Annotated in this window: 47 protein-coding genes and 6 pseudogenes (2 of these 53 only partly in view); 26 read left to right on the forward strand and 27 right to left on the reverse strand. The window is 69.5% G+C overall.

The window, feature by feature from the left end; genetic code table 11:
• On the reverse strand, positions 1–120 hold the 5' end (the start) of the coding sequence (locus BG482_RS01520; protein WP_069766942.1) for a glutamate decarboxylase. It extends 1245 nt beyond the left edge of the window; 120 of the gene's 1365 nt are visible here — the first part of the coding sequence; it begins with the start codon at positions 118–120; its stop codon lies beyond the left edge, outside the window.
• A gap of 85 nt (positions 121–205) precedes the next feature.
• Between BG482_RS01520 and BG482_RS40315 the strand changes: the two are divergent.
• A pseudogene (locus BG482_RS40315) lies at positions 206–421 on the forward strand (transposase); the annotation flags it as partial.
• A gap of 82 nt (positions 422–503) precedes the next feature.
• On the opposite strand, the gene BG482_RS01525 reads toward BG482_RS40315, so the two are convergent.
• A complete protein-coding gene (locus BG482_RS01525) occupies positions 504–1772 on the reverse strand; it encodes an MFS transporter (RefSeq protein WP_069766943.1) in 1269 nt (422 codons plus the stop codon).
• Between the two features lie 550 nt (positions 1773–2322).
• On the opposite strand from BG482_RS01525, the gene BG482_RS43335 reads away from it, so the two are divergent.
• Positions 2323–2718, forward strand: coding sequence for a hypothetical protein (locus BG482_RS43335; protein WP_141746523.1), 396 nt, complete (start codon positions 2323–2325; stop codon positions 2716–2718).
• A gap of 83 nt (positions 2719–2801) precedes the next feature.
• Here BG482_RS43335 and BG482_RS01535 read toward each other — a convergent pair whose 3' ends face one another.
• The 9 genes from BG482_RS01535 to dnaK form a co-directional block, all read right to left on the reverse strand.
• Positions 2802–3935: a hypothetical protein gene (locus tag BG482_RS01535; protein ID WP_176741280.1), complete on the reverse strand. Its 1134-nt coding sequence runs from the start codon at positions 3933–3935 to the stop codon at positions 2802–2804.
• A gap of 174 nt (positions 3936–4109) precedes the next feature.
• The gene (locus tag BG482_RS01540) at positions 4110–5864 is read right to left on the reverse strand and encodes a cyclic nucleotide-binding domain-containing thioredoxin-disulfide reductase (protein ID WP_069766945.1); all 1755 of its coding nucleotides are present in this window, start codon (positions 5862–5864) and stop codon (positions 4110–4112) included.
• Positions 5864–6127 (reverse strand): UBP-type zinc finger domain-containing protein, encoded by a 264-nt coding sequence (locus tag BG482_RS01545; RefSeq protein ID WP_069766946.1) that lies wholly within the window; start codon positions 6125–6127, stop codon positions 5864–5866. The genes BG482_RS01540 and BG482_RS01545 overlap by 1 nt, the downstream gene beginning before the upstream one ends.
• A gap of 95 nt (positions 6128–6222) precedes the next feature.
• Entirely contained in the window at positions 6223–6681 is a 459-nt protein-coding gene (gene trxA, locus BG482_RS01550; RefSeq protein WP_069766947.1) for a thioredoxin, read from the reverse strand.
• Positions 6678–9317, reverse strand: coding sequence for an ATP-dependent chaperone ClpB (gene clpB / locus BG482_RS01555; RefSeq protein ID WP_069766948.1), 2640 nt, complete (start codon positions 9315–9317; stop codon positions 6678–6680). Before clpB ends, trxA begins: the two co-directional genes overlap by 4 nt.
• A complete protein-coding gene (locus BG482_RS01560; RefSeq protein ID WP_069766949.1) occupies positions 9308–9715 on the reverse strand; it encodes a chaperone modulator CbpM in 408 nt (135 codons plus the stop codon). Before BG482_RS01560 ends, clpB begins: the two co-directional genes overlap by 10 nt.
• Positions 9712–10665: a DnaJ C-terminal domain-containing protein gene (locus BG482_RS01565; protein WP_069766950.1), complete on the reverse strand. Its 954-nt coding sequence runs from the start codon at positions 10663–10665 to the stop codon at positions 9712–9714. Before BG482_RS01565 ends, BG482_RS01560 begins: the two co-directional genes overlap by 4 nt.
• Positions 10666–10671: 6 nt before the next feature.
• A complete protein-coding gene (locus BG482_RS01570; protein ID WP_069766951.1) occupies positions 10672–11280 on the reverse strand; it encodes a nucleotide exchange factor GrpE in 609 nt (202 codons plus the stop codon).
• Between the two features lie 8 nt (positions 11281–11288).
• Complete coding sequence (gene dnaK / locus BG482_RS01575) at positions 11289–13196, reverse strand: molecular chaperone DnaK (protein WP_069766952.1); 1908 nt, start codon at positions 13194–13196, stop codon at positions 11289–11291.
• Positions 13197–13797: 601 nt separating this feature from the next.
• Here dnaK and BG482_RS01580 point away from each other — a divergent pair.
• Positions 13798–15492 (forward strand): CdaR family transcriptional regulator, encoded by a 1695-nt coding sequence (locus BG482_RS01580; RefSeq protein WP_069767056.1) that lies wholly within the window; start codon positions 13798–13800, stop codon positions 15490–15492.
• 380 nt (positions 15493–15872) lie between these two features.
• Here BG482_RS01580 and BG482_RS42210 read toward each other — a convergent pair.
• Both BG482_RS42210 and BG482_RS43340 read right to left on the reverse strand, forming a co-directional pair.
• Positions 15873–15989, reverse strand: a pseudogene (locus BG482_RS42210) (IS5/IS1182 family transposase); the annotation flags it as partial.
• Positions 15990–16064: 75 nt separating this feature from the next.
• Positions 16065–16658: a TetR/AcrR family transcriptional regulator gene (locus tag BG482_RS43340; RefSeq protein ID WP_069767057.1), complete on the reverse strand. Its 594-nt coding sequence runs from the start codon at positions 16656–16658 to the stop codon at positions 16065–16067.
• A 131-nt stretch (positions 16659–16789) separates the two neighbouring features.
• On the opposite strand from BG482_RS43340, the gene BG482_RS01590 reads away from it, so the two are divergent.
• Both BG482_RS01590 and BG482_RS01595 read left to right on the forward strand, forming a co-directional pair.
• Positions 16790–18364, forward strand: coding sequence for a carboxylesterase/lipase family protein (locus BG482_RS01590; protein ID WP_079141496.1), 1575 nt, complete (start codon positions 16790–16792; stop codon positions 18362–18364).
• A gap of 58 nt (positions 18365–18422) precedes the next feature.
• Positions 18423–18833 carry a hypothetical protein gene (locus BG482_RS01595; RefSeq protein ID WP_069766953.1) on the forward strand — a complete coding sequence of 137 codons (411 nt, stop codon included), beginning with the start codon at positions 18423–18425 and terminating at the stop codon, positions 18831–18833.
• Positions 18834–19057: 224 nt separating this feature from the next.
• Here the strand turns inward: BG482_RS01595 and BG482_RS01600 are convergent, their stop codons facing one another.
• Together BG482_RS01600 and BG482_RS01605 are read right to left on the reverse strand one after the other, a co-directional pair.
• On the reverse strand, positions 19058–19405 hold the full coding sequence (locus tag BG482_RS01600) for a VOC family protein (protein ID WP_069767059.1): 348 nt from the start codon (positions 19403–19405) through the stop codon (positions 19058–19060).
• Between the two features lie 762 nt (positions 19406–20167).
• Positions 20168–20368, reverse strand: a complete 201-nt coding sequence (locus tag BG482_RS01605) for a hypothetical protein (RefSeq protein ID WP_069766954.1) — start codon at positions 20366–20368, stop codon at positions 20168–20170.
• Positions 20369–20450: 82 nt separating this feature from the next.
• On the opposite strand from BG482_RS01605, the gene BG482_RS01610 reads away from it, so the two are divergent.
• The 5 genes and pseudogenes from BG482_RS01610 (at position 20451) to BG482_RS01625 (ending at position 25094) form a co-directional block, all read left to right on the forward strand.
• On the forward strand, positions 20451–22898 hold the full coding sequence (locus tag BG482_RS01610) for a hypothetical protein (RefSeq protein ID WP_256096158.1): 2448 nt from the start codon (positions 20451–20453) through the stop codon (positions 22896–22898).
• Between the two features lie 73 nt (positions 22899–22971).
• Positions 22972–23117 (forward strand): annotated as a pseudogene (locus BG482_RS42215) (IS5/IS1182 family transposase); the annotation flags it as partial.
• Positions 23118–23151: 34 nt separating this feature from the next.
• Entirely contained in the window at positions 23152–23949 is a 798-nt protein-coding gene (locus BG482_RS01615) for a histidine phosphatase family protein (RefSeq protein WP_079141497.1), read from the forward strand.
• Entirely contained in the window at positions 23946–24272 is a 327-nt protein-coding gene (locus BG482_RS01620) for a hypothetical protein (protein WP_069766955.1), read from the forward strand. The genes BG482_RS01615 and BG482_RS01620 overlap by 4 nt, the downstream gene beginning before the upstream one ends.
• Positions 24273–24524: 252 nt before the next feature.
• Positions 24525–25094 carry a DUF4232 domain-containing protein gene (locus BG482_RS01625; protein ID WP_069766956.1) on the forward strand — a complete coding sequence of 190 codons (570 nt, stop codon included), beginning with the start codon at positions 24525–24527 and terminating at the stop codon, positions 25092–25094.
• A 144-nt stretch (positions 25095–25238) separates the two neighbouring features.
• On the opposite strand, the gene BG482_RS01630 is transcribed toward BG482_RS01625, so the two are convergent.
• Complete coding sequence (locus BG482_RS01630; RefSeq protein WP_176741289.1) at positions 25239–25640, reverse strand: hypothetical protein; 402 nt, start codon at positions 25638–25640, stop codon at positions 25239–25241.
• Positions 25641–25904: 264 nt separating this feature from the next.
• Positions 25905–26954: a LacI family DNA-binding transcriptional regulator gene (locus BG482_RS01635; protein ID WP_069766957.1), complete on the reverse strand. Its 1050-nt coding sequence runs from the start codon at positions 26952–26954 to the stop codon at positions 25905–25907.
• A 99-nt stretch (positions 26955–27053) separates the two neighbouring features.
• On the opposite strand from BG482_RS01635, the gene BG482_RS01640 reads away from it, so the two are divergent.
• The 8 genes from BG482_RS01640 to BG482_RS01670 all read left to right on the forward strand — a co-directional run bounded on the left by BG482_RS01640 (position 27054) and on the right by BG482_RS01670 (position 36536).
• Positions 27054–28355 carry an ABC transporter substrate-binding protein gene (locus BG482_RS01640; RefSeq protein WP_069766958.1) on the forward strand — a complete coding sequence of 434 codons (1302 nt, stop codon included), beginning with the start codon at positions 27054–27056 and terminating at the stop codon, positions 28353–28355.
• Complete coding sequence (locus BG482_RS01645) at positions 28352–29296, forward strand: carbohydrate ABC transporter permease (protein WP_069766959.1); 945 nt, start codon at positions 28352–28354, stop codon at positions 29294–29296. Before BG482_RS01640 ends, BG482_RS01645 begins: the two co-directional genes overlap by 4 nt.
• A gap of 4 nt (positions 29297–29300) precedes the next feature.
• Positions 29301–30167, forward strand: a complete 867-nt coding sequence (locus tag BG482_RS01650) for a carbohydrate ABC transporter permease (protein ID WP_069766960.1) — start codon at positions 29301–29303, stop codon at positions 30165–30167.
• On the forward strand, positions 30167–31906 hold the full coding sequence (locus tag BG482_RS01655) for a DUF2264 domain-containing protein (protein WP_069766961.1): 1740 nt from the start codon (positions 30167–30169) through the stop codon (positions 31904–31906). Before BG482_RS01650 ends, BG482_RS01655 begins: the two co-directional genes overlap by 1 nt.
• Positions 31903–34557 (forward strand): discoidin domain-containing protein, encoded by a 2655-nt coding sequence (locus BG482_RS01660; protein WP_069766962.1) that lies wholly within the window; start codon positions 31903–31905, stop codon positions 34555–34557. Before BG482_RS01655 ends, BG482_RS01660 begins: the two co-directional genes overlap by 4 nt.
• A 185-nt stretch (positions 34558–34742) precedes the next feature.
• A complete protein-coding gene (locus BG482_RS40320; protein ID WP_256096174.1) occupies positions 34743–35072 on the forward strand; it encodes a hypothetical protein in 330 nt (109 codons plus the stop codon).
• Positions 35069–35707, forward strand: coding sequence for an SMI1/KNR4 family protein (locus BG482_RS01665; protein WP_069766963.1), 639 nt, complete (start codon positions 35069–35071; stop codon positions 35705–35707). The genes BG482_RS40320 and BG482_RS01665 overlap by 4 nt, the downstream gene beginning before the upstream one ends.
• Before the next feature lie 166 nt (positions 35708–35873).
• Positions 35874–36536: a hypothetical protein gene (locus BG482_RS01670; RefSeq protein ID WP_069766964.1), complete on the forward strand. Its 663-nt coding sequence runs from the start codon at positions 35874–35876 to the stop codon at positions 36534–36536.
• Between the two features lie 124 nt (positions 36537–36660).
• Here BG482_RS01670 and BG482_RS01675 read toward each other — a convergent pair whose 3' ends face one another.
• The 3 genes from BG482_RS01675 to BG482_RS01685 form a co-directional block, all read right to left on the reverse strand.
• On the reverse strand, positions 36661–39285 hold the full coding sequence (locus BG482_RS01675; protein WP_069766965.1) for a right-handed parallel beta-helix repeat-containing protein: 2625 nt from the start codon (positions 39283–39285) through the stop codon (positions 36661–36663).
• A 334-nt stretch (positions 39286–39619) separates the two neighbouring features.
• A complete protein-coding gene (locus BG482_RS01680; protein ID WP_069766966.1) occupies positions 39620–42340 on the reverse strand; it encodes a sugar-binding domain-containing protein in 2721 nt (906 codons plus the stop codon).
• A gap of 129 nt (positions 42341–42469) precedes the next feature.
• Positions 42470–43651: an ROK family protein gene (locus BG482_RS01685; RefSeq protein WP_069766967.1), complete on the reverse strand. Its 1182-nt coding sequence runs from the start codon at positions 43649–43651 to the stop codon at positions 42470–42472.
• A gap of 225 nt (positions 43652–43876) precedes the next feature.
• Here BG482_RS01685 and BG482_RS01690 point away from each other — a divergent pair, with 225 nt between their 5' ends.
• On the forward strand, positions 43877–45331 hold the full coding sequence (locus tag BG482_RS01690; RefSeq protein WP_079141498.1) for an APC family permease: 1455 nt from the start codon (positions 43877–43879) through the stop codon (positions 45329–45331).
• 396 nt (positions 45332–45727) lie between these two features.
• On the opposite strand, the gene BG482_RS43345 is transcribed toward BG482_RS01690, so the two are convergent.
• On the reverse strand, positions 45728–46336 hold the full coding sequence (locus tag BG482_RS43345) for a hypothetical protein (RefSeq protein WP_069766968.1): 609 nt from the start codon (positions 46334–46336) through the stop codon (positions 45728–45730).
• A 337-nt stretch (positions 46337–46673) separates the two neighbouring features.
• On the opposite strand from BG482_RS43345, the gene BG482_RS01700 reads away from it, so the two are divergent.
• The gene (locus BG482_RS01700) at positions 46674–47801 is read left to right on the forward strand and encodes an NADAR family protein (protein WP_069766969.1); all 1128 of its coding nucleotides are present in this window, start codon (positions 46674–46676) and stop codon (positions 47799–47801) included.
• Between the two features lie 1079 nt (positions 47802–48880).
• Here the strand turns inward: BG482_RS01700 and BG482_RS01705 are convergent.
• Both BG482_RS01705 and BG482_RS01710 read right to left on the reverse strand, forming a co-directional pair.
• Positions 48881–49717, reverse strand: a complete 837-nt coding sequence (locus tag BG482_RS01705; protein WP_069766970.1) for an NAD(P)H-binding protein — start codon at positions 49715–49717, stop codon at positions 48881–48883.
• Positions 49714–50139 carry a nuclear transport factor 2 family protein gene (locus BG482_RS01710; protein WP_069766971.1) on the reverse strand — a complete coding sequence of 142 codons (426 nt, stop codon included), beginning with the start codon at positions 50137–50139 and terminating at the stop codon, positions 49714–49716. The genes BG482_RS01705 and BG482_RS01710 overlap by 4 nt, the downstream gene beginning before the upstream one ends.
• 87 nt (positions 50140–50226) lie before the next feature.
• Here BG482_RS01710 and BG482_RS01715 point away from each other — a divergent pair, with 87 nt between their 5' ends.
• Positions 50227–50835, forward strand: coding sequence for a TetR/AcrR family transcriptional regulator (locus tag BG482_RS01715; protein ID WP_069766972.1), 609 nt, complete (start codon positions 50227–50229; stop codon positions 50833–50835).
• Positions 50836–51016: 181 nt separating this feature from the next.
• On the opposite strand, the gene BG482_RS01720 is transcribed toward BG482_RS01715, so the two are convergent.
• Positions 51017–51508, reverse strand: coding sequence for a GNAT family N-acetyltransferase (locus tag BG482_RS01720; protein WP_069766973.1), 492 nt, complete (start codon positions 51506–51508; stop codon positions 51017–51019).
• 749 nt (positions 51509–52257) lie between these two features.
• On the opposite strand from BG482_RS01720, the gene BG482_RS01725 reads away from it, so the two are divergent.
• Positions 52258–52638 (forward strand): hypothetical protein, encoded by a 381-nt coding sequence (locus tag BG482_RS01725; protein ID WP_256096159.1) that lies wholly within the window; start codon positions 52258–52260, stop codon positions 52636–52638.
• A gap of 1289 nt (positions 52639–53927) precedes the next feature.
• On the opposite strand, the gene BG482_RS01740 is transcribed toward BG482_RS01725, so the two are convergent.
• On the reverse strand, positions 53928–54452 hold the full coding sequence (locus tag BG482_RS01740; RefSeq protein ID WP_069766976.1) for a pyridoxamine 5'-phosphate oxidase family protein: 525 nt from the start codon (positions 54450–54452) through the stop codon (positions 53928–53930).
• 152 nt (positions 54453–54604) lie between these two features.
• Between BG482_RS01740 and BG482_RS45980 the strand changes: the two are divergent.
• The 4 genes and pseudogenes from BG482_RS45980 to BG482_RS45990 all read left to right on the forward strand — a co-directional run.
• Positions 54605–54746, forward strand: a pseudogene (locus BG482_RS45980) (IS6 family transposase); the annotation flags it as partial.
• An 89-nt stretch (positions 54747–54835) separates the two neighbouring features.
• Positions 54836–55457, forward strand: a pseudogene (locus BG482_RS01745) (ABC transporter permease); the annotation flags it as partial.
• A gap of 162 nt (positions 55458–55619) precedes the next feature.
• A pseudogene (locus BG482_RS45985) lies at positions 55620–55987 on the forward strand (ATP-binding cassette domain-containing protein); the annotation flags it as partial.
• 84 nt (positions 55988–56071) lie between these two features.
• The gene (locus tag BG482_RS45990; RefSeq protein ID WP_370745736.1) at positions 56072–56359 is read left to right on the forward strand and encodes a hypothetical protein; all 288 of its coding nucleotides are present in this window, start codon (positions 56072–56074) and stop codon (positions 56357–56359) included.
• Positions 56360–56629: 270 nt separating this feature from the next.
• Here the strand turns inward: BG482_RS45990 and BG482_RS01755 are convergent, their stop codons facing one another.
• Positions 56630–56923: a DUF1330 domain-containing protein gene (locus BG482_RS01755; RefSeq protein WP_069766977.1), complete on the reverse strand. Its 294-nt coding sequence runs from the start codon at positions 56921–56923 to the stop codon at positions 56630–56632.
• 107 nt (positions 56924–57030) lie between these two features.
• A protein-coding gene (locus BG482_RS01760) for a PhzF family phenazine biosynthesis protein (RefSeq protein WP_069766978.1) crosses the window boundary here: on the reverse strand, positions 57031–57553 show its 3' portion. The gene runs 350 nt beyond the window's last position; the window shows 523 of its 873 coding nt (coding positions 351–873); its start codon lies beyond the right edge, outside the window; its stop codon occupies positions 57031–57033.

The following is a 57553-nucleotide window of genomic DNA, read 5'->3' on the forward strand; positions in this document are numbered from 1 at the left end:
CTCATCCACCAGCCTCATCGCGTCCGTCGCGGCCATACCTTCCTCGGGGAAGGTCTCCGAGGGAGCAGGCTCGGTCAGGAAACGATTACCGAAAAGGGCCCAATCGTCACGCTTTGTCATGCGGCGATTCAAACAGCGCCGGTATCTGCCTCGGTGAGGGACACGCCGAGGCAGGGGGCGAGGCTCCGAACTCGCCGCGCCCCTGCGCGCTACGGAACGGATCGAGGACCTGCTGGAGACCCGTCCTCTTTCCATGGTCCTGACGTCGATGACGGGAGTCGGCGTCAGGACCGGAGCCCGCATCCTGATCGAGGTCGGCAGCGGCAGCACCTTGCCCACCGCCGGCCACCTCGCCGCCTACACCGGTCTCGCCCCAGCAACCCGGAGCTCGGGCTCCTCCTCCGTGGAACAGCCCTCCCGGAGACCTGCGCGGCGGCCGGCACGGTGGAGGTCCCAGCGTCTCCGGCGCCGGAAACCCCGCACGCGCCTGCTGTCGGCGGCGTTCACCTCCGCTCGGCGACCATGCGCAGGGCCGGCTCACGGCGGAGCCTGATGAAGGTGACGGCCAGGGCCACAGCCTGGACGACGGCGCAGCCCAGCACCGCTCTGCCCAGATGCGCGGCAGGGATGAGCGCGACGAGGATGCCGGCGGCGGGGAAGGGCAGCAGCAGGATGAGCATGGTCAGCGAAAGCGTGGCCCCCAGCGCCGTCGACGGGATGACCATCGAGCGCACGGTACGCAAGACGACCGTGAGGCCGCCGTCACCCGCCATGAAGAGGGCGACCAGGATCGTGTAGGCGAGGAAGGACGACGCCTGCGGTACGCCCAGACAGGCCAGTGAGGCGAGTATCGCGGATACGGCCCCCACCACCCACAGGTCGAACCGGCTCAGCATCAGACGGCAGCACGTGATCGCCAGCAGGGTCGCCACCGCGGCGGCGGACCACATGGTGCCGACGCTGGCGGGCGAGCGGCCGAAGGTCTCCACGGCGATGACCGGACTGGCGGACTGCAGCAGACCGAGGGCGAGGTTCGAGCACGCCAGTCCCCCCACGAGCCACCCCAGGGCAGGCAGTCTCACCAGAGTGCGCAGGCCCGTGCGCAGCCCGCCGGCCCCTCCTGCCCCCTCCCTGGATGCGGCACGCAGCGGGGTCGGCGGGGTCTGAAGTGCGAGGACTGCAGCGGACAAGGACACCACGCTCAGACATCCGAGCATCCATCCAGGCCCGGCCAGGAGGAGGAAACCGGCGAGCAGCGGACCGATGACCGTGGCCGTCTGATCGATGCCGACCAGGACCGCCTGTATCCCGTGCGGCCGGGCTTCCCCGCGCCGGATGACGACCGCTCCGACAGCCTCGTTGGCGACGAATCCGAACTGGGAGAGGACACCGGTCAAGGCCACCAGCGCCAGAAGAACCGACGTCTGCGTGGTACCCCGCGGAAGGATCATCAGGGCGATCGCGCAACCCGCCACCACGGTGGCCCGGCCGAGGGACGAGAGGAAACCCACGATGGCCGCCCCGCGACGGTCCACGACGTTCCCGGCCAGGACGAACGCCGCGATCCGCGGCGTCCATTCCAACGCGAACGCGAGACCCGTCAAAGAGGCGGAATTGGTGATCGTCAGGACCAGAAGCGGCATCACGTACGTCGACATGGAAAATGCCAGCGCATCACCCGCACGCGGACCATAGATCCGCCGAAAAAGCCCGCCGGGCGGAAGGGCGGCATGTCGACCGGCAGGCCGGTCCTCGTGCACAGTGAGGGCCACGAACGGGAGGCTTTCGGCGAGGTGTGCTGAACGGGGCGGAGAACGAGTCGAATTACCCGCGATGAAAAGCTATGCGCGGAAATCAGCTGCGCCGACAGCCGTGCGGAGTGACCGTTCTCGCAAATGTGACAGGAACGAGGAACTGACGCATCTTCGCCGACAGTTGACGGCTCAATCATACCTCCCCCTACCGCTCTCACGTGTCGAGTTCCGTCCAGCTCAAGGGTATGAGGTGATTTCGGCCGGATACTGAACTCCCCCGTCGGGCCTCGATGTTCGATACGTACCGCCAACTGCGGAATCGCACCCTCCGCGGCAGGGCCGCCGAGGAACGCGGACCCAGTCCCCTCCATCAGGCGATTAGCCGCAAAGAGCCCGATCCCGGCAATAGACGAGTACCAGGTTCCGACAGAGCGGGAGGAAGAGAACAGCGTGGCGATCGCCTGAAACGGGTCCCTCTCCAAAGTGCACACGCTCCGGCGAAACTGTGCCAGGCGGCTCCGATACTTCACCGGTTCCGGCAGGATCTCGGATGCTGCATGATCGAACGATGCTGGTCGAACTGGAGAAGGTCGCAAAGTTTCCTTGGAGTCCCTGGCTGGCCCAGGTCCGGACCCCATTCGGACGGACAGCGGTCCGCTGGTGCGGGGCCCAAAGTGCGAAGCCCGGCAAGTACCACGTTGAGTGGACGGTCGAAGAGAAGATCACCTGGGGACGGAACGCGAAACCGGCTGTCGGTGTCGGACCGGGAGTTCGTCCCGGGGGGCACTGCGTCGTACTACGCGGACGGCTGGACCTCACCGAGGACGGTGCCTTCGTGCTGGCTTTTGATGGCTCGCAGATTCTGCTGGACCTTGCTGATCCGCTGCCCGAAGGTGTTGCCGGCACGTGGGTCGAGCTCTTCGTCGAGCGCGAGAAGATCGCTCTGTACCCATACGAGCTCTGACCAGACGTCAGTCGTCGGCCGTGCACGGTGGCCTTGCATCCAGGTGCCGCCGGTACGGACGGCCCCCTCCAGGCGTCCGGCGCTCAGGTCTCCACGTGGCCGTCCTCGTCCTCTTGGAGCATGTGGCGACGTTCCTGTTCGCGCTTGGAGTAGGCGGCTGCCCGGATCGCCTCGTCGCTCTCCAGACCTGATCCCAGCGCGCCGCCCACCGTGGCGACCGAGGCGACGAACCAGGACAGCGTCCAGTAGTCCGTCGAGTCCAGCGGAGTCCGTGTCATGGAAGCGAATACTTTGTCGTTGAGGATGAACAGCGCCCAGACCAGGTTGACGATCATCAGACCCGCGTAGCACACGATCACGCCGATGCCCACGGTCAGGACGGTCGAGGCGTTGTAGAGCCTCGCTCTCTGCCTCGCCTCCCGCGAGACGTCCTCCGATCGATGCCACAGCTGCGCGTCCACGATCAGCCAGCCGATCATGAGCGCCACGGATCCGACCGTGGCGATCACCAGGCGCGGCGCGCTCAGGGCCTCGGCCAGGCTCCACACGGTGGAGTTCACAGTGGCGACCGCTCCCGTGGCGAGGGCGGCCGCCAGGGCTTTCGACAAGCCCGGCACCAAGCGCCACGGCCGGTTGGCGCGGACCATGCCGACCAGCACCCTCAGGTATCCGCGCGGCCCGCTGAGGACGTACCGAAGATCAGCGGTCTCCTCCTCACCGACCGTGCCCGGGTGAACCGGCGCGAGACGACCGACGAAGCGTCCCAGGGGCGGCTGCCCCTGCGGAGGTCCTCCGGCGCCGATGGCCGGCGCGCCCGCCAGGCCGAGCACGGCTTCCTCCACGGCCCGCCGGGCCCTCGTCTGCAGCCGCAGGGCCCCCAGCGTAGGAAGAGACAGCAGCGCCAAGCCGTGTTCGTGGCTCAGATCCACGACGAGCTTATGCCCGTGCGAGTGCAGCGGAAGGTCGGTGAGGGCCACGACGACGTCCCAGTTCTCCGCCTCTGCGCGGTCCAAGATCCGGCGCATGAGGGTGGGCAGGTCCTCGGTCCCGGCGGTGAAGGGCTCACTGACCACCTCGACGTCGAACCGTCGTCCCGGGCCCGACTTGTCGGCGAGTCGCGCGGAAAGCGTCCGGGCCATGCGGTGCGCGATCTCCGTGGGCGCGTCCGGATCCGCCAGGAGAGCTACGACCGTAACGCCCTGGGGCGACATGCGCATGACTGGACCCTTCTCATCGGCCGATCCCTCGATCACATGTACCCACAGGATGTCCCGGGAGGCATCGTCGACGCCGCGTGACACGCTGGCCCCCGGCGGTGCGCTGGACGGCGCGCACGGGCAGGACGGCCGTGTGGCGGATCGGGCCGTCCACGGAGTCGGTCGGGGAAAGCGTCAACGCCAGGACACGGGCTTGCCCGCCGCCGGCCGAGGCCCCTCGGGACCCGCGGTGCGGACCAGGTTGCCGTTCTTGTCCCGGTGCTCGTGCACGAGGCGGATCGCCATGGCGCCCTCACCGGCCGCCGAGGCCACCCGTTTGACCGAGCCGCTCCGGACGTCGCCGACGGCGAAGACCCCGGGAAGGGTGGTCTCCAGCAGCAGCGGGCCCCGCCCGAGCGGGTCCCAGCGGGTCACATCGGCCGCCGCCCGGGCGTCGGCGCCGGTCAGGACGAAGCCCTTCTCGTCCAGGGCCAGCACACCCCTGAGCCAGTCCGTGCGCGGCCGGGCTCCGATGAACACGAACAGCGCCGCGGCCCGCAACTCCCGGCGCTCACTGCTCGCGTTGTCCTCCACGATCAGCGACTCCAGCTGCTCCTCCCCGCAGACGCCCCGGACCTCGCTGTGGAGCAGCACCTCGATCTTCGGGTGCCGTTGCACCTGGTCCACCAGGTAGCGCGACATGTCCGCGTTGAGGTCCCCGCCCCGGACGAGGAGGTGGACCCTGGACGCGTGGTTCGCGAGGAACAACGCCGCCTGCCCTGCGGAGTTCCCGCCGCCGACCACGGCGACCGGATCCGCCTGGCAGAGACTGGCCTCGTGGACGGTCGCGGCGTAGTACACGCTGATGCCCTCCAGACGGTCGATGCCGGGCACTTCGAGCCTGCGGTACCACACGCCCGAGGCGAGGACCACGGTGTCCGCCCGGGTCCGGGACCCGTCTGTGTAGGTGACGACGTACTCGTCGTCCTGCGGGGTGAGCCCGTTGACCTGGGCCGGCACCATGAGGTGAGCACCGAACTTGTGGGCCTGGAGCACCGCGCGTTCGATGAGCTCGCCCCCGGAGATGCCCGACGGGAAGCCGAGGTAGTTCTCGATGCGGGACGAGGTACCGGCCTGGCCTCCGGTGGCCACGGCGTCGACGGTGATCGTGGTAAGGCCGTCGGAGGCGCCGTACACGGCGGCCGCGAGTCCGGCGGGACCCGCGCCCACCACCATCACGTCGCATCGCCCGGCTTCCGGCGAGGGGGCGGGCAGCCCGATGAGACGGGCGAGTTCGGCGTTGCTCGGATTGCGCAGCACCCGCTCGCCCTTCCAGATGACCACCGGAGTCTCCTCGGGACGGATGGCGAACCGACGCAGCAGTGCCTCCGCCTCCGTGTCCTTCTCCAGATCCAGCCAGCGGTGGGGCAGCCGGTTGCGAGCGGCGAACTCGCGCAGCCTCAGCGTGTCCGGTGAATAACACGAGCCCAGAATCCGGAAACCGGCGCCGAGGCCGATGAGCAGATACCTGCGGCCCAGGTAGGCACGGAGGATCAGGTCGCCGAGGAGGGGGTCGCGGCCCACCAGGGCGCGTTGCCGCTCCACCGGTACGGCCAGGATCTCGCCCGCCTCGCGCACCACGGCGGTGTCGAACGCCGCCTCGCCCTCCAGGAGCGCGAGTTCGCCCAGGAACCTGCCGGGTCCGTGCACCGCCACCGTGCGCTCCTCGGGGCCGCCGTGGTCCTGGAGGATCTCGACCGTCCCCCTGAGGATCGCGAGGAACTCGCGGAAGGGCTCGCCCTCGCGGTACAGCACCTCGCCCTCGGTGGTCCTGCGGCGCTCACCGTGCGCGGCCAGTTCCTGGAGCTGCTCCGGTGTCAGGCGCGGGAACGCCCCGTACCGGTCCGGTGTCTCACGGACCGCATCCCGCCCGTGCTCGGCCGCGCCCATCAGACCAGGGCCTCGTGGACGAAGCACCAGCGCCAGTGCTCTCCCGGCTGGAAGGACCGCACGACGGGGTGACCGTCGCTGCCCGCATGCCGTCGGGCGTGCTTGTTCGGCGAGGAGTCGCAGCAGCCGACGTGCCCGCAGGTGAGGCAGAGCCGCAGGTGCACCCATGGGGAGCCCTCCCTGAGGCACTCCTCGCACCCTTGAGGTGTACGAGGCGTCACCGGGCGCACCATCGCCAGGTGCGGGTCGGGAATCGTGGCCATGAGAGTTCTCCTTCCACGGAGGGCGAGGGCGGCGACCGGTCGATGCCGGGGCTGCGGCGCCGTAAGGCTCCCGCGAGATGACCGGCCCGTCGTGCTCAGCCTCCTGCGGTGGTCTGCCGGCCCGCCGTCGCCTGCTCGACCCACGAGCGAATGACGGGCGCGGGCGCCGCGCCGGCCTGCCGGGCGACCGTCTCCCCCCGGTCCAGGACGAGCAGGGTCGGCACCGCCTGCACCTCGAACCGTCGGCTCAGCCGCGGGTTCTCGTCGACGTCGACCTTGACGAGTTTGATCCGTCCTGCGAGGTCGCGGGCGACCTGTTCGAGGGCGGGGCTGACCATGCGGCAGGGACCGCACCAGGTGGCCCAGAGGTCGACGACGACCGGCTGGGTGGCGTTGTCGGCGACCTCGGCGAAGTCGTCGTCACCCGCGTCGACGATCCAGGGAAGGGGCTGCTTGCAGTGGCCGCATATGGGGCGTCCCTCGGCGGCCACGGGAATCCGGTTGCCGCGCCCGCAGTTCGGGCAGGTCAGCGTCGTCGTCCGGCTGGCGTTCACGCCGCCCTCCTGTCCCGGGTCCCCTCCTGCTGGTCGTAGGTGACCACCAGTTCTCCGTGTTCGGCGTCGACGCGGACCGTCGCGCCGTCCTGGACGTCACCGCGCAGCAGGGCGCGCCCGACCATGGTCTCGACCTCGTGGGAGATGTAGCGGCGCAACGGCCGTGCGCCGTACACCGGGTCGTAACCCTGGTGCGCAATCAACTTCCGTGCCTCTTCGGTGAGTTCGACGGTGATGCGGCGCTCGGCGAGCCTCTGCCGCAGTTCGTCGAACTGCAGCTCCACGATCCGCTCGATCTGCCGCTCGCCCAGCGGCTTGAACAGCACGATGTCGTCGACACGGTTGAGGAACTCCGGGCGGAAGTGCCCGCGCAGCTCGCCCATCACCAGGGCGCGCGCGTCCGGCTTGATCTCGCCCTCGGCGGTGGCTCCGTCGAGGAGGTGCTCGGAGCCGATGTTCGACGTCATGATGATCACGGTGTTGCGGAAGTCGACGGTGCGGCCCTGGGCATCGGTGATGCGGCCGTCGTCGAGCATCTGCAGCAGGGTGTTGAAGACATCGGTGTGCGCCTTCTCGATCTCGTCGAACAGCACGACCGAGTAGGGCTTGCGGCGCACGGCCTCGGTGAGCTGGCCGCCCTCCTCGTAGCCGACGTATCCGGGCGGTGCGCCCATGAGCCGGCTGACGGTGTGCCTCTCCTGGTACTCACTCATGTCGAGGCGCACCATGTTCTCCTCGGAGTCGAACAGGGCCCGGGCGAGAGTCTTGGCCAACTCCGTCTTCCCGACGCCGGTGGGGCCGAGGAAGATGAACGAGCCGATGGGGCGGCGTGGATCGCGGATGCCGGAGCGGGCGCGGATGATGGCGTCGGCGACGAGTTCGACGGCCTCGTCCTGGCCGATGACGCGCTCGCGCAGGATCTCGTCGAGGCGCAGCAGTTTCTCGCGTTCGCCCTCCTGGAGGCGGGCGACGGGAATGCCGGTCCAGGCGGCGACGATCTCCGAGATCTCCTCCTCGGTGACGACCTCGCGCAGCAGCCGGTTCTGCCCCTGTTTGGTGGCCAGTTGCTCCTCCTCCGCGGCGAGCCGGCGCTCCAGGTCCTGGAGGCGGCCGTAGCGGAGTTCGGCGGCGCGGTTGAGATCGTAGGCCCGTTCGGCCTCCTCAGCTTCGAGGCGGACCTGCTCCAGTTCCTGGCGTAGTTCCTGCACCCGCCGGATGGCCTGCCGCTCGGCCTCCCACTGGGCGTGTTTGGCATCGGCCTCGCCCCGCAGGTCGGCCAGTTCCCTGCGCAGTTCCTCCAGGCGGGCTCTGCTGGCCGGGTCGGTCTCCTTGGACAGGGCCGCCTCCTCGATCTCCAGGCGGGTGACGCGGCGGGTGATCTCGTCGAGTTCGGCGGGCATCGAGTCGATCTCGGTGCGCAGCCGGGCGCACGCCTCGTCGACGAGGTCGATGGCCTTGTCGGGCAGGAACCGGTCGGTGATGTACCGGTGGCTGAGGGTGGCGGCGGAGACCAGCGCGGTGTCCTGGATCTTCACGCCGTGGAAGACCTCGAGGCGTTCGCGCAGTCCGCGCAGGATCGAGATGGTGTCCTCCACGTCCGGCTCGTCGACCAGGACCTGCTGGAAGCGGCGTTCGAGGGCGGCGTCCTTCTCGATGTGCTTGCGGTACTCGTCGAGGGTGGTGGCGCCGATCATGTGCAGTTCGCCGCGCGCGAGCATCGGCTTGAGCATGTTGCCCGCGTCCATGGCTCCTTCGGCGGCACCCGCTCCCACGACGGTGTGGAGTTCGTCGACGAAGAGCAGGATGCCCCCCTGTGCGGCTTTCACCTCGGACAGCACGGCCTTGAGGCGTTCCTCGAACTCGCCGCGGTACTTGGCGCCGGCGACGAGGGAGCCCATGTCGAGGGCGAACACGATCTTGTCGCGGAGTCCTTCGGGCACGTCGCCGCGGACGATGCGCTGGGCGAGACCCTCGACGACGGCGGTCTTGCCGACACCGGGGTCGCCGATGAGGACGGGGTTGTTCTTGGACTTGCGGCTGAGGATCTGGGTCACCCTTCGGATCTCGGCGTCCCGGCCGATGACCGGGTCGAGCCTGCCGGCCCTGGCCTCGGCGACGAGATCGCGGCCGTACTTCTCCAGCGCCTCGTAGGCCACTTCGGGGTTGGCGGAGGTGACGCGCTGGTTGCCGCGGACCTGCGTGAGCGCGCCCAGGAAGGAGTCCCTGGTGATGCCGGCCCGATCGAGCAGCCGCCCGGCGGCGGTCGAGGAGCCCTCCTCGGACAGGGCGAGCAGGAGGTGCTCCACGGACACGTACTCGTCCTTGAGGCGTTTGGCCTCCCGTTCGGCGGCGTCGAGCAGGCGGCCGAGACGCTGGGTCACGAAGACCTGGCCGGGGGCCGCACCGGGGCCGGTGACCTTCGGACGGCGGGAGAGTTCCTCGCGCACGGCCGCGCGCAGTTCCTCCGGCTCGGTGCCGGCCTGTCGCACCAGCCGCGGGATCAGACCGTCCTCCTGACTCAGAAGTGCGAGCAGCAGGTGCTCCCCGTCGACCTCGGTCTGCCCCATGCGGACGGCCTCGGTCTGGGCCTCCTGCAGGGCTTCCTGGGACTTCTGGGTGAGACGGTTCATGTCCATGGGGGTGTTTCACTCCTCGTGCCGCGGCCGCGCAGAGCGGCCTCTAGCAGGCTGATGCGGTCGAGCAGGTCGAGCACCAGGCCGATGGATGCGTAGTTGAGGCAGAGTCCGGAGCGCAGCCGTTGGATGCGGGCGAGGGCTGCCGGGGCGGCGGGGCCGAACACCAGACGCCCCGCGGCGTCGCGCTCGGCGTCGACCAGGCCCAGAGCGACGAACCGGCTGATCAGATCGGGATGGAGGCCCGAACGACGGGCCACGGCAGCCAGGGAGAGCCTCGGGACGGGCACGAGCGCGTACCGGACAGCCGTCGAGGCGGTGACGTCGGCGCCGGTCCGTACCGGACGGTCGCCTACGCCGGCCCCGCTGATGCCTGCAGCTCCCACGGGTCGGTCGTTCATCGCGTCCTCCTGGGGTCGAACGAGGAGGTGGCGGCGAGTTCCTCGAACAGTTCGCGCTCCCGGGCGCCCAGTGTGGGCGGCACCATGACGCGGAGTTCGGCGTACAGGTCGCCGTTCGCGCCGCGCGGGTTCGGCATGCCCTCACCCCGCAGCCGCAGCCGCCGGCCGCTGGACGAGCCCGCGGGCACCGTGACCTTGGCCGTGCCGCCGCCGGGGGTGGGCACCGGCACGGTCGCGCCCAGCGCCGCCTCCCAGGGGGCGACCGGGACCTGGACGTACACGTCGCGGCCGTCCAGCCGGAACCCGGCGTGGGGCTGGATCCGCACCCGCAGGTACAGGTCGCCCGCGGCGGCGTCCCCGCTGCCCCGGCCGCCCTCGCCCGCCAGTCGGATGCGCTGCCCGTCGGTGACGCCGGGCGGGACGTCGACCTCGTACCGTCGCGGCTGCCCGGTGGGACCGGCCAGCGTGACGGTGCGACGGCCGCCCCGGTACGCCTCCTCGACGGTGAGCGGCAGCTCGGCCTCCTGGTCGGCTCCGGGGACGCCGCCCGGGGCGGCGCCGGCTCCGAACATGGACCCGAACAAGTCCTCGATGTCGATGCCTTCCGCGCCGAAGCCGTCGCCGAAGCCGGTGCTGTACCGGACGCGGGGGCCGCCCGCGCCCGCGGTCCGCCGGGCGCGGAAGCCGCCGCCCGCTCCGGCCGCGACCCGTTCGTCGAAGTCCTCGGGGACGTTGCGGAAGTCCTCGCCGAAGCGGTCGTAGCGGGCCCGGGTCTTCGGGTCCGACAGAGCGCTGTACGCCTCGTTGAGATCCTTGAAGCGTTCCTCCGCGTCCGGATCCTTGTTGACATCCGGGTGGTACTTGCGGGCGAGCTTGCGATATGCCTGCTGGATCTCGTCCTGGCTCGCGGTCCGTGAAACGCCCAGCACCTCGTAGAAGTCCCGTGCCATGACCGGTCACTCCCGCTTCGCGACCGTCACGGCGGCGGGCCTGAGCTGCCGTTCGCCGTCCCCGTAGCCGGGGCGCAGCACCTCGACGACGGTGCCCGGCGGGGCGTCGGGGTCCTGGACGACGCCGACCACCTCGTGCCGGGCCGGGTCGAAGGCTATGCCGGTCTCCGCGTGCCGCGGGTAACCGAGCAGTTCGAGGACGTTCACCGCCTGGTCGCGGACCGCCCGGACGCCCTGTACTACCGCACTCGGATCGGCGCCGGCATGGGTCAGGGCGAGTTCGAGGTTGTCCAGGACGGGCAGGAAGGCGGCGGCCGTACGGGAGCGCTCCGCCGTCCGCTCCCGCTCCAGTTCCCTGGCGTGGCGCTTGCGCAGATTGTCGAGGTCGGCGAGCGCACGCCGCCAGCGGTCCTCCAGTTCCCGGATCGCGGCCGTGTACTCGTCCTCGGCGGACGCGGGGCCGGCGGCGTCGGGTCCCGGTTCGTCGTGTGCCGCTTGCGGCCGGGGCGCCGGGGCGGATCGGGGCAGATCCCCGCGCGGAGGGCGCACGCCTTCCGCCGCCGACTCGACCGGATCAGCCGCGGCGGTATCGGGTTCCTGGGGGTGGCTCGGCATGGCGCGCCTCAATCCTTGTCGAACTCGGCGTCGATGACGTCGTCGTCCCCGCCACCGCCGCTCGGGCCGCCACCGGTCGCCACGCCCCCGGTGCCGTCCTGGTCGGGACCGCCTGCGCCCGCGCCCTGATGGGCAGCCAGCCCGGCGAGGACCTGCTGGAGTTCGGAGGTGAGGGGCCGCACGCGCTCCACGCCCGCCTCTTGCTTGACCGCCGCCCGGGCGTCGGACACGAGCATCTCGGCGCGCGCCTTCTCGTGCGCGGGCGCCGCGTCGCCCAGTTCGGCGAGGCGCTTCTCGACCTGGTACGCGGCGGCGTCGAGCTCGTTGCGGGCGTCGACGGCCTCGCGGAGCGCCTGGTCCTGGCCCTGGTTGCGCTCGGCCTCCTGGACCATGCGTTCGACCTCACCGCGGTCCAGGTTGGAGCTCTCGCTGATGGTGATGCCCTGTTCCTTGCCGGTGTCCCGGTCGCGGGCCTTCACGTTCAGGATGCCGTTGGCGTCGATGTCGAAGGTGACCTCGATCTGCGCTTCCCCTCGCGGCGCCGGCCGGATGTCGGTGAGCTGGAACCGGCCGAGCACCCGGTTGTCGGCGGCCCGCTCGCGCTCGCCCTGAAGGACGACCACATCGACGGCCGGCTGGTTGTCCTCGGCGGTGGAGAAGGTCTCGGTACGGCGCACCGGGATGGTGGTGTTCCGCTCGATGATCTTCGTCATCACGCCACCGCGCGTCTCGACTCCCAGCGACAGGGGCGTGACATCGAGGAGCAGGACGTCCTTGACCTCGCCTTTGAGCACCCCGGCCTGGATCGCGGCGCCCAGGGCCACGACCTCGTCGGGGTTGACGCTCATGTTGGGTTCCTTGCCGCCGGTCAGCCGACGCACCAGGGCCTGGACGGCGGGGATGCGGGTGGAGCCACCGACGAGGATGACCTCGTCGATGTCGCTCTCACCGACCTTGGCGTCGGCCATGGCCTGCTGGACCGGCCCCAGGCACCGTTCCACCAGGTCACCGCTGATCTGCTCGAACGTGGACCGCATGATCGAGTCGGTGAGATGCTTGGGCCCCGAGGCGTCGGCGGTGATGAACGGCAGGCTCACCTGTGTCTGTGTCACCGAACTGAGCTCGGTCTTGGCCTTCTCCGCGGCCTCGAACAGTCGCTGCAGCGCCTGCGGGTCTTTGCGCAGGTCGATGCCGTTGTCCTTCTGGAAGCCGTCCGCGAGGTGGTCCACCAGACGCCGGTCGAAGTCGTCACCGCCCAGGTGGCTGTCACCGGCGGTGGAACGCACCTCCACCACACCGTCGCCGACGTCGAGAATGCTCACGTCGAAGGTGCCGCCGCCCAGGTCGAAGACGAGGACGGTCTCGTGCTCCTTCTTGTCCATGCCGTAGGCGAGGGCTGCCGCGGTCGGCTCGTTGATGATGCGCAGCACCTCCAGTCCCGCGATCCGTCCGGCGTCCTTGGTGGCCGTGCGCTGGGCGTCGTTGAAGTACGCGGGTACCGTGATGACGGCCTCCGTGACCCGCTCCCCCAGCTGCTTGGAGGCGTCGTCGGCGAGTTTGCGCAGCACCTGCGCGCTGATCTCCTCAGGCGCGTACAGCTTGTCGCGCACCTTGAAGCGGGCCGCCCCGCCGTCGCCCTCGACGACGTCGTACGCCACCGCCCTGGCCTCCTCGGAGATCTCGTCGAAGTGCCGGCCGATGAACCGCTTGGCCGAGTAGATGGTGCCCTTGGGGTTGAGGATCGCCTGACGCCGGGCCAGCTGGCCCACGAGGCGCTCGCCGGTGTCGACGAATGCCACCACGGACGGTGTCGTGCGGTTGCCCTCGTTGTTGGGCACCACGGACGGCTCGCCGCCCTCCCACACGGCGATCACCGAGTTGGTGGTGCCCAGGTCGATGCCCACTGCCTTGGCCATGAGGAACTCCTCCCCGGTGCGGCACGCCTGCGCCGACTGTCCGGATCAGGTTTTTCAGGTATGAGTGGAATCTTCGGGCCGGGCCGGTTCACGAGGTGGAACAGCCGGCCGACCGGGACCCCGGGGTACGCAGCGCTCGCCGTGACGGGCGGCCCTGCCGTGGCGCATCCGGTCGATCACCTGCTCGCCGAGTGGACGTCCCGCCCGGTGATCACCCGTCCTCTCCATGGGAGACCCATGGAGAGGACGGGTGATCAACGGCGCGTGCGCTTCCTGGTGCGCCTCGCGCGAGGCGACCGGCCCGCGCTGCCGCTCGGCCGTCACCCAGCCCTTCCTGCCTGCGCGCACAGAGAATCTCCAGTCCAGGGTGGCGAGCCGGGCCCCTCCGCGCCTGCGCCTGACGGGTCGGACATGTGGGGGCCCGGTCACCCCACGGGTACGAGAGAATTGATGCGGGCATTTCGGATGAACCGGCCATAGGCGGGTAGGCGAAACAGCACTCGCCTCCCCGGAGACATCGGGGGAAAGGAGCGATCCCATGGGCGGCAGCCGTGCGCACGACCGGGAGGGCGGCTTTCCGCAGACCGGCGGGCGGCTCCCCATGGCCGCGCGGGAAGAGCCCCGCCCGCCCCCTCCCGCTCCGGCCGACCATGCCCTCCACGAACTCCTGGCGCTCTGCCGCACCCTGTTCGACACCCCGGACGAAGGCGAGATCCTGCGCCTGGCCATGGACCACATAGCCGCCGTGGGGCCGTACAGCGCCGAGGCCGGATTCCTCAAAGTGGGCGGCGACCTGGTCCCCAGCCCGAGGAACGGGCAGGTGCATGCCTCGGCCGTGGGCCGCCGGGTGCGGGAGCTGGCCGGGCAGGACGGCCCGGTGATCCTACCCGGCAGGCCCTGGGGCCGGGCCCTGGGACTGCGCGGACTCGAGGGACTCCACGGCTACCTCGTGGTGACATCCCTCTCCCGGCCCAGCAAGGCCGAGCGGTCCCTGCTCGCCACGCTCGTCCGGCACACCGCTGCCGCTCTGTCCGTCGCCTTCGCGCACCGCCGCCGACGCGAGGACGCGCTGGAGCTGCGCCGCCTCAAAGAGGAACGCACCGCCCTCCAGCGGCAGCTGATCTCCGTCGTGGCCGAGTTGGGATACCAGCGTGGCGTTCACGCGCTCATGGCCGATGTCGTCGCCTCGGGCGGCGGCGAGGAGGCCGTCACCCGGGCCCTGCACGGGCTCACCGGACTCCCCGCTTTGGTCGAGGACCGCTTCGGTCGGTTGAGGTCCTGGACCGGCATCAGCCGCCCCGACCCCTATCCGGAACCGGACCCCGTGCGCCAGGACGAGATGCTGCACGCCGTCGCCCGGGAGGTCGGACCGGTGCGGATCAAGGACCGGCTGATCACCCTGGTCCGCCGGCGCGGCGAGATCCTGGGTGTACTGGCCCTGGTCGATGTCCGGTGCGAGGCCGACGAGCACACCGTACTCGCGCTGGAGTACGCCGCCGCGTCCCTGGCCCTGGAGCTGGCGCACCTGCGCAACGTGGCCGAAGTGGAGCTGAGGCTGAACCGCGAGCTGGTCGACGACCTGCTGGCAGGGACGGGCGAGGCCAGCGCCTACGCCAGGTCCGAGGCCGTCGGACACGATCTGCACCGCAGCCACTATGTCGTCGTGGTGCAGTGGTCGAACCGGACCGTGGACGATTCCTTCGCTCAGACCGTGGGCCGGGCGGCCTCCGCCGTGGGCATGCACTCGTTGCTGACCCGACGTTCCGACCATGTGGTCCTGGTCGCCGACGACAGGCCGCACGCCCGCGCGCTGTACGAGGCGCTCGCCCGGGAGACCGGAACCCGGTCCGGAATGATCGGGGTGAGCGCCCCGTCCGACTCGCTGGACGACATCCCCCACCGCTACGAGGAGGCGCAACGCGCCCTGGAAGTACGCCGCCACTCCCGCGAGCGCTACGGCACGACGTTCTTCGACGAGCTCGGCCTCTACCGCATCCTGGGGCCCGGCAACGACTACCGGGAACTGGAGACGTTCGTCGACGAGTGGCTCGGGCAGCTCATCGACTACGACTCCCGTCACCACGCGACCATGGTGGACACCCTGTCCCGGTACTTCGACTGCGGCGGCAACTACGACGAGACGGCCGAATCCCTCGCGATCCACCGCAGCACGCTGCGCTATCGGCTCCAGCGCATCCGCGACATCAGCGGCAACGACCTCGCCGACGTCGAGGACCGGCTCAACCTCCAGGTGGCGACCCGAGTGTGGAAGATCATCCTGGGCGGCCCCGGCTGATACCCCACTGGAACGATCCGGACCGGGCATGCACCCATGCTTCCCGCACAGTGCGTGGCAGAGGAACCTCGCGGAACTCCCCCGCCGTGCGATGTTTCGGCTTCGCCGGCTCATGCGTGTGCGGGTGGATCTGCCTCGAGCACCCGACAGACATCGCCCGCCACCACCTCGTTGATGCCTTCCTCTCCGCGTAGATCTGCGTCAGACGCTGACCTCGGCGCCGCCAGCCAGGCCTGTGGGGTGTCCCCCAGATGTCTTCCTCGCGGAGCATGCGCCGTGCGTAGTAGGAGGTGAACGGGCCGAGGACCAGGCGGATCGCTTCCAGCACGTTTGAGCGCAGAGGAGAACAAGTTACTGCGCCGCGCCGCCGACCTGCTTTCGGCCGGGGAGCGCCGCTGCTTGAACCGGTCGATGCACCGTTCGACAGCATTGCGTGCTTTGTATGCCTGGGTGTCGAAGGCAGGAGGGCGACCTCCGCCACGACCCCGCAGGAGGCGGGAGTGGCTCTGCGACTGCCGCTCCCGTGCGGCGCGCAGGGTCGCAATGGTTTCCGGATGCCTTGCCGTCGGCGGTTACCGGAACAGATGGTCAAGGTAGTAGTCGATGGCAGCGGTGGCTTCTTCGGGGGTGCGCAGGCCCAGGACGACGGGTGGCCCCTGTGAGTCGGCGAGGCCGAAGAGCAGTTCCGCTTCCACATCGGGGTCGCGGTCCGCAGCGATGTCGCCGGCTTCCTGGGCCATGCGCACGAGGTCGGCGAGGAGCCGGTAGAGGCGGGGCAGCCCGTCGACGTAGAGGGCTCGCAGCTTGGGGTTCGCAAGCATGCGGATGAGGTACGCGACGCCGACGAGCCACTCGCGTCGGCGCCGATCGTCCTTGGGGATCGTTTCCAGCAGTACCCAGCGCAGCGCCTCCCTGGGGCTGGGCTCGCCCTCGGGCCACGCCTGCTCGTTCCACCGTTGCTGGACCAGCCAGTCCTGGTACTCGATCGCGTAGGCGAGCAGTTCGTCCTTGTTGGCGAAGTAGTGCTGGATGTGCCCGGGTGAGACGCCCGCCTGCGCCGCCACGGCCCGCACGGAGATCGCTTCCAGTCCCTGGTCGGCGACGATGTCCAGCAGCGCCTCGGCGATCCGGTCGCGGCGGGCCTTGTGGTCTACCTGTCTCGGCACGTCGACCGGCACCTCTCTTCCTCGTGCTTGCCTTCCTGGGCGAATCACCCTAATGTCGTTTTCACAATACGAACGTATTGTAACGAGTGATGGGCCGCCCGCAGCGGCAAGGGGAGAGGACGGACTGGACCATGCCGAAGCGACGCTCCACTTCCGGCGCCGCACTCGTCGCGGCCCTCCTCGTGGCGGTGACGAGCACAGCGGACGCGGTGCAGACCTCGCCGGCGGCGGCCCGGCAGCATCCACCCGAGCAGCGTGCCCAGGGTCAGCATCCCAAGGCTCGGCCGGACATCGCCCGTACGCGCCAGGGCCGGCTGCAGGGGGTTTCCACCGACGGCGTCACCACCTATCAGGGCATCCCCTACGCAGCGCCTCCGGTCGGCCCGCTGCGCTGGCAACCCCCGGCCGCGCCACCCACCTGGACCGGCACGCGCACGGCGGCCAAGCCCGGACCGGCCTGCGCGCAGCCCGAGGTGGCGGACTCCGCGGAGGACTGCCTGTACCTCAACGTCACCACGCCCGCTCATGGCGCGGCCCGCGCGACCCCGCGACCGGTCGTGGTGTGGTTGCACGGCGGGGCCTTCAGCTCGGGCTCCGGGGACCAGTACGACGCCACCCGGATGGCCCGGCAGGGCGACGTCACGGTCGTGACCGTCAACTCGCGCCTGGGCGCCCTGGGCTTCTTCGCCCATCCGGACCTGCCTGACTCCGGGGCCTTCGGCCTGCAGGACCAGCAGGCGGCGCTGCGCTGGGTACGGGACAACGCTGCCGCGTTCGGCGGTGATCCCGGCAACGTCACACTCATGGGCGAGTCCTCCGGAGGCGCGAGCGTGTGCGCCCAGCTCACCTCGCCCAAGGCCGCAGGGCTTTTCCACCGCGCGGTCATCCAAAGCGGCTCCTGCCTGCAGAACTGGCCCAAGAACACGCTCGCCCCCGGCGACCCCGCCGCCGCCTACTTCGCCCGCCAGGACCAACTGGCCGCCAAGGGCCGCGGTGTTCTGGGCTGCCGCAGCCTGAAATGCCTACGTGCCAAGCCCGTCAAGGACGTGCTGTCCCTCAACGGGCGCTTCCACCAGCCCGCCTACGGGACGAGTGTCCTGCCCCTCTCGCCGGCCCGCGCGCTCGCCACTGGAAACTTCCACCGTGTGCCCGTCCTGCAGGGCAACACCCGTGACGAACACCGGCTGTTCGCCGCCCTGTTCACGCTGGACGGGCCGATGTCCGCAGCGGACTACCGCCGCCTGCTCACCGAGACCTACGGCAGGCGGCAAGCGGCCCGCATCGCGCGCGCGTACCCGCCCGGCGCCACGCCCCCGCTGGCCTGGGCCAAAGTCGGCACCGACCGCAGCTGGGTGTGCCCCACCCTGGCCGCCGACCGGCTGCTGGCCAAGCATGTCCCGGTCTACAGCTACGAGTTCGCCGACCGCCACCCGCCGGCACCCGACCTCCACCCCGACTTCCCGCTGGGCGCCTACCACAGCGCCGAGCTGCCCTACTTGTTCGGCATGGGCGACCTGCGCCTCGACGACGGGCAGTCCGCCCTCTCCCGACGCATGATCGCCGCGTGGACGACGTTCGCCAGAACTGGCACGCCCGGCGACGACTGGCCCCCCTTCCCGCACACCCGGCGGCTGGCGCGGAACACGCTCGCCGGCGTGGACGCGGCGGCCGAACATCGCTGCGCCTTCTGGTCGCACAACTCCTGACGCCCCTGATCCGCGCACACCCAGTGGACCGTACGACCAACCCCTTCGGAGGATCCCCATGGACGCAATCGGCGAACCGATCGCCGAGGCCGACTACATCGGCACCACCGCCCACGAGTTGAGCGAGAAGCGAGCGGCGGCGAAGATCGCCGCCGGCATAAGCCAAAAGACTCTCTTCCAGCGCCGCGGCCGGATCATCCTGCACCCCGAACTGCTCGTCCTCACCGGCTGGTCCGACAACGGCGATCTCACCCTCACCCGCGCGGACGTCACCGCGGCGAAAACCCGCTTCACCCACCTCTACGGCCGCTTCCTCGGCGGCCTGCTGAACGCCGGCCAGCCCCTCATCCTCCACACCACCGACGCATCGGCCGACGAGGTGTACCTGCTCATCAACCACCGCGGCTTCCTGGAGACCACGGACGATCGGGCCTGGGAGAAGCGCATCGACCGGTGGCGCCGCAGCTGAAACCTCGGAAATCATCTCCCAGCGGCCGTAGGCGCGGCCGACGGTTTCTTTGTGGATGCGGACGAGCCGGTCGGCCCGGTGGCCCCGGGTCTTTCCCTCGACGCCAAGGGCCACCGACGGGTTCGCAACGTCTGGCTTCTGCTCGCAAGGGCTTCCATTCCGTTGGCCACGGGAGTCGTCACAAACTCCGACAGGTCGGAGCCGCCTCACGCTCGGGGGACGGATCAGGCCACTGGATTCTCCAGCAGCGTGACCCGGTTGCCGTCCGGATCGTGCAGAGAAGCAAACCGGGTGCGCGTTCCGCCTGTCTGCACCGGCCCCGTATGCAAACCGCGTTCCTTGAGCTGCGCCAAAGCCTCGTCCAGATCAGGCACCTCCAGATTGAGAAGCGATGACCCAGCGTGTTCGGCGTCCTCGAAGACCTGGAGCCAGCCGCTCGCGGTGAGATGCCAGTCTGCCAGTGACGGCATCGGCCGGGTGTCCGCCGGGCGTCCCAGCAACCGTTCGTACCAGACCACCGCCTCCTCGACCCTTCCCACAGGGGCAACCATCAGTACGCGGGCGATATCCATGAACACCACCATCTTCCGAGTCGGCCTTTTCGCGTCACTTCCATAGACAGCTTGAGACGGCAGAACTCATCGATCGCAGGCTGCCGAGCAGTCGGCGCAGCAGGATCAGGCAGCGAGACCAGGGCCGAGCGCGCGCCGGCCGTGTCAGGTCCTGGTTTCGTTCACGAGACGGGGTTCCGGCTCAGGTTCTCCGACGTGGCCACTCTGAGTGACATCCACATCACCTTCGAGCCCTGCGCGAAGTCCGCAGCCCACCAGATCCGTCGGCAGGCAGGGGGCGTCTGTTGCCAGCTTTCGGGTGACTGCCCATTTCACTGCGAGGTGGCACGCTGTGGCGAACCGGTCGCCCTGGTCGCAGCGCCGGTGGCGCCGTTTTGGGGATGGGTGCGGCCGCTCGCAGTCGACCCCGACCCGTTGAGCACGCACCCGGCCGGCAGACAGCCGGCGAGTCCTCAGCCGCATCCATCCGGAAGGGCAGGCAGTGGGTGTGGCCGGAAGGGGGGGCAGACGCTGGGGGATCCGGTGAACCCGTAGTTCAGGTAGCCCTTGCCATCGCAGTCCCAGTCGGGCCGGAGTCCGGCGTCGGCGTAAACGCGCTTGCCGGCCTCCATCCTGATCGTCGGCGTCGCCCAGGAGCCGTTTCCGGAGGAGCCGGAGCTTGGACTCGATGTCGTACGTCGCGCTCTTCACCGTGGCGCCGCTGTCGGGACGGACGAGGACGAGGTGCTGCGCGACGTCGGACAGGACGGCGACCGCCTCTGGTCATGAAGCGCACTGGGCGAGGGCGGCCGTAACAGCGGCCGCGAGAGTGAGCACGGCAGCGAACGTGGTGGCCGCATGCCTGAGTGCGGCGGGGTAGGTGGCGCCCTCGATGCGGCTGAGTTTGGCCGCGCCGACGGCGGCCAGCAGCGCGACCATGACGATCAGCGCGGTCGTGAGCAGGATGACAGCGAGAGAGGGCACGGCAAGCTCCCGTCAGATTATGGGTTGTTGACGTGGCTGACGGTCTCGGAAGAGGTGTTCGCCGGAGTTCGCCGGTAGGAAGATGAACACTGGCGAACACGACGACTTCTGGGAGGGGCATGCACAAGTGGTCGACGAGCGGATTGAGCGCGGTGCGGCGCAGGCCGAGCTGCACAGGAGGTTGAGTGACGCACTGGCCCACTCCCGGCTGAGCAAGTCCCAGTTGGCTGCCCGGGTGCGGTTGGGGCGCACGACGGTGTCAGAAGCGTTCAATCCGAACGCGCCTGTGCCTTCAGCGGACACGGTTTCCGCGCTGGTTCGGGTGCTGAAGCTGCCTGTGGATGAACTGCTGGAACTGCGACGGCGTGCGGCTGAGGAAGTCAGCTCAGCGACGGGGTCGGAATTGGCGCCGGGCAAGCTGATCGGCATGTGGGAGCCGCACGACCTGGAGGTGCATCCGGCCGGTCCCAGTCCGGACGGGTGCGGTTCCCGCGTGCCTGAAGGGCGGGTGTTGCCCGCCTACGTTCAGCGTGAGCACGACCGTGTCCTTGCAGACGCGGTGCGCGACTGCACCGAGGGCCGCAGTCGAATGCTTGTCCTGGTCGGATCCTCATCGACGGGGAAAACCAGGGCATGTTGGGAGGCGGTTCAGCCGCTCGCCGAGAGGGATTGGCGGCTGTGGCACCCCTTCGACCCGACTCGGGCCGAGGCCGCTCTGGAGGACCTGCACCGCGTCCAGCCGCGGACCGTCGTGTGGCTGAACGAAGCTCAGCACTACCTGGGCGATCCGAAGGTCGGCGAGCGGATCGCGGCGGCAGTTCACACCCTGCTCACCCAATGCGAGCGGGGGCCGCTACTGGTTCTGGGGACCCTCTGGCCCGAATACCTCCGCCAGTACACCTCTTTGCCCGCGCCTGGGGCAGCGGACCCGCACAGCCGGGTTCGGGAGTTGCTGGCCGCACGGACTGTGGCTGTCCCAGAGACCTTCGACCTTCCGGCTCTGGCTACTGCTGCCGCGCTCGCCGCAGATGGTGACCAGCTGCTGGCCGATGCGCTCACTCGCACCCATACCGATGGACGCCTCACGCAAGACCTTGCCGGAGCGCCCGAGCTCCTGGATCGCTTCGAGCACGCCACGCCGGCCGCCAGGGCTGTTCTGGCAGCTGCGATGGATGCGCGCCGCCTCGGTGCAGGCCTCCATCTCCCGCAGGCCTTTCTCACTGGGGCCGCTGCCGACTACCTCGCCGATGCCGACTACGACCAACTCGCCGACGACTGGGCAGAGGCCGCCTTTGCTGAACTCGCGCGCCCCGTGCACGGCAAGCAAGCCCTTTTGCACCGCGTCACTCCTCGCCCCAGACGTCGGCCGCCCGGACCTTCGCGGTCGGCCGCTGGCCCCCTTCCGGCAGGGCCTGTCTTCCGGCTCGCCGACTACCTTGAACAACACGGCTGGCTGACTCGCCGCTGGCTGTGTCCGCCGGCGTCCTTCTGGCACGCAGCGCACGACCACTTCACCTCTGTCAAAGATCTTGAGACTCTCGTCGAAGCAGCAGAGGTTCGGCACCGCCTCGAATGGGCGCACCACCTCCGGTTGCGAGCAGCGGACGCGGGCAGCACCGTCGCCCAGGTGAAGCTGGGGATGCTGTGGGAGGCGGCCGAGGACACGGAAGCGGCGGAGATTCTCTACCGTAAGGCCGCCGATGCCGGTGCCACAGAGGGCCTCGGCCGCCTGGTCATGATGCGAGAGGTGGCTGGAGAGCGGGAAGCCGCCGAGGCCCTGGCCCGGCAGGCAGCTGATGCCGGGAACACTGATGTCCGGCTCCGTCTGGCTCAGTTCCGACGGGTTTCCGGGCACGGGGAGGAGGGTTTCGTGACCATCGTCCCCCCGCGTGCCCCCGACACGGCGTTCGTGTTCGACCAGATCCGCGCGGCCGCGGTACCGGCTGAAGTGGCGGCGATCGTGAAGGAAATAGGCATTCGCTCAAGCGACCCGAATGACCTGGTCGTCTTGGCCGAACTGCGGCACCGGGCCGGGGATCGGGACGGGGCCGAAGCCTTGTACCGGCAAGCCGCCGACGCCGGCTCCGGGGCTGCCCTGACCCGGCTGGCCGTGCTACGGGGAGAAGCCGGAGATCTCGAGGGCGCTGCGACACTCGCACAGCAGGCAGCCAACACCGGTAACACCAGCGCCCTGATGAGCGTGGCCGACCTGAGGCAGAAGGCCGGCAACCGAAAGGACGCCGAAGCCCTTTACCGGCAGGCCGCCGACGCCGGCTCACAGATCGCTCTGATCCGTGCGGCAGGCATGTGGGAAGACGCAGGCGATTCGGCGTCTGCTGACGCTCTGATGCACCAGTGCGCCAATGCAGGAGAGACCGCAGCCCTACACGTCCCCGCATGGGTCTCGTGGGCAGAAGACAGGCGGCTCTTACCAGTCCAACGATGGCCCTTCGGGTTGGACCCGGACGGCACGCCTTCAGCCCCCTGGGATCCATTCGACACGATGTCTAGGCCCCAGCATCCGTCATGACCCTGCGCGGTGCGTTGCTCAAGCCTTCGGCGCCTCCCGTCTACTCGAAACCGCACTCGGCCTCCCGCACGCCCTGGCCACTGGGTAACCATGCTCATCGTCCCCCGTGAAGGTGCCCGTCGCTGCAAGGTCCCGCCTCGCCAGCGTGCTCTCGTCGGCCCGGTCTACCTTCGTCGGCACGACACGCTCGCGCTGGTCACCGCCGGTTTCGGCATATCGGGTCATGATCGTCAGGGAACCGACGGGAGGCCGTATGGCTGTGCCGCACCACGACGCACACGGTGAATCAGGGGCAGCACCAACCGCCGCCGTGCCGGGCCAGGAGGGTCGGCGCGTCGAGACGTTGCTGCCGCCGTCCACGCTGGCCGCGATCTGGGCGGTGCGCCACGGGCAGAGCACGGCCAACGTGGCCTTCGCCGAGGCCGAGCGGAACGGCGGGGCCGACCTTCCGGTCGCGGGACGGGACAGCGATGTCCCGCTCTCCGCGCTAGGACAGGCCCAGGCCCGGACGCTGGCCGGCTGGCTCTCCGGCCATACTCCCGGCACGGGGCCGGACCTGGTGGTGTGCTCCCCCTACCTGCGGGCCCGGCAGACCTGGGCCGCGATGGCCGAAGCAACGACGGATGTGCCGGTGCTGGTCGACGAGCGGGTGCGCGACCGTGAGATGGGCGTCTTCGAGCTGCATCCACCCGGTGCGCTGGCCTCCTGGGCCCCCGAGGAGGCCGCGCGCCGGGCCCTGCTGGGCGAGTGGTCGTACCGGCCGCCCGGCGGCGAGGCGCTTGCCGACGTGGCCCTGCGCGTGCGGAACTTCACCACCGAGCTGGCCGCTGCCGCGGCCGGCCGTCGCGTCCTGCTCGTCGCCCACGACGCGGTCGTCATCGCCCTGCGCTACGTGCTGGCCGGTCTTGGCGCCCCCGTCCCCGTCGAGCTGCCGCCGGTGCCCAACGCCTCCGTCACGCATTGGCGGAGCGACGGACGCCACCTGCGACTCGCCCACTGGGGCCAGACCGCCCACCTCACCGGCCTCACCCTTGCGGAAGGAATGGCATGAACGACCAGCAGCCTCCCATCGACCCCGTCCTCTCCCATGTCGAGCCGCTGTCTGGCGGCCTGTACGGCGCCGAGCCCTACGAGGCCGCGCTGAGCGACCTGCTCTCAGCCGTCGCCGAGGTGTCCGCCGCCAAGGCGGGCACCGAGGACCCGACTGTCACCGAGGACCTGACGCGCTACCAGGTCGACCTCAACCGCACCCAGCTCCGGCTTCGCCCGGACGACACCGCCGCCCTGGAGCGCGCCCACGCTCTGTGTCGCACGGTGCGCCGCTGTCTGAGCACCGGGGCGGCATGCCGACCCCCGAGGGCCGGCTGTCGCTGACGGAGAACCGCCGTATCTTCCGCGAGAAGGTGTCGGGAACGGCGCGGTCGGTGCGAGTCGATGCACCCGCGTATCCCGAGGGCGGCCATCAGCGCGAGTGAGCCTGCCGTCACCGTTCCGTCACAAGTGGTCGCCGCACGGAACCCTGCTGCTCTCCCGCCGGTCTGCACTCACGTACCACGACCACGCGTACCGCGGGGCAACAACCGACGACCGAAACCCGCGGACGAGACGACTCAGGGGGACGACAGCATGCGGCACAGCAACGGCATTCGCAGGGCGGCTCTGGCAGCGACGACGGTCACGGCCGTCGCGGCGGCGGTGACCGGCATCCTGCCCGGCACCGCCATGGCGGCGAGCACCACCACCTCCACCCCGCCGCCCGCCTGCCCGGCGGCCGCCCTCCAGGTCAGCGCCCGGCAGGCCGTCCACCGGCCCGTCGGGACCGGGACGGGGGCGGCGGTCGTGCAGTTCACCAACGTCTCCCGGAGGGCGTGCGTGCTGAAGGGCCATCCGACGGTCGCGGGCGCCGGCAACGGCTCTCCCGCCCGCAACACCCCGCTCAAGGTCACCCGCACCGGCACGGCGGCCGCTGTGACGGTCCGGCCGCACGGCAAGGCGTGGGTGAAGCTGACCTTCGTCCAGGTCCACGGGGAAGCCGACGGCTACTGCGTGTCGGGCAAGGACCCGGTGACGTATCCGACGATGGTCATCGGGCTGCCGCACTCCGGGAAGCACCAGGTCGCCCTGAACGACGGGGTGTGGGCCGAGTGTGACAACAAGGTGACCGTCACCCCGGTCTCGGCGGTCAAGCCTTCCTGACCCCACCGTCCCCACCAGATCGAGCAGCGTGATCGCGAAGGCCCTCGGTCACCACGACAAGACCGCCACGCGACTGGTCGCCGAAGCCGGAGGAACGTGGAGCCGGTACGCCCCTGGCGATCACCGCCGCTGACACGCAGGTGCTTACCCCAGGTTCGCTGAAGCCCGCTTGTCCTCAACATGGACGACGTGCAGTTCGGTGCCGTCGCGATGACGCTTCGATCGCCCGAACAGCCCGACAGCGATCTCCGACTGGTCCTGAGGCTCGTCAGGGCCGACATAGGTGAGGACGTCGTTGTGATGACCGGTGACGGCCCATCCTTCGACGTCCTTGAGGTTGATCACCCCAAAGTCTCCTGCCGGAGATCCGGCATGCGCCGGGCCAAACCTCTTCAGGATCTCGGTGGCCTGTTCAGCAAGCTCTCCATCTGGAGCAGTCAGCACGACGCAAGTGCCATGCTCGAACAGCACCCATGACTTGCCAGGATCGGCGAGAAGCCGCTGCCAGACGTCTACCAGTTTCTCGGTCTCCATAACGATCATCATGCCGGAGAGCACCGACGCAGGGTGACGATCGACCGACACTTACGGCGAATACGCGACTCCTGAACATGCGCGCCTACCAGTCTCAACCCCCGTATCGCGAACCAGCAGCGCACAGGGTGGCTGAACATGTTCGCCATCCGTCTCCCCCTCCTCCGTGATCAGGAGCGCCGGCGGCGCCGCGCGACCGCCACCGCGGGGAGCCGAGCAGCCGTCGACGCGCGCCGGTCCGACCCGCGACGCACCGCTTCCGCGGTGCCACCGCGCTCACCGCGCCGGCGGTCGGGCGGTGCTCTCCCGGATGACGAGTTCCGTCGCCACCTCCACCCGGGTCGTCTCCGGTTGTTCGCCGGCCAGCAGGCGCAGCACCATCCGGGCGGCCAGCGCGGTCATGTCGGCCAGGGGGGTGCGGATCGTCGTCAGGCGCGGGGTGACCCAGTCGGCGAAGGGCAGGTCGTCGAAGCCGACCACGCTGACGTCGACCGGGACGCGCAGCCCCAGTTCGGCGGCGGCCCGGTAGGTGCCGAGAGCCTGGTGGTCACTGCCCGCGAAGATCGCCGTCGGACGGTCGGGCAACGCCAGTAGCTCAAGGGCGTGTTGGTGCGCGAGGCCGTGGGTGAAGTCGCCGTAGCGCACGAGTCGCGGGTCGAAGGGCAGGCCGGCTTCGGTCAGTGCCGAACGGTAGCCGTCGACCCGCGCCCGTGAGGTGAGCCGGCGCTCCGGGCCACTGATGATCGCGATGCGGCGGTGGCCCAGCTCGACGAGGTGGCGGGTCGCGGCCAGTCCGCCGGGCCAGTTGGTCGCGCCCACCCAGGGCGTGCCGGGAGCGGGCTCGTCGATCGGTGCGACCAGCGCGTAGGGGATGCCCAACCGGCCCAGTTCCGCGTGCTGTTCAGGTGTCAGCTCGGGCACCACGAGGATCGCCCCGCGGGTCGGACGGGTGGCCAGGGAGTCCAGCCACTGCCGGGCGCGTCTGGTGCGGCCGTGCGTGGAGGACACGACCATGCCCATGCCGGCGTCGTGGAGCACGTCCTCCGCACCCCGGATGAGTTCCACCGCCCAGGGGCTGTCGAGTTCGTTGATGACGAAGTCGATCAGTCCGCCGGGCGGGGCCGCGGTGGCCGACAGGCGGTGTTTCGCCAGATAGCCGTGCTGTTCGAGCAGGCGCTGCACCTTGGCCCGCGTTTCGGCCGATACATCGGATCTGTTGTGCAGCACTTTGGACACCGTGGACACCGATACGCCTGCCTGTTGGGCGATTTCGGCCAGTGTCCGCCGCCTTCCCTGCTCGGATCTTGTCCCAACCGTTGACGTCATCCGATGAATCTCCTACGTTTCCTGGGCGATCGAGTTTTGCGAAACTTATCGCAATCCTCGTTCCCGGAATACGGCTCCCCGGTGAAAAGGTGGTCCCCCATGAAGAGATGGCGCGCGGCTTCCCTGGTCGCGGCCCTGGCTCTGGTGCTCTGCGGATGCGGAGGAACCGGTGGCCATGCCGGCGGCGGTTCGGGCGGCGGCGAAGGGGAGTTACTCGTCTGGGTGGACAACACCCGCATGCCCGCGGCCCAGCAGTACAAGAAGGACCACCCCGACCTGAAGATGCGGATCGTGACGATCCCGCCGGACGCGGGCTACGTGCCCACCAAGATCTCCCTCGCCAACCGGACCGGCGACGGCTGGCCCGACGTCGTCTTCCTCGCCAACCCCGCCGAGGCGGCCACGCTCGCCGGCCGGAAGTTCGGCTACGCGGCCCCGCTCGACGCCCTGGTCCCGAAGTCCGTCCGCGACGGCTTCACCCCGGGCTCCCTCGACACCTGCACCTTCGGCGGCAGGACGTACTGCCTGCGCAACGACATCTCCCCCACCGTCCTGTGGTACGACACGACCCTCATGCGGCGGTACGGCTACTCCGTGCCCACCACCTGGGCCGCGTACCAGCGGACCGGGCTCAAGGCGGCGAAGGAGCACCCCGGCACCATCGTCGGTGCCGTCAACGGCAAGTACGGCGCCGGTATCTACTTCGGCAGCAGCGGCTGCCCCACCCGCGACACCCTCAGCCTCACCAAGGTCCACATCGACCTGACCCGACCCGAGTGCACCCGGGTCGCCGACCTGCTGCAGCCCCTCGCCCGGGAGAAGGCCGTGACCACGGTCGTGCCCATCGACCCCGCCTTCTCCAAGTTCGGCAAGGACGAGAAGATCCTGATGCTGCCGGCCCCCGCCTGGTTCGGCGACTTCATGTTCGGCCCCGCCTTCAAGGTGCCCAAGGGCAGGATCGCGGCCGCCCCGATGCCGACCTGGCCCGGCGAGAACAAGCCGTACGCCGGACAGGTCGGCGGCGGCGCCCTCCTCGTCTCCGCGCACGCCGGTGAACGCACCAAGGACGCCGCGGACCTGGTGCGCTGGATGACCACCGACGTGAACCTCCAGTCCGAACAGCCCACTTATCCCGCCTTCGCGGCAGCGGCGAAGAAATGGGGCGAGGCCAAGTCGAAGGACCCGTACTACGCCTCCGACCCGATGCCCGCCCTGTCAGCGGCGGCGAACGCGCTGCGCCCCGGCTTCGGCGCCGTCCGTTTCGAGGCGGACTGGCAGACCAGCTTCAACGACACCCTCGTGAAGGCCTTCGACTCCGGCGGCAACGCGCGCGCGGCGCTTCGGAGTTGGCAGGACAAGCTGGAGGCGGCGGCCAGGACGAGCGGATACACGGCCGAATGAAGACGCTCACCGCACCCCGTCCCCCCACGGCGGCCACCGCGGTCCCGGCCGCACCCCGCCGCCGGCGCCGCCTCGGCCGTAAGGCGGCGGTCTGGATCCTCGTCGGGCCCTACACCGTGTTCCTGGTGGTCTTCGGGCTGGCGCCCGCCGGATACGCCCTGTGGACCTCCTTCGTCCACGACGGCTCCTTCTCCGGCGGGCACGACTGGGCGGCCGTGTTCCGCGACTACCGGCTCGGCGACGCGGCCGCCCACGTGACGACGTATCTGCTGCTGTGGCTGCCGATCCTGCTGCTGACCGTCCTGTCCCTCGCCTTCACCCTGCACGCCCGCCCCGGCCGCGCCACGAGTGCACTGCAACTCGTCTACTACCTGCCCGGCGCGGTCACCGGCTCGGCCGCGGCCCTGCTGTGGCTGTTCATGGTGAGCCCCGACAGCAGTCCCTTCTCCCCCGTGCTGAAGCTGATGGACGTCGGGAGCGCCACGGACGCCCTGTCCGGCGCGAGCCTCCTCGCCGTCCTCACCGTGATGGGCGTCGCGGTGCACGCGGGCGGCTGGATCGTGGTCCTGTACGGGGCGCTCAACGCGCTCCCGAGGGATGTCCTGGAGGCGGCTCAGGTCGACGGCGCCTCGGCGTGGCGCACCATGTGGCACGTCAAGCTGCCCATGGTCCGCACCTACGTCGCGTTCGTGCTGATCTCCAGTTTCGCCTCCGGCAGCCAGGTGTTCGTCGAGCCGACCGTGCTGTCCACCGGCGCCCCCGGCCAGATCAGCCCCACCTGGTCCGTCAACCAGCTCGCCTACGTCTACGCCACCCAGGACGGCGACTTCGGCAAGGCCGCCGCCTTGTCCCTGGCCATGCTCGCGGTCGGTGTCCTGGCCGCCTGGATCGTGATCACCCGTACGCACATGTACGCCACCGACTCCTCCGACTCCCGGTGAGACGATGACCGTTCTGTCACGCGGCACCCGCGCCCTGTTCCTGTGCGGTGCGGCCGCCTTCTTCGGACTGCCCCTGCTCTGGCTGCTGCTGGCGCCCACCCGCACCGCCGACGACCTGATGACCGGCTCACCGCTCGGCTTCGGCTCCCTCGGAAACGTCGGCCACGCCTGGTCGCACCTGACGTCGTACAACGACGGCGAGATCACTCTGTGGATCGGCAACTCGATCCTCTACGCGGCGGGCAGCGTGGCCCTCGCCCTGCTGCTGTGCGTGCCCGCGGGCTATGTGCTCGCCAAACACGACTTCGCCGGCCGCCGCATGCTCCTGACCCTGTCGGTGGTGACGATGATCCTGCCTCCCGCCGCCCTGGTGCTCCCGCTGTACCTGGAGATGTCGGCGCTGGACCTCACCGGCACCGTCTGGTCGGTGATCCTGCCCCTGTCCTTCTACCCCTTCGGCGTCTACCTGGCCTTCCTGCACTTCCGGGCGAACGTGCCCGACAGCCTGCTGGACGCCGGACGGGTGGACGGGGCGAGCGAACTGCGGCTGTTCTGGTCGGTCGCGGTGCCCCTGGCCCGGCCCGCCATCGCGCTGATCGCCTTCTTCGGCTTCGTGCGCTGCTGGACCGACTTCTTCCTGCCGTTCGTGATGCTGTCCGACGACCGGACGTTCACCCTCCAGCTCGGCCTCATGTCCCTGCTCCAGTCGACGGGCGCGGTCAACAACTCCAGCGGCTTCGCCGACCTCGACATCCACCAGCCGGAGGCGGCCCTGGCCGGGCTGGTGGCCTGCGCGCCGCTGCTGATCGGTTTCGTGCTCGCCCAGCGCTTCCTGCGCACCGGGCTGCTGGCCGGGGCGGAGAAGGGCTGATGGGCGACGTACGCACCGAACTCGCCGACCACGTCCGCGACCTGGTGGCGCCCGTCGTGCCCCGCTTCAGCGCCGGCCGGGCGCGGGTCAGCCTCGGCGTGAACACCGCGATCCATGACGACACGGCCGCCGAGCTGGAGTCGTTCGCCCGCCCGTTGTGGGGCCTGGCACCCCTGGCTGCGGGCGGTCATGCCGTGCCGCACGCCGAGTTGTGGGCACGGGGACTCGCGCACGGCAGTGATCCCGCCCATCCCGAGTACTGGGGCGAGCCGGCCGACCACGACCAGCGTCTCGTCGAGATGGCCGCCATCGGTTTCGCCCTCGCGCTCGCCCCCGAGCAGTGGTGGGACCCGCTGAGCGGTCCCGAACGCGACCGGTTGGCACGGTGGTTGCTCAGCGCGCTGCACCGGGAGGTCTCCGACAACAACTGGCACTTCTTCCCGGTCCTCGTCGGCCTCGGCCTGGACCGGATCGGGGTGTCCTACGACCACTCGCTGACCACCGCGCGTCTCGACCGCCTGGAGACCTTCCGGCTCGGCGACGGCTGGTACGCGGACGGCCCCACCGAACGGCGCGACTACTACGTGCCCTGGGCGATGCACTACTACGGGCTGCTGCACGACACCCTCACCGGCGGCGACCGTTTCCGGGAACGGGCCGCCCGGTTCGCCCTCGACTTCCGCCACTGGTTCGCCGACGACGGCGCCGCCGTCCCCTACGGCCGCAGCCTCACCTACCGCTGGGCGCAGGCCGCCTTCTGGGGCGCGCTGCCGTTCGCCGGTGTGGACGCCCTGCCCTGGGGCGAGGTCAAGGGGTACCTGCTGCGCCACCTGCGCTGGTGGCGCGGACGTCCGGTGACCGGACCCGACGGCCTGCTGTCCATCGGCTACGGCTATCCCCAGCCGGCGCTCGCCGAGCAGTACAACGCGCCGGGTTCGCCGTACTGGTCGCTGAAGGCGTTCCTGCCGCTCGCCCTGCCGGAGCGGCACGCGTTCTGGACGGCGGCGGAGAAGCCGCCGCCCGTCCTGCCCGCCGTCAGCGCGCAGCCGCACGCCGGGGCGGTGCTGATGCGCGCCTCCGGTGACGTCACCCTGCTCGCCGGCCGCCAGCACCACCCGTGGGTGCGGCACGGGGCGGAGAAGTACGCCAAGTTCGCCTACTCCTCCCGCTTCGGGTTCAGTCTGCCCGGCGGCGGCCTCGGACTCGAACAGGGCGCCCACGACTCGATGCTGGCGCTCAGCGACGACGGGGCGCACTACCGGGTACGCGAGGAGCCGGCCGGGTCCTGCGTCACCGCGGACACGGTCCTCAGCACCTGGCGCCCGTGGCCCGACGTGGAGATCACCACCTGGCTGACGGCCGCCGCGCCCTGGCACGTACGCACCCACCGGATCCGCACCGGCCGCGCCCTGCACAGCGCCGAGGGCGGCTTCGCCGTCGACCGGGACGCGGCCACCGACCGGGGCGCCGGGCCGGCACAGGCCCGGGTGTCGGCCCCCGCGGGACTCACCGGACTGCGGGACCTCGACGGCCGGCGCCGGGGTGAGGTCGTCGAGTGCCTGCCCGGCACGAACGTCCTCGCGCGCCGCACCGCGATGCCCGTGCTCAACGGCCGGCTTCCGCCCGGCGAACACTGGCTGCGCTGCGCCGTGCTCGGCGCCCCGGCCGGACCTCGAGCGGAAGAAGCCTGGCGGAACCCTCCGACCACCGCACATCCGACGACTGGAGACGGGACATGAGACCGAGAGACCTGTCCGTGCTCGCCGCCGTGACCGCGCTGCTGGCCCTGCCGGTCCAGGCGTACGCGGCGCCCCCCGGCCAGACCTACCACGTGAGCACCAAAGGCAGCGATCACGCGTCCGGCTCACAGAGCCGTCCGCTGCGCACCATCGGCGCCTGCCTGGACCGGGTCCGCCCCGGCGACACCTGCCTGATCCACCACGGCACCTACCGTGAACAGCTCACCCCGCCCTCGGGCACCGAGAGCGCCCGGATCACCCTCGCCGCGTACGGGGACGGCCCGGTGACCGTCGACGGCACCCAGCCGGTGACCGGCTGGAAGGACGCCGGCGGCGGACTGGTCGCCACCGACACCCGGCTGCCGCTCGACCCGGACTTCAACGCGGTGTTCGTCGACAACACCCGTGCAGCGGAAGGACGTTGGCCCAACTCCGGCGCCGATCCGCTGAACGCCACCTGGGCCGAGGCCGACACCACCTCCACCGACCAGCACATCGACGACACCGACCTGCCCGACGCCGACTGGAGGGGCGCCACCGTCCACCTGTGGGCGGGCTCCAACCCCTGGGCCCAGCAAACCGGCACGGTCACCGCCACCGCGCCCGGCCAAGTCGACTTCACCGGCGGCAACTACCGCTGCCCGCCGCTGTGCATGGGCAACCAGACCTACCGCAACTACTACCTCGTCGGTTCGAAGGCGGCCCTCGACCAGCCGGGAGAGTGGTACTACGACCGGACCGCACACCGCCTGTACCTGGTCCCCCCGAAGGGCGGCCTCGCCGGACACACGGTGAGCGCCAAGCACCGGCTGTGGGGGGTCGACCTGAGCCACAGCTCCTACGTCACCGTGCGCGGTCTGAACCTGCGGGGCACGTCCCTGCGAACAGGCGCCGACAGCAGAGGCGTTGTCGTGGACGCCCTGAACGCGACCGACATCTCCGAGTTCTCCACGCTGCCCATGCCGGCCGACAGCGACCTCGCCATCCCGCCCTTCGAGGGTCACATCGTGGCCTCCCGCATCCTCGACTCGGGCGTCCAGATCCTCGGCAGCGGCAACACCCTGGAGCACAGCGAGATCAGCCGCTCGGCCGGAAACGGCGTCCTGGTCCGCGGCACCGGCAACACCGTCACCGACAACTACATCCACGACGTCGGCTGGATGGGCAGCTACACGCCCGGCATCGAGATCAACGGCAACGGCCACACGGTCACCCACAACACGATCCGGCGCACCGGACGGGCAGCGATCGACACCGCCTGGCAGCTCAACGGCACCGAGTTCCACGACAACCGCATCGCCTACAACGACCTCTCCGAAGCGATGCGCACCTCCCGCGACGGCTCCCCCTTCTACGTGTGCTGCAGCCTCAACGGCTCAGGAACCTCCATCGACCACAACACCGCGCACGACGCCGACGGCCAGAACGGCTTCTACGTCGACAACTACTCCGGCCACTTCAGGCTGCACCACAACGTCGCCTGGAACACGGGCAGTCGGGGCGCGTTCTTCAACGGCCACACCGGACCGAGCATCGCCAACGAGGACCACAACTCCAGCTACGGCGTCGGCATCAACGTCAACTCCGTGTCCCTGGGCGGCGCGACGGACGCCTCGGGGTCGTACTTCAGCAACATCGTGGGGCCCAAGCCCGTAAGCGCAACGAAGACCGGCGATCCGCTGCCGGTGGTCCGCTCCAACCTGATCAGCGACAGGCCCGGCTACACCGATGCCGTCAACGGCGAGCTGTGGCTGACGCCCGGCTCACCCGCCGTCGACGCGGGCGAGACGATCGACGGCATCACCACCGACGTCGTGGGCGCGGCCCCCGACCAGGGCGCCTACGAGTACGGGGCACCCCTCTGGTCGACGGGCTGCGACCTGCCCGGCTGCCAGCAACGGGTACGCCACGGCAACTGGAGCGCCACCGCGAGCGACGGCACGGACGCCTCCGCCACCGTCGACGGCGATATCAACACGCGCTGGACGGGCGTCGCCCCGCAGGCCGCGGGGCAGTCGCTCACCGTCGACCTCGGTGAGAGCAAGACCTTCCGCCGGCTCTCCCTCGACGCGGGCCGCGACACCAGCGGACAGCCGTACGGCTTCACCCTGTCCGTCAGTGTGGACGGCACGCACTTCGGTGACCCGCTCGCCCGGGTCTCGGGCCGCTCCTTCACCCAGGACGCGGTCCTCCCCCGCCAGACCACAGCGCGCTATCTTCGCCTCGCCCTCACCGCGAGCGGACCTGCTCCCTGGGTCGTCAACGACATCCGGCTCTACGGCGACGGGCCCGACGCCGCTTCGACGCTCCAGGCCGAACAGGCCACCACCGTGCGGGGAACGGAACGCGGCACGGCGGCCACCGGCATCCTCGGCTCCGGCGACCGGCTGGGCTTCCCCTCGGCGAACGTCCGCGGCCGGCGCCTCACCCTCCGTCTCGCGCCCGCCTGCTCCGGCGACTGCTCGCTCGAGGTACGCCTCGACGCGGCGAACGGCCCGATGGCCGCGGTGGTCCCTGTCGCGGGCACCGGCGGCTGGCAGGAACAGTCGGTGACCCTGCGAGGCGAGATCACCGGCACGCACGCCCTCTATGTGGTGGCGAAGGGGGGCGGCCGGGTCGCCGCGCTCGACTGGCTGACCCTCCGCCCCTGACGCACCGCGGCACGCACGGACCGGTCAGCGGACGCATCGACTCGGTGGAGTGGAGCCGGACATCCTCGGTGCGCACCACGACATCACAGTCCACTCAGTGGCCGGCTCCCGGCCGAGCATGCCACCTCGTCAAAGCGCCGATCGTGCTGGTGTGGGACCGCCTGAAGGCCCACGTCTCCCGCGTCATGCGTGAGCTGATCGCCGAGCACGAATGGCTGACGGCGTTCCTGCCACCCGCCTACTCAGCCGACCTCAACCCCGTGGAAGGAGATATGGGCGCACGTCAAACGCAGTCTGGCCAACCTCGCCGTGGTCGCCCTCGTCCAGCTCGAAGTCCTCGTCCGAAACCGCTCCAAACGACTTCAGTACCGGCACAGCACCCTCGACGGCTTCACAGCGGGCACCGGCCTGCCCTCCGACAATCCGACGTCAGCCCAGCCGAATCCAGTTCGCCATCCGCAGGCTCATCAGTGCATGGCAGCGCCACCACCGTGACTCGTAGCGTTCTCATATGACCGACGACCTTCATGCTGTCCTCGCCCGGATCGATGCCTGGCTGGAGGCCAACGCGCCCGCGGACCTTGCCGCCCTGAACCCACCCGCCGCGCAGGACGACATCGACGCCATCGCCGACCGTCGGTTCACCCTGCACCCCGATCTGGTGACGTGGCTGGGACGTCACGACGGGGTCACCGCCACGAAGGGCCATGGCGGTCCCGGCGTGATCCTCCCCGAAGGGTTCATCCTGCGCGGCGCCGAGGGAATGCGTGCCGGTCAACGAACGATGGAGGAAGCAATAGCCGAATGGGTCGACGAGAACGAATCGGAAGACCCCGGCCTGCGAGACATCTACGACGGGGTGTACGGGTACCTGTTCCACGTCCGATGGGTCCCGATCGCCACGGACATCACCGGAGGCAAGCTCATCCTGGACCACCGTGAGGGAGACCGGTTCGGGAACGTGCTGTACGGCCTGCACGCTGGGGACACGGAGGGTCCAGTGAAGGTGTGGGACAGCCTGTCGCACATGTTCCGGGACCTTCTCGACGCCCTGAGTGAGGGCACGGAGATCCGCTTGCCCAGTTATGCCGGTCCGGTGACACCACACCTGACCGGCACCGGCGATCATGCCTTCGTGAGGTGGGAGTAGCACAGAGCGGCGGTCCGAAGCATGACACGTCGGACCGCCGCCTTGACGTGCGGTCGGGAATCATGCCGCATCGGAGAGTTCAGCGAAAGTCACCCTGACGACCCCCTGCCGATGCATTCGCACGCGCGGGTGGGGGCGCACATCAACCTGCATGCGGTCCGACCCTGTGACGGACCTGAACGTGGCCGAGAAAACGGTGAGCGACATCGACCACATACGGGTCAGCGGCACGGGCGGCTGGATTCGCATCACAGGGGCTCAAGAGCCCGTCCTGTACGTTCTCTGCAGCTCGTCGGCGTCGATGCTTGTAGAGGCGAGTGCCGAGCGTGCGCCACAGGAGGCGGGCAGGGGCGGGCATGTGCGAGAGGAACAACTGCCGTTGCTGCGCGGTCGCGTCCTCCAGGATCGCACCGAGGAGAATCAGGAGTTCGGCCTTGGGCACGCTGCGGCGTCCGCGCTCACCGACCTCGGACCACTCCTGAGCGGTGATGTGGTCGGCCATCAGGGGCAGGAGGTGCTCTTCCTCGTCGTCCATGTGAGCGACGGCGTACCCGTCGAGTTCGCGCAGGGCTCCGGCGAGGAGCAGGGAAGATCCTCACCCCCGCTGGCTGGGCGTGCGCGCCCGCTCGGCCGGAAGGTGCGCTGGTACGACGCACCGGATGTGGTGCGCACGCCCGGGTTCACCGGCGCGCGCACCATCACCTCCCATGTGCGCACCACGGTGTGCCGTCTGAGGACGTGGCGCACCGCGACGCGCACCGGTGCGGCGGCCACCACTGCGCCGTCCGCCTCAGTGTCCGCCTCCCATCAGCTGGCTGTGCCCGAATAGTGCGTACGGGGCTGGCCCGGACCCGGCGGCGTAGCTGGACCGGATCGAGGGGTATTGGACCCTTCGCCGACCGAGTCCTCGCCTTCAATGAGTTCCGGCCGCTCGGGTCCCGGCCGTCGGTGGGCTACCCGGCGGTCGTGGTCCCGCTGACCGTGGCCGCGGGGCCGGTGCCCGCCGCCGTGACCGCGGCGACCGTCACGGTGTAGGCCGTGCCGGGCTTCAGTCCGCCGATCACCCGGAACATGCCCTTGGCGGAGGGCTGGGTGACCAGGACGTCCCGGCCGGTCACCGCGATCGGGTCGCGTCCGTCGGAGACGGTCACCCGGTATCCGACGATCTTCGCGTCACCCGTAGCGGTCGGCGGTGTCCAGGCGAGGGTGGCGGCCGTGGCCGCGGTGCGCAGTTTCGGGCTCGTCGGTGCGGCGGGCAGCGCGCTCGCGGCTGTCGGGCTCAGCGGTGCCGAGGCGAACGAGGGAGCACTGGCGCCCTGGTCGTTGCTCGCGGTCAAGGTCACCGTGAAGGGTCCGCCGCCCGTCGGCAGGCCGCCGATGCGCAGCAGGGCGGTCCGCTTGAACTCGGCAGCGGGGACGGACTGTTGGGCGACCTGAAGGCCCGCGGGGTTGTACGCCCGTGCCGTGTAGTCGGTCACCGGCGAACCGCCGTCCGTGAAGGTGGGATTGAAGGTCACGTACAGCGCGTCGGCGCCCGCCGTGCTGGTGCCGACCCGGGCCGGCGCCTCGGGCACGGAGACGCCTCCGACGCGCAGGGTCAGCAGGTGCCGGTAAGCGGGTTCGAGTCCGGCGTTCGCGAGGACGTCCGGCGGCACGTCGGACAATCCGGCCGTGATCTTGTTGCCGCTGGTCACCAGGCCCTTGTTGTCCCCGTCAGCGGTGCCTTCCTCCCACCAGTTGTCCTTGATCATGGTGGGGTCGTTGTTGCCGAGGCTGTCGCGGTAGTCGGTGTGCCGGGAGGCCACGTTGGCGTAGGAGGCGCGGTAGAGGACATTGCCCTCGACGGTCTCGTAGGTGCAGCCGTTGTCGGTGTAGACGCTCTTGCCCAGGCCCCACTGGTCATGGATGACGTTGCCGGTGACTTTCTCCCCGTCGGACAGGGAAGTGCCGGTCAGGCCCTGGGTGTAGACGCCACCGCCGTCGTCGAGCAGTTGCATGTAGTCGAAGACCAGGTTGTCGCGTACGGCGTTGTCGTGGCTGGGGTTCGGGGTCGCGGGATCGCCGATCTTGTCGGGCCAGCCGCCCCAGCCCATGGAGATCGCCGAGTACGCGACGTGGTCGATCTGATTGTGGGCGACGGTGGTGCGCTGGGTGTAGCCGTTGAGGATGCCCACACCGCCGTGGTACTCGCGGGGCAGCCCGTAGAGGTGATTGTTCGTCACTCGCACGCCCGACGCCGGGGTCTGTCCGTCCACTCCGCCGATCTCCAGCCCGTTGCCGGACACATCGGTGAAGACGCTCCCCCCGACCGAGGAGTCCACGCTGCCCGCGCCCAGTTCCAGTCCGGAGGCGCCGAGATGGGCGAAGACGTCGTCGGTGAACTCCACGCGCTGGTCGTGGGTGAAGGAGACGTTGCCAGGCATCTTGGTCCAGGAGGCGAAGGGGCAGGTTCCGCCCTGGACGTACTGGCACAGACCCTGTGTGGCCCAGCCGCGGTCGCCGGTGATCGTGTAGCCGGCCTGGATCTCGGAGAAGCCCTCCGGCCGGGACGGCGTCAACCAGGTCGCGTAGCTGAACCTGATGCCGCGGAAGGTGATGTCGTGGACGGGGGCGTTCGCGGTGCCGCGTCCGTCGAGGAGCTTCTCGGCCGCGGCTGCCTCGACGTCGGCGCGGCCGAGGTCCTCGCCCTTGCGCGGAAGGTAGTAGACCGTGTCGTCGCTCTTGTCGAGGTACCACTCGCCGGGCTGGTCGAGGAGTTCGTAGGCGTTCTCGACGTACGACGGCTTGCCGCCGTCGGTGAGGTGGCCGGGGCCGACCATGCTGACCGTGCGGCCGGGGATGTCGGGGAACTCGACCCGTTTGTTGGAGTTGTCCCAGCAGGGCTGCGCCATGGTGATGGTGGCACCGTCGGCGGAGGCGATCGGGCAGCGCGGCTCGGTCCACTGGCCGAGCCCGTTGCGCTCGACGTTCCACAGGGCTTCGCCGCTGGTGTAGACGAACTCGGCGTCGGCGGGACGCTTCCAGTGGGCGAGGGCGTCGGAGGAGGCGGTGTAGCCGGTGGCGGTCTGGGTCAACGTGACCGGCACGGCCCCGCGGGCCCGCTGGGCGCGCACTCCGTCGACATACAACTGCCGTGTGTCGGTGAGTCCTCGGGGAGCGGGAGCGGCCCACAGTCCCTTGCGCCCCGGGGCCCGGTGCCATCCGGCCACCCGGAGCCCGCCGCTGATGACCGTGTCGCCGGCGCCCTGCCAGATCACCCGGTGCCCGTTCGTCCCCGAGTCGCGGGCGTCCAGCACGAGCGGGCCGGTGCGGCGGTAGGTGCTCGGCGCCAGATGGACCGTCAGGTCGGCGCGCAGGCCGGCGACGCGGGCCCGCACCAGGTTCCGGGCCCGGTCCAGAGTGCGGACGGGGTGCCGGGCGCTGCCGTCGGCGTGGTCGTTGCCTCCGGGTGCCACATAGACGTCTGCGGAGGCGGCAGGGCCCGGAGTGCCGAGCGCGTGAGCGGCGAGCCCCGGTGGGCCGAGGGCCAGGACGGCGGATACGAGGCTGACGAGGGCGGCTCTGCGGTGCGTGGGCATGGACCCTCCCGTGGGATCACCGGAACTCAACCCCCGGAAAGGTAGGACCACTTGGAGCTCAGGTCAATGCAGTTGGTGAAATTACGGGCCCCGGGTGGACACATCTCGGCAATTCATCGGGTCACTTCAGTCGCAGCGAAAAGTGCCCCGGTGGTGAAGGTGGACCGGTCGGAAGAAACGATGCCGCCATGTCCGGCCAGAAAGCCCTCGGATTGCCGCGGGATCCAGGCAGCCGGCAGCCGGTGCTGGAGATGCCCCCGGCTCGGAGGACCGGGTCTTGAAGCAATGAGCTGAACCCCACAGGGGTGGGCCGGGCCGGCCCACCCCTGTGGGATCAGTCGGCCGGTACCGTGCGCTCCGGCGTGTTCCATCCGGAGACCCGCACCCGCGGCGGGGACCCGTGCAGATCGGTCGTCCGGTACGTGGCCGTCAGGGTGAGCGACTCTCCGGGCCAGAGACTGACCTCGTTGTCGGACCACCGCACCGGCAGCACCGGCTTGCCCGCCCCGTCCACCAGGTGCACGTCCGTCAGCAGCGACGGCGTCCTGCCGCCGTCCGTGTTGCGCACGGTGACCGTCGTGGTCGACGTGTCACCCGACGAGGTCGTCGACGCCGTCGCCGACACCGGCGCCTGCGCCATGGCGCTCAGCCCCTTCAGGTCCGCGTAGCTCGTCGTGGGCGTGTAGTACCAGTCCGTGTTGTCCCAGTCGAGCGTGTCGGGCTTGGTGGACAGCCAGTAGACGTTGCGACTCACCTCCTTGCCCGTGGGGTCGCTCAGGACCAGGCGTGCGAGGTACGTCGTCGACAGACCGCTCACCGACGAGGGCAGCGTGAGTGCGGTGGCGCGTGCGCCGTCGCCGCCCACCGTCACTCCGGTGACGGTCTTGTCGTACTTCTGAGTGCCGTCGGTATTGAAAAGCGTGGCGCGGGCGATGAGGCCGGACGCGGAGGGGTGCCGGTTGTTCACCACGACGACCGAACGGTTGTCGTACGAGTACTGGACGTGCAGCGGCTCGTTGGCCTTTTTCGCCCCGAAGTAGGCGCCGCCCTGGTCGAGGTACCGGTCCACCAGCTGCCAGTGAAGCGAGGTCCAGCCGCTGTTGAACATCCAGTAGACGACCCCGGTGGAGGGCTTGGAGGAGTCGGTGGCGTTACGTCCGTACGCCTCGAACTGGGCCCGGACGTTCTCGTACTGGGCCAGCTGCGCCTTGTGCACGTAGTCGGTGAGGCTGCTCGGCGCTCCGTAGCGTCCGGTCAGCGCGTCATCGTAGAGCTTCAGGGAGCTGAAGGTCGACGACGGCGAACGGTGGTACTGCTTGGCGCTCGGGTTCTTCCAGAGGGTGTCGAGTTCTGCCGGGCTCATCATGCGGCGCAGTGTGTCGGGCGTGGGGACGTCGGGGCCGGCGCTGGTCTCGGAGTTGAATCCGGTGGCGCCGCCCTCGCGCTTGGCGTACCAGTAGTTCGGCGGGATCCAGTCGTAGGGGCCGGACATCTTCATGCCCGAACGTCCGCTGGTCGGCGAGGAGTTGTCGGAGGCCGCCGCGACCACCGGGGTGGGCCAGTCGGCGGCCTTCAGCGCGTCGAGGTAGTACTTCTCGATCGTCGCGTCGGGAGCGAAGTCGCTGCCGATGAGGAAGGAGATGACACTGGGGTGGTCGCGCAGCCGGGCGGCCTCGGCGGCCATCGACGCCCCCGCGACCGGGTAGTCCTCGGCGGTCCACTCGTCGCCCGGCTCGCCGCCGTTGACGTTCCCCTCCCACTTGTCGCAGCACTCCCAGCCGGGCAGCGTGAGGATGCCGTACCGGTCCGCGAGGTCGAAGAACTCGTCCGGCTCGATGTGCCCTTCGAGGCGGATGGTGTTGAGGCCGAGGTCGAGCGCGTACTTCAGCCGGTCTTCGGCGTATGTCCTGTCCCAGCGAAGGAACTCGTCGGGCGACCAGCCGCCGCCCCTGATGAGCAGTCTGCGTCCGTTGACGCTGTACTGCCGGGCGCCGTCGGAGTTGAGGGGGGCCTTCACGTCGCGGATGCCGAAGTTCTCGTGCGCCGTGTCCGAGACCAGGCCGGCGACGGACGCGGTGAGGTCGAGGGTGTACAGGGGCTGTCCGCCCATGCCCGCGGGCCACCACACCTTCGGTGAAGTCACGTGCAGCCCGGGGACCTCGGCGGGAGCGAAGGTGACCGTCTTGGTCGCGTGGGCGGCCAGGGAGACGGACTTGCTGAACGAGATCGGGCCGATGCTGCCCGAGACGGTGGTGGTGACGGGCGAGTCCGAGTCGTTGCGGGCCCGGGCCTTGACCGTCAGGTCCGCGGTGGAGAGGGACGGCACCTCGAGGTCGGTGACGATGTGCGCGTCGCGCAGGGCGACCGGGCCGCCGCGCCGCACCAGCACATCGCGGACGATCCCCATGTTCTCGTCGGGCGGCGGCTGCAGCCAGTCGATCCAGCCCATGGTGAGGTTCTTGCCGGGGTTGTTGGGCTGGATGCGGAAGGCCACCGTGTTGGCACCCGTGCGCACCAGTGAGGTGACGTCCAGCTCATGGCGGGTGTAAGCGCCCGTCACGTCGGCGGCCTTGGCGACCTGCCGGCCGTTGACGTAGACGTCGGCCGCCGAGATCACCCCGCTGAAGTCCAGATACGTACGCTCGGAGGTGTCGGCGACCGTGAAGTCCGAGCGGTACCACCAGGGAACCTGGAAGTCGGCCTTGGGGATCTGCTGCTGATTGGTCGAGTAGAACGGATCGGCGTACTTCCCGTCCGCCAGCAGCGCCGCGAGCACCGTGGAGCGGGAGCCGGACGGATACCAGCCGCTCGCCGGATAGCCCGGGGAGGAGACGGCAGCCGCGGAGTCGGTGACCTTCGCGGTCGACTGGATGGCGTAGCCCGACAGGGCGGTGGCACTGCCTGTGCGGGAGGCGACGGCGGTGGTCTGCGCCCGGCGGCTGGGCGGTGACGCGTCGCGGGCCCCGGCCCACGCGCTCGTGGAGAGCGTACAGAGCAGGCCCAGGGCGACGGCTGCCGCGGCGAGGCGGCGTCGGGCGGCAGGGCGGTGGAACACGTCTGTCTCCTAGGGAGGTGGGGGAGCATCCGCGCTACGGCACTGCAAGTTAGGAAACTTTACTAACTCCGCCTCAAGCTAGGGGTCCGGGCGAGACGTGTCAACCACCGTTGCCGGTGCGCGAGGTGGTCAGGACTCCGATCGGCGCTCGAACACCACGTCCCGCGCGGTCCCCAGGGCCGTGGCCACCGCGCCCAGCAGCACCGCGTCCTCGCCGAGCCGACTGGGTACGATCTTCGGCCGCAGGGGGGTGAGCGCGCGCAGGTTCTCCCGCACGGGGCGCAGCAGCAGGTCCACACTGTGCCCCACGCCGCCGCCCAGGACCACGAGATCCGGGTCGAGCACGGCCGCGGCCGCCGCGACCGTGTGCGCGATCCGCTCGCTCTCCAGCTCGACCGCCTTGACCGCGGCGGAATTTCCCTGCCGGGCCGAGTCGAACACCGCCTTCGCGGTGAGCTGCCCGGTCATCCCGAACCTGCGCGCCGACTCCACCACCGCCACCCCCGAGACGGCGTCCTCCAGCGTCCGGAGCCGCTGCTGTCCTGGCCACGGCAGGAACCCGATCTCCCCGGCACCGCCGTGCGCCCCGGTGAACACCCGTCCCTCACTCACCACGCCCATGCCGAGCCCCGTACCGATCATGATGTACGCGAAGAGCCTGCTGCCCGCGCCGACGCCGTACGTGTACTCGCCGAAGGCCGCCAGATTGGCGTCGTTGTGGACCTCCAGCGGTACGCCCAGCTCCTCACGCATCCGGTCGACCAGCCCGGCCCGCCCCCAGCCCGGCAGATGCATCGCGAAGCGCACCCGCCGCCGCTCCGGGTCGTACACGCCCGGCGTGCCCACCACGGCGTGGGCCACCTCGCCCTGGGCGACACCGGAGTTCGCCACCACCTGCCGGGCTGTGGCGACCACGAGATCGGCCAGGGCGCCGGAGGAACGGGCCCGGTTGCGCACGTCCGCACGGGCCACCAGCTCGCCGTCGAGGTTGGCGACCGCCACCCGCAGCCAGCTGCGCCCGATATCGATGCCGAGTGCGTACCCGGCGGACGGATCCGGGGCGTAGAGGACGGCGACCCGGCCGCGTTCCGGCGCGTGCGTGCCGACCTCGTGCACCAGGCCTGCCTCCGCCAGGGCCGCCAGCGCGCTGGAGACGGTCGGCTTCGACAGGCCCGTCTCCCGGGCGAGTTGCGCGCGTGAAGCGGCGCCGGCGGAACGCAGCCGGTCCAGGAGCAGGCGCTCGTTGGTGCTGCGCAACCGCTGACGGTTCCACGGCTGGTCCGGCTGCTCGGCGACGTCACTGGCGGGCATCGCACCATTCTCACGCATGCGGGGCACCCTCTTGACGCATCTAGTAAGCCTCCTTAACTTTATCGCCCAAGCGAGAGTCAGTACCTGAGAACAGGCTCTCAGCCTCGCCGGGCAGCCAAGGGGAGCCCAGCGTCGGCCCGATACCCGCCGCCCTTGATCCGTCGGCCGCCGAGTAGCGCCGGTCGGCACGTCGAACCTCTCCCCGCGTCCGCTTCAGGAGGACCCATGTCCGGTAGCCCGCCCCCCGAGGGTGGCTTCGTCCGCCGTGTCGGCCTGTTCCAGGCGACCGCCATCAACATGAGCCAGATGTGCGGCATCGGGCCGTTCGTGACGATCCCGCTGATGGTCGCCGCGTTCGGCGGCCCGCAGGCGGTGATCGGCTTTCTCGCCGGCGCGCTGCTGGCCCTCGCCGACGGCCTGGTCTGGGCCGAACTGGGCGCGGCGATGCCCGGTTCCGGCGGCAGCTACGTATATCTGCGCCAGGCATTCCAGTACCGCACGGGTCGGCTGATGCCGTTCCTGTTCGTCTGGACGGCGATGCTCTTCATCCCGCTGATCATGTCCACCGGCGTGGTCGGCTTCGTGCAGTACCTCGGCTATCTGGCACCGGACATGGGCAGGACGACCGGCGACCTGGTCGGCCTCGGCATGATCCTCGTGGTGATCATCCTGCTGTGGCGGGGCATCGAGCACATCGCCCGGATCACGGCCGTGATGTGGGCCGTCATGATCACCTCGGTCCTCCTGGTGATCGTGGCCGCGGCCACCGACTTCAGCGCGGACCTGGCCTTCACCTACCCGGCGCACGCCTTCGACCTCACCAGCAACCACTTCTGGCTGGGCTTCGCCGCGGGCCTGACGATCGGCATCTACGACTACCTCGGGTACAACACCACCGCCTACATGGGCGCCGAGATCAAGGACCCAGGCCGTACGCTGCCCCGCTCCATCATCTTCTCCATCGTCGGCATCATGGCGATCTACCTGCTGCTGCAGATCGGCACACTCGGCGTCATCGACTGGCATCGGATGACGGACCCGAACGACATCGCCTCCACCTCCGTCGCCTCGGCGGTCCTGGAGAAGACCTGGGGCAAGGGGGCGGCCGACACGGTCACGGTCCTCATCCTGATCACCGCCTTCGCCTCCGTCTTCACCGGTCTGCTGGGCGGCTCCCGGGTCCCGTACGACGCGGCCCGCGAACGGGTCTTCTTCCGTCCGTACGCCAAGCTGCACCCGAGGCACCGCTTCCCCATGCTGGGCCTGGCCACCATGGGGATGGTGACGGCGATCGGTTTCCTCATCGGCCGCCACACCGACCTGGCGACGCTGATCCAGCTCCTCACCACGGTGATGGTCCTCGTCCAGGCGCTCGCCCAGATCGCCGCGGTGACGGTCCTGCGCAGGCGGCAGCCGAACCTGCGCCGCCCGTACAAGATGTGGCTGTACCCCCTGCCCAGCCTGGTCGCCCTGGTCGGCTGGCTGGTGATCTACGGCTATGCCGACAAGAACTCGCCCGGCCGCCATCCCATCGAATGGTCGCTGGCCTGGCTGGCCCTCGGCATCGTGGCGTACCTGCTGTGGGCGCGCTTCGAAAAGGTCTGGCCGTTCGGACCGAAGGAGATCACGGAGGAATACCTCACCGCGCCGGTCCAGGACGCGGAGCCCGCGCAGGCGTGAGACAGGGCGGGCGTACGGGCGCCCGCCGGGGTGGCCGGCCCGCACGGGTTCCGGGCCGGCCACCCCGTACGCACGCCCTATGACCGCGATAAGCACAGGCCCGGCTGCTTGGCACAGCACACCGCCCTGCGGATCACTGTCGCCGGAACGCCCTCGTGGTCGGCAGCAGACCTCGAGGCCCTCCTCGGACACGTACTCGTCTTCCACGGAGTGGGCGCGATCGGCAAGACCACCTTGTCGAGGACACTGGAGGGGGCTCTCACCGACACCGGTCGGCCCCGTGCGATGAGTTCCCGTTCGCCTCCAGCAAGGAAGGTGCCGGCATCGGGGACGGGAACTTCTCCGTCCGCTATGTGCCGGGCAGCAGCCGTTCCCCCCAGGCGCGCTTCGAGTCGGTCAGCGCAAGCCAAGCGGCGGCTTACCGTGCCGGGCGGCGAGCTGTTCTCGTCGGCTGACCGGCGGTGCCGGAGCTGGTGCTGTCTGTTCTCCAGACGGCGTGAAGACGACTGCGTACGCCTCGTACCAGTTGCTGGTCTCGTCGTGCTTCGAAGTGGCCTCGAACCGGTCGCGAGAGTCGGCCCGTCCCTGGGCCCACACCTGTACTTCGTAGGTACGGGATGGATCGAGAGCGAGGTATGCCTCACCCGGCTCAGACAGCCGACCGAAGGCGTCGATCGATGCCTCGGCCGGTTCGGCCGGACCGTTCATCGTGTCGAACGGGACCATCCGGCCTGTGTAAACAGGCCGGTAGCGCTCCGAGGCAAGCAAAGTCCAGGGGTTCCCTGGGGCTTCGCCCTGCCGATGACTCAGGGCCAGGACGACGAGCGCAGCGTGCTCTTGCACGCGGGTTCTGATCACGATCTGGCCGGGACCGACGATGACCGGCTCGTCAGACCGGAAGTCTGGTCTGCTCTCCCTGCGATCGAATCCCGGCTCCCACAGTTCGCCGACGGGAAAGTGGCCGTACTCCACGCTGACAGCCCCCGCATGACTGATCTCTGGCATGGCAAGAGCCTGCCAGGAGTAGCGCCTTCGGTGCACAGGCACCAGTCAGCCGAAGTCGGAACGCGAACGGGGGTCGCGCGCACCTTCCGTGCCGGCATCCCAGCCAGTGCAGCCGACGGCTTCGCCGCTCTCTTCAGCTCCACGGATGTGTCTCCGATGGTCAAGTCTGCGGTGGTCACACCCCGCAACGTCCGACCTCGGAGATGGCACGACAACCGATTTCCCCCGGCCTGGCGCCGCGCCCGATCGACCTCGGCGACCCCATGCTGAACTGCCTGAATTTCCCCAGCCGGAATATCCCGATCTTGCAGGAGTGCGGACAGCTAGCCTGTCGCGCATGGGGATACGACAGCGGACGTGGCGGAACGTGGACGGCGAGCGTATTGAGGGCACCTGGCGGCACGCCTTCATCCGCAACGGCGGCAAGTACTTCCTCACCGATCTGCTGATCTACGCCGACGGAATGGTCGACTGCTGGGGGCTGGAGACTCTGGAGGGTTTCGCCGACAAGCTCGCCTCCGGATGGGTCGCCACCGACCTGCCCGAAGGCGCCCGGGCATCGGCCCACCACCTCGCCTCGTGGAAGTTCGCCGAGCCGAGGAGCTGGCTGACGCCTGAGATGCTGCTCGGCGAGGTTCGCGACGATATCGACAATCTCAACGGCCGTCCGGACTCCACCGGCCGCTGCCTCGCCGCCGTCGACGTCTTCCGGGAGCAGCCGACCGAGGCCAACCGGACCGCCGTTCGTGAAGCTTACGAAGCCATCCCGGAACACCTGCGTAGATACGCCCTGGGTGACATGGACCGCAAGGACTTCCCCCTCCGGGTGATCGTGACCGGCCCGGAGAACCAGATCGAGCTGTGGAACGGAAACACCGTCGATGTCACCGACGAGATGCATGCCTCCGCCTTGGAGTACTTCGCGGAGCGCGAGCAACTGCGGAAGCAGCACGAGACGAAGACACCCGCCGACGGCCCGACTGAACCAGTCGAAAGTAGCGTCCATCTCAACCAGACGGTCTTCCCACGCGGCTGGCCCGAGAACCCGGGCACCCTCGTACTGCGCAATGAGTTCCCCGCGCCGATCGTCTTGAGTAACCGGACCTACCCCACGGTTGCGCACGCCTACTGGGCGCTTGCGGTCCCCGACGAACAACGACAGGCTGAGATCCTTGGCGCCGAAAGGCCGCATGACGCGCAGAAACTCGCTGAGGATTCCACCCTGCGCGACGACTGGCCCCAGGTTCGGGTCGCCGTCATGACGCGGCTGCTGCGTGCGAAATTCCAGCAACATCCCGAGTTCGCCGAGACGCTGATGGCCACAGGCGCCACCCGCCTGATCTACACCGAGATCGGATCGACCTTCTGGGGTCAACGCGGGCTCGAAGGACGGAACTGGATGGGCCGACTGCTGGAGCTTGTCCGCTCCGAACTCGTCGCCGCCAAGCTGAACATCCTGCAATGACCGACCGGACCAGCCAGGTGCAGATCACCTCACTCGAGTGACACACCACCGCGTGAATCGGCACCCGGCGGTGGGAGCCTCATGCGACGGGCTGGCGTTGGCCCTGTAGGGGATGACGTGACGGGCCGGCGGTGCGGGGTGGCTCGTCATGCGTCGACGCCGATGATCATTAGGACGGCTCCGGCCGACACCATGTCTCCCGCCCGACCCACAACTCGCACACCACGCCGGGGACCGGAGAATCGAGCTCCAGTGAGATGTTGCTCGTCTCCACGTCCGCTACCCGCCTGACCGCCCTCCACCCGGTCTCCCACGGTCACATGGATCTGCGAGACCAGCAGTTGGTCCTGATCCCACTGTTCACCCGGTGCCGGCGCTTGTGGAACGAGGAGAGGTGTCGGGTCTTCCACTGGTCACCTCCACAGGGGGCCCTGGTGGCCTGCGAGACGTGGACGACACCCGAGAGCCGAGCAATGCGGGGCGAGGCTACTGCTCGCGCACATATCTGCCCAGTGTGACAGGCCTGTCGGCTGTGGCCTCATCCCAACGGCGCAGTGTGCCCGGCTCACTTCCGGCGCGTGGCACGGACTCGTTGTCGTGGTGGTGGCCAGTGGCGCCGGTTCCCGCGCCCTGTGATGCGCGCAGCCGCGGGGGCGCCTCGCTCGCCTGGCCGGGACCGGTCCTGCGGGCTCCAAGAGCCGCATGGCGGGGCGCTGCCGGAGCGCCCCAGGCACCGGGTCGGGGGGCGGCGGAAACGCCTACAACTGGGGAGGGCCGTGGCCGTGTCGCGGTCGTTGTTCCACACGTAGACGCGACGTGGGTGGTCAGCTGGTGCGCCCGGGATGCCCGTTGGTCAGCAGCGTGCTCCAGCCCCGAGCGAAGACCGGGAATCCGAGGTTGGCCCGCCTTGGCTGGCGAGCCATGCAAGGAAGGCACCGGCCTGAGTGACTTCCTGCAGGCGCCGCATCTCCGGACAACCGATCCCCATGCAGGGATTGCGCGTGACCCTCGCGGCCGCACATGGCACGAGCGATGCGGTCAAGCGGTCCGCAGGTCGTCCCGGCACATCAGCTGCTGCGTCACATCTCCCTCTCGAGAAGGGCACGGAAGGTGCGTGCCGGACGACCGGTGAGGCGCTGGACGGTGTCGGTGAGGCGGTCCTCTGCCCCTTCGGCGATGGCGCGGTCCATGCCGGCCAGCATCACGGCGAACTCCACCGGCAGCTGCATCGTGAGGTGATCGCGCATGTGCTCGTAGGACAGACGGCGGTGGACGACGGGCCTGCCGGTGACCTCAGTGATGATCGCGGCGATGTCGTCGTAACTGAGCGCCTCCGGTCCGGTGAGGACGAGGTCGCCGTTGGGAGCGTGCGCGTCGGTCAGGGCGTGGGCGGCGACGGCCGCTATGTCCTCGGCGTCGACGAAGCCCACCCGGCCGCTTCCGGTTGCGGTCCGGATGATGCCGTCTTCACGGATGCTCGCGGAGTGCGCGTGCGCACCGGTGAAGTTCTGCATGAACCATGAGGGCCGGAGCACCGCCCACTGTTCGAACAGATCGGGCAAGGCCTGGTGGACCTTTCCCACCGCCGGGCCGCCCTCGGGTATGGCCGAAGAGCTGAGGAGCACCGCGCGGTGTACGCCGACGGTGCGGGCCTGCCGGAGGAACGGCAGCATGACGGTCGCCGGGTCGGAGTCGCCCAGAGGCGGTATCACGTAGACGCGGTCGACTCCTTCGAGGGCGGCGGCGTGGGTGGCGGGGGCGTACCAGTCGAAGGCGACCGGCTCCGTGCCGGGGACCTGGGTGGCATGCCGGCTGGCGGCTTTGACGTGGTGGCCGGCGGCGGTCAGCTGCGCGGCGGTGCGGCTGCCGGTGGTACCGGTGGCACCGATAACCAAGGTGGTGCCGGTGACGGTCATCGGCTGCTCCCGGTGAAGTCGGTGCCGGGCGCGAGGACGGCCAGGGGGTTCCAGTAGTCGCGGTAGGAGGCGATGCGCCCGTCCCTGATGGTGACAACGGCGATGTAGGTCATGTCGAAGGCGCTGCCGGTTTCCACCAGGCGGCCGACGCCGCGCATCTCGACCACGATGATCTCCGGATCGGTGGTCTCGTGGATCCGCAGCTCCGGGAAGTCATGCAGATCGATGTGGTCGGGGTAGTCGCGCATGTAGGCGGCGATGGCTTCCCTGCCCTCCAGGCGCGCGGGCCAGCCGTCGGGGGCGAAGGGAAACTCCATGACGCCGTCGTCGGCCCACAGGCCGACCCAGCCGGGGACGTTCTTGTCCAACAGGAGCCGCAAGCTGTGGCGGTAGAGATCCGCCGGAGAAGTTGGTGCGGACATGGGTGTCCTCCGTCTTGTAGAATCCGGACCTCGGGTCCGTTTTGAATATACGGACCCGAGGTCCGTTTCTCAAATGGAAGGGGCAACGTGCCCGAGCGCAAGCCCCGCAAGGACGCCGCCCGCAACCGGGCGGCCATCCTCGCGGCCGCCGACACCCTCTTCGCCCGCCTCGGGAGCGCCGAGGACATCACCATGGCCGACATCGCAGCAGCGGCCGGCGTGGGCAAAGGCACGCTCTTCCGGGCTTTCGACGACCGTCCCGGGCTGCTGCGCGCGCTGTACGAGGCGCGGCTCGAACCGCTGAGGGAGGCCGTCGAGACCGGCCCGCCGCCCCTGGGGCCCGCCACCCCACCGCGGCAACGCGCACTCGCACTGCTCGACGCCGTCCTGTGTTTCAAACTCGACAACCGCCGCCTCGCGCTGGCTCTGGAGGAAAGCGGGAACAGCAGCCCCTACCAGGCGGAGCACTACGAGCGATGGCACGGCCTCCTCCGAGCCGTACTGGAGCAGGTCCCCGGCCTGACCGACAGCGACTTCACCGCCCACGCCCTGCTCGCCGCCACCCGAGCCGACCTCGTCGAGCACCTGGCCGGACAAGAACGCATTCCGCGGGAAAGAATGCGCGCACAGTTCGCAAACTTCGTCACCAGAGTCCTGGCCTCCGGCCCGCTGCAAGGGTTGACCGCCGAGGAGTGATCGAGGGACGGCGAATCCTTGGTGGCCAGCGGGAGCCTCTCGCAAACGGTCATCTGCGCGAGTTCCGCGCGAACCTCCGGAGCGATCACGTTTGCGCAGGTCGCCGTTCGCGGAAGTCCTCTCAAAACTCGGACAGCGGTGTCCGTGGGGCCCGGTCAGACTCGCAGCAGACCAGGAGTGGTCACGAGTCCAGGTCGTGGTACATGACATGCAGGCCGACCGCACCCAACGTGGGATGCCGGAACGCGCCGGGGACGGTGCCGATCATGGCGAAACCGAGACGCTCGTACGGCGTGAGCGCCGGCGTGTTGGAGGCCGCAACGGCGTTGAACTGAACGCCGGCGAATTCATGGCTTCGCGCCCAGTCCAGAAGGTACTCGCCCAATGCCTGGCCGACACCCCGACCGCGTGCTTCTGGAGCGACCATAAAGTTTCCGCTGGCGATATGCGCACCCGGGCCCGGACGGTTGGGGTACATGTTGGAGGTGCCGAGTATGCGCTGATCCTCCACCGCCACTACGACGTGCCCTGGCGGCGGTACCACCCACAAGTCGTGGGCTTGCGCCTCGTTTTGCAGCGGGTCGTAGCAGAAGGTGTCTCCCTTGCGAATGATCTGCTCGATGATCGGCCAGACCAGCGGCCAATCCCGTTCCTCGAACGTTCGGATTTCCATCTGCGTGAGACTAACCAGCAGTGAGTGGCGCTCCCACAGGTTATTTCTGGCGGCCGCGCCGAAGCTCCTTCGACCGCACACCGTCTGACGGTAACCGCACGTTGAAGGACAGCGCTCAGGTCGGAACCGGCACGCACGGCGGCACCGAGACAGACAATCAACGTGCGCCTCGATGACACGTGGCCCAGGATGGATGCCCACGTGGAACTGGGCCTTCCTGCCGGCACCGTGAATAAACGGACGCGCGGGTTCGCGCGCTGAGGGACGTTCTCCGCCGGGTGCGGCTCGCGCGGGAGACTGCACGTCACTCTCGTAGCGCCGGAGCTGTTGGTAGAGGTCGGCGTCGACATCGCACGCAAGGGTGCCGGACGCCGGCGCCATCCGGCGCGCTGGCACCGTGCGCGCCTGGATCTGTCTCCTGCCGACGTCCCGCGGACGCTCCAGGCGTCCCGGCACTCCTCCACCTCGCTGCCGCATAGCAGGACGGGGCGGATCAGCGACCACCAACGCGGGCTCCCCTGACCCCCCGCCGACCACCTCCTGTCGACGGTCAGCCCCCACCGGGCGCTGACCGTCCCTGCTGCTGTTGACGGGGCTCGGACCGGTGTGGGGATGCCGAGGACCGTTGATCAGCCAGCGGTGCCGTTTCCTCCTCGAGGGCTCAGGCGCTCGTCTAGGGTGACACGGTGGGGTTTGAGCTGCGGGATAGGTGGGGCGCACAACCGTTGTGGGCGAGAGGGGTTCTCTCGGTGTACTTGATCGGCTTCGCAGAGGGCACGGGTTCTCACCTCGCAGATCTGGTCCGTGGCGGCATCCACGTCTATGCGTCGTTTTCTCAGCTCTTTCTGCAGGTGTTCTTCGTCAGCTTGGTGATCCTCGATCCGCTGGCGGCCGTGCTGGTGGGGCTTGTGCGGCGGGAAGGGATCTGGCTGGCAAGTGCCGTGATGGCGTTGGACGTCAGCGCGAACTGGTGGGGCAACCGGCACTGGCTGAGGGACGACCCTGCACAGTTGCTCTGGCTGTTGCCGATCACTGTCTTCGGCCTGTTCGTCGTTGCGCTCGCGTTCCCCTTGAGCCGTGCGGTTGCCGGGGCAGCGAGCAGGCCGCCGACGACCCTGCCGTCAGCCTGACGGCTCACGATGCTCAACCGCTGCTGCGGTCTCTGGCCCCGCAAGGATGATCCCTGTACACCCCTAGCAGGGCTTGGTCAGCTTCACGCGTGAGTCCCCCGGCAGTAACTGTCTGGAGGACACCGCGGGAACTTGCTTCCCAACCCCACCACCGGCCGAGTTACCCCCTGCTTGCAGGCCATTCCTGCGCAGACATGCGCCTTGTGAGCGCGTAGATCGGCTCCGTGGGGCACGCGACGGGACGGGTGGCATGGCACTGGGATGAGTGACGCGGCGGCATGACGTCGATGACCGTGCCGGCGTGCGGCCTTCTGACCCCTGAGTCTGAACCGCCCCAAGTTGCTTCATCTGCCGTCCCACTCCCGCTCCGCTGCCAACCCGGCAGGCAGCGCAGGGCCGTCGAGGGTCACGGTCAGCATGGGCTTGGCAAGCATCGCGTCGCGCCGTGACGCTTTCTACACCGACCACCGACCACCGGCTGCCCGGCGAACAGCGACAGTCACCGCCAGACAGTCCACACCGGCCGGGAACACGCCATCCCCATCAGGCGCGGAGGAGGGGCACCCAGCGTCTGTCCGACTCGTCGTACGCCGCGACACTGTCCTGTGTGATGTCCGCCAGAGACACCCACTGCTCCTCCGGCTCCCAGGCAGCGCCGCCGGTCGCTTGCGCATACAGAGGGCTTGGCGCCCACGACACGAGCACTGCAGTGGCAGTCACTCCCGTTGCCCATCCAAGGAACTCGCGTCCGTCCTGAAACGTGAAGCCGATCTTGTCCACCCGTTCTGCGCACCGTTCCAGGGCCTGCCGCAGTGCCTCCGTCCCCACCATTCGGTCATCATATGCAGCGGCCACTGTGAGGCCCATGCCATGACGGGCTGGTCAGTTACGCCCTTCCGTCGGCGACTCTCCTCGTGGTCGCGTTCGGCCCGCCGCGTCGCGGAATCACCGGCACGGCCTCCCATCTGCCGGCGGGTCCGACTCGTCCAGTTGCACACGAGGACGTGGCCAGCAGAAATACTGAGCGCTGGTGAGCAGGCCACGGCCTTCCAGCCGGAAGACAGACTCAGCCGCGCAGGACACCACGAGGAAGGGAGACTCCCAGCCGATGGTGGGGTGCAGCTCGCTCAGCAGCACGTCCACGCCTCGGAAGGCCAGCGTTTCGGCTCATGCGGTCCGGTCCCTGGACTTCACCACGTCGCGGGCACAACAAACGTTCCCTCGTCCTTAGCGCGATACTCGGATCATGAACCGCACAGCGCGCCGGGTTCCGCGACGAAACCGACGCGTCAACTGCTGAAGCGCCAGGTTGTCTGGCTGAACGTGTCCCCCTTGCGGAATCCGAGGCCGCGGACCGGCGGGACGCGGAAGACGAGAGCACGCCCGCCCCTGTCGGGGTGGCTGAACGCGCCGTCGCAGACGACGAAGTGCCAGGTCTTGGTTCCGTACTTTGCCGTGAACGCATCGGCGATCGGCTGCAGCTCGGCCTCATCGGTGACCTGCTCCGCTACGCCCTCAAGTACGACGTCGAGGCCGCCCTCGACGAGGTCGCTTCGTCCGGTGGTCAGGACGCAAGATGGGTTCTCGGCAAGGTTCTTCGCCTTGCGCTCGTCCGGGCCGGTGGTGAACCAGATGGCGTCGCCGTGCCAGACGGCGATCAGTGGCGTGGTGTGCGGCCTGCCGTCGGGGCGGACCGTCGAAAGCCAGAACGTGTCGGCCTCGGTGATGTGTTCAAGCCCCACGGTCCACGGCGTCGGCATGGCGTCGGGATCGCTGAAGCCGTGGATCTCGGCGGTCACGTCGGGTGTCACCATGTGTCATCGTCTCCTCGGTCGCGTGGTCGGCGTTCTGCTACGAGTGCAGACTCTGCGGAGCGTGCGGACTCATCGTTTGCATCCGCCTGGTGCACGTGTGCCTGTCAGGGGGTCGCGGCACGCCGACGCTTCCGCACTGGCCGGATCGCCCTCGGTTCCTGTCCGCGTTCAGCGGCATCTCACCCCACTTCAGGCCCCGCCGCCACCTCATGACCGCACCTGACGTACCGAGCCGAGATGACCGTCCGCTTCACCATCTGGGAGCAGATCACCGGAGCCAAGGCCAGCCCATCGCGGCCCGATCAGGGGCCCGCAACCGCCCCCGGCACACGGTCGGACACTGCGCCGGTCCCCGCACGGAAGCGTACTTCCGACACTTCCTGCTGGGCACGTTCCTGATCCTCCAGGGCGCCAACCTCGCGGTGACGAAGCTGGTGACCAGCAACGTGGCGACCGACGACATCAGCGACATGGACGGCTTCGGCCAGGCGAAGAAGATCTTCGCCTCGTCCTTCGAGGTCGGCGGCGTCCAGGTGAAGATCACGATCGTGTACTGGCTGGTGTTCGCGGCCCTGGCCACCTGGGTGCTGCTGCGCACCAGGTACGACAGCTGGAATCTTCGCGGTCGGCGGCAACAAGGAGTCCGCGCGGGCGGTCGGCGTGCCGGTCACGTTCACGAAGATCTCGCTGTTCATGCTGGTCGGCTTCGGCGCCTGGTTCGTCGGCATGCACCAACTGTTCACCTTCAACACCGTGCAGTCCGGCGAGGGCGTCGGCCAGGAGCTGATCTACATCTCGGCGGCCGTCATCGGCGGCTGTCTGCTGACCGGCGGCGCCGGCTCGGCCATCGGCCCGGTTTTCGGCGCGTTCATGTTCGGCATGGTGCAGCAGGGCATCGTCTACGCCGGCTGGAACCCCGACTGGTTCAAGGCCTTCCTCGGCGTCATGCTCCTCGGCGCCGTCCTCATCAATCTGTGGATCCAGCGCACGGCCACCCGGAGGTGACCCCCATGACCACCGACGGAACCGGCACGCACGGCGCCATCCTCGCAGACACGGCCCCCCGAGAGCGGTGACAGTCCACTCGTCGAACTGCGCAACGCGGGCAAGTCTTACGGCAACATCCGCGCCCTGCACGGCGTGGATCTCGCCGTCCGCCCGGGCCAGGTGACCTGCGTCCTCGGGGACAACGGCGCCGGCAAATCCACGCTCATCAAGATCGTCTCCGGTCTGCACCGGCACACCGAGGGAGAGTTCCTCGTCGACGGCCTGCCGGTGCACTTCTCCACCCCCCGCGAGGCCCTCGACAAGGGCATCGCCACCGTCTACCAGGACCTCGCCACCGTGCCCCTGATGCCGGTCTGGCGCAATTTCTTCCTCGGCTCAGAACTCACCAAGGGCCCCTGGCCCGTGCGCCGCCTCGACATCCAGAAGATGAAGAGGACCGCCGACGAGGAACTGCGCAACATGGGCATCATCCTCGACGACCTGGAACAGCCCATCGGCAACTCTCCGGCGGTCAGCGCCAGTGCGTCGCGATCGCCCGCGCCGTCCACTTCGGCGCGCGTGTCCTCATCCTCGACGAGCCCACCGCCGCCCTCGGCGTCAAGCAGTCCGGCGTGGTCCTGAAGTACATCGCCGCCGCCCGCGACCGCGGCCTCGGCGTCATCTTCATCACCCACAACCCCCACCACGCCTACATCGTCGGCGACCGCTTCAGCGTGCTGCGCCTGGGCACCATGGAGCTCACCGCCTCCCGCGACCAGGTCAGCCTCGAAGAACTCACCAACCACATGGCAGGCGGCACCGAACTCGCCGCCCTGAAACATGAGTTGGCCCAGGTGCGCGGGGTGGACGTGAACGAGCTCCCGGAGGAGACGGACCTCACCACGTCGGGAACGGCGTGAGGTCCGTCCGGGGTGCGGGTGATGTGAAGTGACAGCGGTCGGCGAAGTCCGCTCCCGGCGGCAATGACGTTACGGTCGTTGTGCCGTTCGCGGGAGTCCGGGGGACCGCGTCAGTTGCTACAACGCAGCTACCAGAGGCGCGGGGGCAGGCTCGGGCCCGGTCCAAGGATCGTCAGCGGCCAGGAGCGGTCAGGACCGCATCGGACAGTAGGGCCCTGGCTCTCCAGATTCCCGGCGGAGTCCCTCGGTGAAGATCCGACCGGACCTCGGTCAGTCGATGCCCTCGACGATGCGGAAGTCGCGCTCGACGGCGTCGGACAGGACGACCAGCGCCTCCTGGTAGGCCGCGCTCTCCCGCGCCGCGACGGCCTGCTCGAAGCTGTCGAACTCGATCAGGATGGTGCGCTCGGCGATTCCGGCGTCATGCGCCACGACCCGACTGCCGCGGGCGAGGACCCGACCGCCCCCGGCCCTGACGGCCGGACCGGCCAGCCTGTCGTAAGCAGCCAGCTTCTCAGGGTCTGAAATGGTGCGGTAGACGCTGACCCAGTAGCCCTTGGGCATGGAAACCTCCAGTGTGGGGATGCGTGCCTGTGACTTACGGGTTGGTCTCGGACAAGCGTCGGCGGCCGTTCTTGTTGGGCTGCCGGCCACCGCGAGCCGCCTTCATGTCAGCCGAGCCGGGGAAGGCGGACGGTGCGCGCGATTCCAGCGGCGCCGCCCAGGCGGATCAGGGTGCCGGACGCGCCGCGTCGTGCGTTGGCGATGATCGTGGACGGATGGCCGAGATGGTCGCCCATGTCGACCGCGATGTCGCTGACGCCCTGATCGGCGAGATACGCGGCCAGACACGCGGTGCTGTTGGCGTTGGCGACATCCTCGGGGACGCCGATCGACGGGGCGAACATCCGGGCCGCCGCCCGACCGTCCGTATCGGGGATCGAGTAGGCGTAGCAGCCCAGCAGTCCGTAGCGGTCACAGGCATGACGCAGTGCCGGGAAGTCCGGACGGAGTTCGGCCAGCACGGTGCGCGATCGCACGGGTAACAGGAGCCTTGGCCGGCCCGGTGAGGCCAGGCAAGCGCCGGCGGGAAGGGCTTCGCTCGTCAGGCCGAGGGCGGTCGCGATCGCCCGGAGTTCGGGTTCCCCGGCGACCCGGGGGCTGATCGGGCCCGGGTCGAAAGTGGCCGTCACG

This window comes from Streptomyces sp. LUP30 (genome assembly GCF_001746365.1).
Lineage (GTDB): Bacteria > Actinomycetota > Actinomycetes > Streptomycetales > Streptomycetaceae > Streptomyces.

Coding starts and splice junctions, on each gene's coding strand:
- BG482_RS43335 (WP_141746523.1), top strand. CDS start 2,323: ATGCTGGTCGAACTGGAGAAGGTCGCAAAGTTTCCTTGGAGTCCCTGG.
- BG482_RS01535 (WP_176741280.1), bottom strand. CDS start 3,935: ATGCGCATGTCGCCCCAGGGCGTTACGGTCGTAGCTCTCCTGGCGGAT.
- BG482_RS01540 (WP_069766945.1), bottom strand. CDS start 5,864: ATGGGCGCGGCCGAGCACGGGCGGGATGCGGTCCGTGAGACACCGGAC.
- BG482_RS01545 (WP_069766946.1), bottom strand. CDS start 6,127: ATGGCCACGATTCCCGACCCGCACCTGGCGATGGTGCGCCCGGTGACG.
- clpB (WP_069766948.1), bottom strand. CDS start 9,317: ATGGACATGAACCGTCTCACCCAGAAGTCCCAGGAAGCCCTGCAGGAG.
- BG482_RS01560 (WP_069766949.1), bottom strand. CDS start 9,715: ATGAACGACCGACCCGTGGGAGCTGCAGGCATCAGCGGGGCCGGCGTA.
- BG482_RS01565 (WP_069766950.1), bottom strand. CDS start 10,665: ATGGCACGGGACTTCTACGAGGTGCTGGGCGTTTCACGGACCGCGAGC.
- BG482_RS01570 (WP_069766951.1), bottom strand. CDS start 11,280: ATGCCGAGCCACCCCCAGGAACCCGATACCGCCGCGGCTGATCCGGTC.
- dnaK (WP_069766952.1), bottom strand. CDS start 13,196: ATGGCCAAGGCAGTGGGCATCGACCTGGGCACCACCAACTCGGTGATC.
- BG482_RS01580 (WP_069767056.1), top strand. CDS start 13,798: ATGGCCGCGCGGGAAGAGCCCCGCCCGCCCCCTCCCGCTCCGGCCGAC.
- BG482_RS01590 (WP_079141496.1), top strand. CDS start 16,790: ATGCCGAAGCGACGCTCCACTTCCGGCGCCGCACTCGTCGCGGCCCTC.
- BG482_RS01595 (WP_069766953.1), top strand. CDS start 18,423: ATGGACGCAATCGGCGAACCGATCGCCGAGGCCGACTACATCGGCACC.
- BG482_RS01600 (WP_069767059.1), bottom strand. CDS start 19,405: ATGGATATCGCCCGCGTACTGATGGTTGCCCCTGTGGGAAGGGTCGAG.
- BG482_RS01610 (WP_256096158.1), top strand. CDS start 20,451: ATGAACACTGGCGAACACGACGACTTCTGGGAGGGGCATGCACAAGTG.
- BG482_RS01615 (WP_079141497.1), top strand. CDS start 23,152: ATGGCTGTGCCGCACCACGACGCACACGGTGAATCAGGGGCAGCACCA.
- BG482_RS01620 (WP_069766955.1), top strand. CDS start 23,946: ATGAACGACCAGCAGCCTCCCATCGACCCCGTCCTCTCCCATGTCGAG.
- BG482_RS01625 (WP_069766956.1), top strand. CDS start 24,525: ATGCGGCACAGCAACGGCATTCGCAGGGCGGCTCTGGCAGCGACGACG.
- BG482_RS01630 (WP_176741289.1), bottom strand. CDS start 25,640: ATGATGATCGTTATGGAGACCGAGAAACTGGTAGACGTCTGGCAGCGG.
- BG482_RS01635 (WP_069766957.1), bottom strand. CDS start 26,954: ATGACGTCAACGGTTGGGACAAGATCCGAGCAGGGAAGGCGGCGGACA.
- BG482_RS01640 (WP_069766958.1), top strand. CDS start 27,054: ATGAAGAGATGGCGCGCGGCTTCCCTGGTCGCGGCCCTGGCTCTGGTG.
- BG482_RS01645 (WP_069766959.1), top strand. CDS start 28,352: ATGAAGACGCTCACCGCACCCCGTCCCCCCACGGCGGCCACCGCGGTC.
- BG482_RS01650 (WP_069766960.1), top strand. CDS start 29,301: ATGACCGTTCTGTCACGCGGCACCCGCGCCCTGTTCCTGTGCGGTGCG.
- BG482_RS01655 (WP_069766961.1), top strand. CDS start 30,167: ATGGGCGACGTACGCACCGAACTCGCCGACCACGTCCGCGACCTGGTG.
- BG482_RS01660 (WP_069766962.1), top strand. CDS start 31,903: ATGAGACCGAGAGACCTGTCCGTGCTCGCCGCCGTGACCGCGCTGCTG.
- BG482_RS40320 (WP_256096174.1), top strand. CDS start 34,743: ATGCGTGAGCTGATCGCCGAGCACGAATGGCTGACGGCGTTCCTGCCA.
- BG482_RS01665 (WP_069766963.1), top strand. CDS start 35,069: ATGACCGACGACCTTCATGCTGTCCTCGCCCGGATCGATGCCTGGCTG.
- BG482_RS01675 (WP_069766965.1), bottom strand. CDS start 39,285: ATGCCCACGCACCGCAGAGCCGCCCTCGTCAGCCTCGTATCCGCCGTC.
- BG482_RS01685 (WP_069766967.1), bottom strand. CDS start 43,651: ATGCCCGCCAGTGACGTCGCCGAGCAGCCGGACCAGCCGTGGAACCGT.
- BG482_RS01690 (WP_079141498.1), top strand. CDS start 43,877: ATGTCCGGTAGCCCGCCCCCCGAGGGTGGCTTCGTCCGCCGTGTCGGC.
- BG482_RS43345 (WP_069766968.1), bottom strand. CDS start 46,336: ATGCCAGAGATCAGTCATGCGGGGGCTGTCAGCGTGGAGTACGGCCAC.
- BG482_RS01700 (WP_069766969.1), top strand. CDS start 46,674: ATGGGGATACGACAGCGGACGTGGCGGAACGTGGACGGCGAGCGTATT.
- BG482_RS01705 (WP_069766970.1), bottom strand. CDS start 49,717: ATGACCGTCACCGGCACCACCTTGGTTATCGGTGCCACCGGTACCACC.
- BG482_RS01710 (WP_069766971.1), bottom strand. CDS start 50,139: ATGTCCGCACCAACTTCTCCGGCGGATCTCTACCGCCACAGCTTGCGG.
- BG482_RS01720 (WP_069766973.1), bottom strand. CDS start 51,508: ATGGAAATCCGAACGTTCGAGGAACGGGATTGGCCGCTGGTCTGGCCG.
- BG482_RS01740 (WP_069766976.1), bottom strand. CDS start 54,452: ATGGTGACACCCGACGTGACCGCCGAGATCCACGGCTTCAGCGATCCC.
- BG482_RS01755 (WP_069766977.1), bottom strand. CDS start 56,923: ATGCCCAAGGGCTACTGGGTCAGCGTCTACCGCACCATTTCAGACCCT.